Source organism: Acinetobacter sp. Marseille-Q1623, from assembly GCF_902809895.1.
GTDB lineage: Bacteria > Pseudomonadota > Gammaproteobacteria > Pseudomonadales > Moraxellaceae > Acinetobacter > Acinetobacter piscicola_A.
In genome coordinates, this window is the sequence record NZ_CADDWG010000001.1 from 2,420,795 (window position 1) to 2,478,465 (window position 57,671).

General features: G+C 37.8%; 51 protein-coding genes and 1 pseudogene (1 of these 52 cut by a window edge). 22 read left to right on the top strand and 30 right to left on the bottom strand.

Annotation, left to right across the window (positions count from 1 at the left end):
* Nucleotides 1-2: 2 nt before the first annotated feature.
* Together lptG and lptF are read right to left on the bottom strand one after the other, a co-directional pair.
* Nucleotides 3-1,073, bottom strand: a complete 1,071-nt coding sequence (lptG, locus tag HUV91_RS11565) for an LPS export ABC transporter permease LptG (RefSeq protein ID WP_174493449.1) — start codon at nucleotides 1,071-1,073, stop codon at nucleotides 3-5.
* Complete coding sequence (gene lptF / locus HUV91_RS11570) at nucleotides 1,073-2,173, bottom strand: LPS export ABC transporter permease LptF (protein ID WP_130074487.1); 1,101 nt, start codon at nucleotides 2,171-2,173, stop codon at nucleotides 1,073-1,075. Before lptF ends, lptG begins: the two co-directional genes overlap by 1 nt.
* Before the next feature lie 146 nt (nucleotides 2,174-2,319).
* Between lptF and HUV91_RS11575 the strand changes: the two genes are divergently transcribed.
* The 4 genes from HUV91_RS11575 (at nucleotide 2,320) to HUV91_RS11590 (ending at nucleotide 5,186) form a co-directional block, all read left to right on the top strand.
* Nucleotides 2,320-3,774, top strand: coding sequence for a leucyl aminopeptidase (locus tag HUV91_RS11575; RefSeq protein ID WP_174493450.1), 1,455 nt, complete (start codon nucleotides 2,320-2,322; stop codon nucleotides 3,772-3,774).
* Nucleotides 3,767-4,174, top strand: a complete 408-nt coding sequence (locus HUV91_RS11580; RefSeq protein ID WP_130074485.1) for a DNA polymerase III subunit chi — start codon at nucleotides 3,767-3,769, stop codon at nucleotides 4,172-4,174. Before HUV91_RS11575 ends, HUV91_RS11580 begins: the two co-directional genes overlap by 8 nt.
* A 29-nt stretch (nucleotides 4,175-4,203) precedes the next feature.
* The gene (locus tag HUV91_RS11585; protein ID WP_218946242.1) at nucleotides 4,204-4,830 is read left to right on the top strand and encodes a hypothetical protein; all 627 of its coding nucleotides are present in this window, start codon (nucleotides 4,204-4,206) and stop codon (nucleotides 4,828-4,830) included.
* Between the two features lie 137 nt (nucleotides 4,831-4,967).
* The gene (locus tag HUV91_RS11590) at nucleotides 4,968-5,186 is read left to right on the top strand and encodes a hypothetical protein (protein ID WP_174493451.1); all 219 of its coding nucleotides are present in this window, start codon (nucleotides 4,968-4,970) and stop codon (nucleotides 5,184-5,186) included.
* An 89-nt stretch (nucleotides 5,187-5,275) separates the two neighbouring features.
* On the opposite strand, the gene HUV91_RS11595 is transcribed toward HUV91_RS11590, so the two are convergent.
* The 7 genes from HUV91_RS11595 to glnK all read right to left on the bottom strand — a co-directional run bounded on the left by HUV91_RS11595 (nucleotide 5,276) and on the right by glnK (nucleotide 11,636).
* Nucleotides 5,276-5,821 carry a VTT domain-containing protein gene (locus tag HUV91_RS11595; protein ID WP_130074483.1) on the bottom strand — a complete coding sequence of 182 codons (546 nt, stop codon included), beginning with the start codon at nucleotides 5,819-5,821 and terminating at the stop codon, nucleotides 5,276-5,278.
* A gap of 112 nt (nucleotides 5,822-5,933) precedes the next feature.
* The gene (locus tag HUV91_RS11600; protein WP_130074482.1) at nucleotides 5,934-6,593 is read right to left on the bottom strand and encodes a riboflavin synthase; all 660 of its coding nucleotides are present in this window, start codon (nucleotides 6,591-6,593) and stop codon (nucleotides 5,934-5,936) included.
* Between the two features lie 213 nt (nucleotides 6,594-6,806).
* A complete protein-coding gene (locus HUV91_RS11605; protein WP_130074481.1) occupies nucleotides 6,807-8,111 on the bottom strand; it encodes a DNA adenine methylase in 1,305 nt (434 codons plus the stop codon).
* Nucleotides 8,108-9,205, bottom strand: coding sequence for a bifunctional diaminohydroxyphosphoribosylaminopyrimidine deaminase/5-amino-6-(5-phosphoribosylamino)uracil reductase RibD (ribD, locus tag HUV91_RS11610; RefSeq protein ID WP_174493452.1), 1,098 nt, complete (start codon nucleotides 9,203-9,205; stop codon nucleotides 8,108-8,110). The genes HUV91_RS11605 and ribD overlap by 4 nt, the downstream gene beginning before the upstream one ends.
* Nucleotides 9,206-9,226: 21 nt before the next feature.
* Complete coding sequence (nrdR, locus tag HUV91_RS11615; RefSeq protein ID WP_065995122.1) at nucleotides 9,227-9,697, bottom strand: transcriptional regulator NrdR; 471 nt, start codon at nucleotides 9,695-9,697, stop codon at nucleotides 9,227-9,229.
* Between the two features lie 155 nt (nucleotides 9,698-9,852).
* Nucleotides 9,853-11,238: an ammonium transporter gene (locus HUV91_RS11620; RefSeq protein ID WP_174493453.1), complete on the bottom strand. Its 1,386-nt coding sequence runs from the start codon at nucleotides 11,236-11,238 to the stop codon at nucleotides 9,853-9,855.
* A gap of 59 nt (nucleotides 11,239-11,297) precedes the next feature.
* A complete protein-coding gene (glnK, locus tag HUV91_RS11625; protein ID WP_004650081.1) occupies nucleotides 11,298-11,636 on the bottom strand; it encodes a P-II family nitrogen regulator in 339 nt (112 codons plus the stop codon).
* Between the two features lie 275 nt (nucleotides 11,637-11,911).
* Here glnK and HUV91_RS11630 point away from each other — a divergent pair, with 275 nt between their 5' ends.
* Nucleotides 11,912-12,133, top strand: a complete 222-nt coding sequence (locus tag HUV91_RS11630) for an accessory factor UbiK family protein (protein ID WP_130074478.1) — start codon at nucleotides 11,912-11,914, stop codon at nucleotides 12,131-12,133.
* Between the two features lie 77 nt (nucleotides 12,134-12,210).
* Nucleotides 12,211-13,698 (top strand): YifB family Mg chelatase-like AAA ATPase, encoded by a 1,488-nt coding sequence (locus HUV91_RS11635; RefSeq protein WP_174493454.1) that lies wholly within the window; start codon nucleotides 12,211-12,213, stop codon nucleotides 13,696-13,698.
* A gap of 112 nt (nucleotides 13,699-13,810) precedes the next feature.
* Here HUV91_RS11635 and HUV91_RS11640 read toward each other — a convergent pair whose 3' ends face one another.
* Complete coding sequence (locus HUV91_RS11640) at nucleotides 13,811-14,581, bottom strand: TorF family putative porin (RefSeq protein ID WP_174493455.1); 771 nt, start codon at nucleotides 14,579-14,581, stop codon at nucleotides 13,811-13,813.
* Nucleotides 14,582-15,041: 460 nt separating this feature from the next.
* The gene (locus tag HUV91_RS11645) at nucleotides 15,042-15,812 is read right to left on the bottom strand and encodes a TorF family putative porin (RefSeq protein WP_174493456.1); all 771 of its coding nucleotides are present in this window, start codon (nucleotides 15,810-15,812) and stop codon (nucleotides 15,042-15,044) included.
* A gap of 253 nt (nucleotides 15,813-16,065) precedes the next feature.
* On the opposite strand from HUV91_RS11645, the gene HUV91_RS11650 reads away from it, so the two are divergent.
* The gene (locus HUV91_RS11650; protein ID WP_174493457.1) at nucleotides 16,066-17,358 is read left to right on the top strand and encodes an OprD family outer membrane porin; all 1,293 of its coding nucleotides are present in this window, start codon (nucleotides 16,066-16,068) and stop codon (nucleotides 17,356-17,358) included.
* Between the two features lie 145 nt (nucleotides 17,359-17,503).
* On the opposite strand, the gene HUV91_RS11655 is transcribed toward HUV91_RS11650, so the two are convergent.
* Genes HUV91_RS11655 through HUV91_RS11665 form a run of 3 tightly spaced genes read right to left on the bottom strand, consistent with a single transcriptional unit; the run spans nucleotide 17,504 to nucleotide 20,846 of the window.
* Nucleotides 17,504-18,511, bottom strand: a complete 1,008-nt coding sequence (locus HUV91_RS11655) for an HlyD family secretion protein (RefSeq protein WP_174493458.1) — start codon at nucleotides 18,509-18,511, stop codon at nucleotides 17,504-17,506.
* Between the two features lie 29 nt (nucleotides 18,512-18,540).
* Nucleotides 18,541-18,747 (bottom strand): DUF1656 domain-containing protein, encoded by a 207-nt coding sequence (locus HUV91_RS11660; RefSeq protein ID WP_174493459.1) that lies wholly within the window; start codon nucleotides 18,745-18,747, stop codon nucleotides 18,541-18,543.
* Nucleotides 18,744-20,846 (bottom strand): FUSC family protein, encoded by a 2,103-nt coding sequence (locus HUV91_RS11665; RefSeq protein ID WP_174493460.1) that lies wholly within the window; start codon nucleotides 20,844-20,846, stop codon nucleotides 18,744-18,746. Before HUV91_RS11665 ends, HUV91_RS11660 begins: the two co-directional genes overlap by 4 nt.
* Before the next feature lie 548 nt (nucleotides 20,847-21,394).
* Here HUV91_RS11665 and HUV91_RS11670 point away from each other — a divergent pair.
* Nucleotides 21,395-22,210: an IclR family transcriptional regulator gene (locus HUV91_RS11670; protein WP_174493461.1), complete on the top strand. Its 816-nt coding sequence runs from the start codon at nucleotides 21,395-21,397 to the stop codon at nucleotides 22,208-22,210.
* Nucleotides 22,211-22,540: 330 nt separating this feature from the next.
* Nucleotides 22,541-23,248: an NAD(P)H-dependent oxidoreductase gene (locus HUV91_RS11675; RefSeq protein WP_130074469.1), complete on the top strand. Its 708-nt coding sequence runs from the start codon at nucleotides 22,541-22,543 to the stop codon at nucleotides 23,246-23,248.
* A gap of 50 nt (nucleotides 23,249-23,298) precedes the next feature.
* Here HUV91_RS11675 and HUV91_RS11680 read toward each other — a convergent pair whose 3' ends face one another.
* Entirely contained in the window at nucleotides 23,299-23,934 is a 636-nt protein-coding gene (locus HUV91_RS11680; RefSeq protein WP_174493462.1) for an alpha-ketoglutarate-dependent dioxygenase AlkB family protein, read from the bottom strand.
* Between the two features lie 196 nt (nucleotides 23,935-24,130).
* On the opposite strand from HUV91_RS11680, the gene HUV91_RS11685 reads away from it, so the two are divergent.
* From HUV91_RS11685 to HUV91_RS11695, 3 genes are all read left to right on the top strand, one after another.
* Complete coding sequence (locus HUV91_RS11685) at nucleotides 24,131-24,490, top strand: hypothetical protein (protein ID WP_174493463.1); 360 nt, start codon at nucleotides 24,131-24,133, stop codon at nucleotides 24,488-24,490.
* Nucleotides 24,491-24,556: 66 nt separating this feature from the next.
* Nucleotides 24,557-26,359, top strand: coding sequence for an ABC transporter ATP-binding protein (locus HUV91_RS11690; protein ID WP_174493464.1), 1,803 nt, complete (start codon nucleotides 24,557-24,559; stop codon nucleotides 26,357-26,359).
* Between the two features lie 66 nt (nucleotides 26,360-26,425).
* Entirely contained in the window at nucleotides 26,426-26,833 is a 408-nt protein-coding gene (locus HUV91_RS11695; protein ID WP_174493465.1) for a hypothetical protein, read from the top strand.
* Nucleotides 26,834-26,886: 53 nt separating this feature from the next.
* Here the strand turns inward: HUV91_RS11695 and pgsA are convergent, their stop codons facing one another.
* The 4 genes from pgsA to uvrC form a co-directional block, all read right to left on the bottom strand.
* A complete protein-coding gene (gene pgsA / locus HUV91_RS11700; protein ID WP_130074464.1) occupies nucleotides 26,887-27,474 on the bottom strand; it encodes a CDP-diacylglycerol--glycerol-3-phosphate 3-phosphatidyltransferase in 588 nt (195 codons plus the stop codon).
* Nucleotides 27,475-27,579: 105 nt separating this feature from the next.
* Complete coding sequence (locus tag HUV91_RS11705; RefSeq protein WP_174493466.1) at nucleotides 27,580-28,374, bottom strand: thioesterase family protein; 795 nt, start codon at nucleotides 28,372-28,374, stop codon at nucleotides 27,580-27,582.
* 94 nt (nucleotides 28,375-28,468) lie between these two features.
* On the bottom strand, nucleotides 28,469-28,795 hold the full coding sequence (locus HUV91_RS11710; RefSeq protein ID WP_130074462.1) for a DOPA 4,5-dioxygenase family protein: 327 nt from the start codon (nucleotides 28,793-28,795) through the stop codon (nucleotides 28,469-28,471).
* Between the two features lie 60 nt (nucleotides 28,796-28,855).
* Nucleotides 28,856-30,655, bottom strand: coding sequence for an excinuclease ABC subunit UvrC (gene uvrC, locus HUV91_RS11715; protein WP_174493468.1), 1,800 nt, complete (start codon nucleotides 30,653-30,655; stop codon nucleotides 28,856-28,858).
* A gap of 195 nt (nucleotides 30,656-30,850) precedes the next feature.
* On the opposite strand from uvrC, the gene HUV91_RS11720 reads away from it, so the two are divergent.
* Nucleotides 30,851-31,897, top strand: coding sequence for an AAA family ATPase (locus HUV91_RS11720; RefSeq protein WP_174493469.1), 1,047 nt, complete (start codon nucleotides 30,851-30,853; stop codon nucleotides 31,895-31,897).
* A 15-nt stretch (nucleotides 31,898-31,912) separates the two neighbouring features.
* On the opposite strand, the gene HUV91_RS11725 is transcribed toward HUV91_RS11720, so the two are convergent.
* The 3 genes from HUV91_RS11725 to lpxO all read right to left on the bottom strand — a co-directional run bounded on the left by HUV91_RS11725 (nucleotide 31,913) and on the right by lpxO (nucleotide 34,186).
* Complete coding sequence (locus HUV91_RS11725) at nucleotides 31,913-32,437, bottom strand: hypothetical protein (RefSeq protein WP_174493470.1); 525 nt, start codon at nucleotides 32,435-32,437, stop codon at nucleotides 31,913-31,915.
* Nucleotides 32,438-32,497: 60 nt separating this feature from the next.
* On the bottom strand, nucleotides 32,498-33,121 hold the full coding sequence (locus HUV91_RS11730; protein WP_130074458.1) for a PH domain-containing protein: 624 nt from the start codon (nucleotides 33,119-33,121) through the stop codon (nucleotides 32,498-32,500).
* A gap of 147 nt (nucleotides 33,122-33,268) precedes the next feature.
* Entirely contained in the window at nucleotides 33,269-34,186 is a 918-nt protein-coding gene (gene lpxO / locus HUV91_RS11735) for a lipid A hydroxylase LpxO (RefSeq protein WP_130074457.1), read from the bottom strand.
* Between the two features lie 644 nt (nucleotides 34,187-34,830).
* Between lpxO and fadB the strand changes: the two genes are divergently transcribed.
* Together fadB and fadA are read left to right on the top strand one after the other, a co-directional pair.
* Nucleotides 34,831-36,984 carry a fatty acid oxidation complex subunit alpha FadB gene (fadB, locus tag HUV91_RS11740; protein WP_130074456.1) on the top strand — a complete coding sequence of 718 codons (2,154 nt, stop codon included), beginning with the start codon at nucleotides 34,831-34,833 and terminating at the stop codon, nucleotides 36,982-36,984.
* Between the two features lie 12 nt (nucleotides 36,985-36,996).
* On the top strand, nucleotides 36,997-38,169 hold the full coding sequence (gene fadA, locus HUV91_RS11745) for an acetyl-CoA C-acyltransferase FadA (protein WP_174493471.1): 1,173 nt from the start codon (nucleotides 36,997-36,999) through the stop codon (nucleotides 38,167-38,169).
* 30 nt (nucleotides 38,170-38,199) lie between these two features.
* Here the strand turns inward: fadA and HUV91_RS16750 are convergent.
* Both HUV91_RS16750 and HUV91_RS11755 read right to left on the bottom strand, forming a co-directional pair.
* A pseudogene (locus HUV91_RS16750) lies at nucleotides 38,200-41,106 on the bottom strand (histidine kinase).
* Nucleotides 41,107-41,249: 143 nt separating this feature from the next.
* On the bottom strand, nucleotides 41,250-41,999 hold the full coding sequence (locus HUV91_RS11755; protein ID WP_174493472.1) for a hypothetical protein: 750 nt from the start codon (nucleotides 41,997-41,999) through the stop codon (nucleotides 41,250-41,252).
* Nucleotides 42,000-42,186: 187 nt separating this feature from the next.
* On the opposite strand from HUV91_RS11755, the gene HUV91_RS11760 reads away from it, so the two are divergent.
* Nucleotides 42,187-42,888, top strand: a complete 702-nt coding sequence (locus HUV91_RS11760) for a DsbA family oxidoreductase (protein ID WP_174493473.1) — start codon at nucleotides 42,187-42,189, stop codon at nucleotides 42,886-42,888.
* An 87-nt stretch (nucleotides 42,889-42,975) separates the two neighbouring features.
* Here HUV91_RS11760 and HUV91_RS11765 read toward each other — a convergent pair whose 3' ends face one another.
* Complete coding sequence (locus HUV91_RS11765; RefSeq protein ID WP_130074449.1) at nucleotides 42,976-43,176, bottom strand: dodecin family protein; 201 nt, start codon at nucleotides 43,174-43,176, stop codon at nucleotides 42,976-42,978.
* A gap of 730 nt (nucleotides 43,177-43,906) precedes the next feature.
* Here HUV91_RS11765 and HUV91_RS11770 point away from each other — a divergent pair.
* Both HUV91_RS11770 and HUV91_RS11775 read left to right on the top strand, forming a co-directional pair.
* A complete protein-coding gene (locus HUV91_RS11770; RefSeq protein WP_174493474.1) occupies nucleotides 43,907-44,137 on the top strand; it encodes a hypothetical protein in 231 nt (76 codons plus the stop codon).
* Between the two features lie 228 nt (nucleotides 44,138-44,365).
* Nucleotides 44,366-45,502 (top strand): hypothetical protein, encoded by a 1,137-nt coding sequence (locus HUV91_RS11775; RefSeq protein ID WP_174493475.1) that lies wholly within the window; start codon nucleotides 44,366-44,368, stop codon nucleotides 45,500-45,502.
* A 116-nt stretch (nucleotides 45,503-45,618) separates the two neighbouring features.
* On the opposite strand, the gene htpG is transcribed toward HUV91_RS11775, so the two are convergent.
* The 5 genes from htpG to HUV91_RS11800 form a co-directional block, all read right to left on the bottom strand.
* Nucleotides 45,619-47,550 carry a molecular chaperone HtpG gene (gene htpG, locus HUV91_RS11780; RefSeq protein ID WP_174493476.1) on the bottom strand — a complete coding sequence of 644 codons (1,932 nt, stop codon included), beginning with the start codon at nucleotides 47,548-47,550 and terminating at the stop codon, nucleotides 45,619-45,621.
* A 105-nt stretch (nucleotides 47,551-47,655) separates the two neighbouring features.
* The gene (locus tag HUV91_RS11785; RefSeq protein WP_130074529.1) at nucleotides 47,656-48,003 is read right to left on the bottom strand and encodes a lysozyme inhibitor LprI family protein; all 348 of its coding nucleotides are present in this window, start codon (nucleotides 48,001-48,003) and stop codon (nucleotides 47,656-47,658) included.
* Nucleotides 48,004-48,181: 178 nt separating this feature from the next.
* Nucleotides 48,182-48,787 (bottom strand): OmpW/AlkL family protein, encoded by a 606-nt coding sequence (locus HUV91_RS11790; RefSeq protein WP_174493477.1) that lies wholly within the window; start codon nucleotides 48,785-48,787, stop codon nucleotides 48,182-48,184.
* Nucleotides 48,788-49,116: 329 nt separating this feature from the next.
* The gene (locus tag HUV91_RS11795; RefSeq protein ID WP_130074444.1) at nucleotides 49,117-50,532 is read right to left on the bottom strand and encodes a Na+/H+ antiporter family protein; all 1,416 of its coding nucleotides are present in this window, start codon (nucleotides 50,530-50,532) and stop codon (nucleotides 49,117-49,119) included.
* Between the two features lie 199 nt (nucleotides 50,533-50,731).
* The gene (locus tag HUV91_RS11800) at nucleotides 50,732-51,601 is read right to left on the bottom strand and encodes an alpha/beta fold hydrolase (protein WP_130074443.1); all 870 of its coding nucleotides are present in this window, start codon (nucleotides 51,599-51,601) and stop codon (nucleotides 50,732-50,734) included.
* Between the two features lie 118 nt (nucleotides 51,602-51,719).
* Here HUV91_RS11800 and HUV91_RS11805 point away from each other — a divergent pair, with 118 nt between their 5' ends.
* The 4 genes from HUV91_RS11805 to HUV91_RS11820 all read left to right on the top strand — a co-directional run.
* On the top strand, nucleotides 51,720-52,208 hold the full coding sequence (locus tag HUV91_RS11805; protein WP_174493478.1) for a PaaI family thioesterase: 489 nt from the start codon (nucleotides 51,720-51,722) through the stop codon (nucleotides 52,206-52,208).
* 145 nt (nucleotides 52,209-52,353) lie between these two features.
* Complete coding sequence (locus HUV91_RS11810; RefSeq protein WP_174493479.1) at nucleotides 52,354-53,847, top strand: UvrD-helicase domain-containing protein; 1,494 nt, start codon at nucleotides 52,354-52,356, stop codon at nucleotides 53,845-53,847.
* A 35-nt stretch (nucleotides 53,848-53,882) separates the two neighbouring features.
* Nucleotides 53,883-55,262 (top strand): ATP-binding protein, encoded by a 1,380-nt coding sequence (locus HUV91_RS11815; protein WP_174493480.1) that lies wholly within the window; start codon nucleotides 53,883-53,885, stop codon nucleotides 55,260-55,262.
* A 428-nt stretch (nucleotides 55,263-55,690) separates the two neighbouring features.
* Nucleotides 55,691-57,671, top strand: partial view of a monovalent cation/H+ antiporter subunit A gene (locus tag HUV91_RS11820; RefSeq protein ID WP_174493481.1) — the 5' portion only. Its footprint extends 857 nt past the window's final position; 1,981 of the gene's 2,838 nt are visible here — the first part of the coding sequence; its start codon is at nucleotides 55,691-55,693; its stop codon lies beyond the right edge, outside the window.

Consider the following 57,671-nt stretch of genomic DNA (forward strand, 5'->3'; position numbering starts at 1 on the left):
TACTATCTCGCTCGATATAATAAATAACTACCCACACCAAACATCAGTACGATTGGTACGAATACAAACCATGCAGGAGATGGTGAATAGACCAAACTCGCATAACCTAAAAAGTCTTGAATATAGTAAAAACCAAGTCCAACAAATAGAGCAATCACTAAACGAAAGCCCATAGACTGCTGACGTAATGGTCCAAAAATAAATGAACAAGCAATCAAAACCAGTGCTAACAAAGCAAACGGCGAACCAACATTTTGCCAAAATGCCAATAAATATGTTTTGGGCACTTGGCTATATTGATCCATATAGCGCATAAAGCTGACCAATTGGCTAGGTGATAAATCTTCAGGATCAATCGTCACCATATGCACATATTTGGGTTGTAATGCTAAAGCCAAATTATGCTGGCGATCACGGTTCAAGGTTGCTCGGCCATCTGATTGTAAATTTACTTGTGTCGCTTGGCTGAGGTTCCATTGACCATTTTCAACAAAATTACCTTGTTCAGCATTTAAAAGCGATTTCATACGATAATCTTGATCAAAGTCAACAACTTGGACTTGCTTTAAATTACCTTTTGAGTTGGCATAGTCAATATAAATAAAACGCTGCCCTTCTCGTGTCCAATAACCTTTAACTTCACCTAAAGCTGCAACACTTTGTTTACTTTTGATACTTTTCGCTTGTTCGTTGGTATAAGGCACAACAAATTGGCTCAAGATAAAAGAAAGTACAACCAATAGCATGGCTGATCGCATGACCCAACCCACAATACGCCACAGACTAATTCCTGAAGCACGCATTACAATCAATTCACTATTCGATGCTAATGTGCCTAACCCCAAAACCGCACCAATCAAAGCAGAAATAGGGAGAATCTCATAAAGGTATTTCGGTGCGCCCCACATCACATACTGGAAAGCATTCCAAGCGCTATAACCGTCTTTTAACTCTCCCAATTCACCTAAATAAGTAAATAGAATTTGCAAGATCGATAATACTGCTGTTGCACCCAACATTGCGAGTGCTGTTGTATTGACCACATGCTTGGCGACAATTTTACGTGCTAACATTATGATTTCACTCGCTGAATTTGTTTTTTGATTTTAGGTGCTAACTTTTGCTTACGGGAAAATAATGCAGCAGCAATTGCATAGAATAACAATACCGCAGGATATGCCCACATGCCGATTTCATCTTTACTGATGCGGGTTTTAATCGCCATGAGTGCGACAATTAAACTGGCAAAAATCAACAATGCTGGAAAGAGTTTTAAATAACGCCCTTGACGTGGACTCACTTCTGACAATGCTGTTGCTAACATCAATGCCACAATCATGCTAAAAGGTACAAAAATCCGCCACCCCAACTCACTACTTATCACAGGGTCGGCAGTATTTTTGAGTAACTTAGAAAATGGCAAAGCTTCTACTTCATTACTTTCAAATTTGGCTTCTTTGTCATTTTCTAAACGTAAACGATAAGACTGAAACTCAGCTTGGGTATATTCAGGCCGACCTGGATAAATTTCGTAACGGCGACCTTGCAATAGGTCTACAACATTCGCCGTATCATCAGCAACTTCAACACGAGTGGCTTCTTTTGCCAAAATCATCACATCAGGTTTACCTGCTTTTTCCGCTCGCTGATAAAAGAAAATATCTTTTAAATTTTTACGATCATCAGATAAAGAACCTGCATAGATGGTATAAGGACCTGAAGAAATAAATTCTTTGGGTCGAACCAAGTCAAAACCTGTTCGCACTGCTTGGGTTGATACTAATTTTTCATATTCACGAATACCCCAAGGTGACATCCAAATCATCAACACACTTTGCACCACCAAATACACCACAGTTAATGGAATAAGTAAACGTGCAAGTTGGATTTTACTGACCCCACTTCCGTTTAAAACCGCCATTTCATGATCTACATAGAGCCGACCAAAGACCAGCATTAAGCCAATAAAAAAGCCAAGCGGCAAAATTAAAGTCAAAAATTCAGGTAAGCGATAGCCAATAATGCTAAATAAAATCGTGGCATCTAAGCGCCCTTGAGCTGCGACACCAAAATACTTGATCAAACGTCCACCCATCATAATGAGTGTGAGCAGTGCAACAACAACCAAAGATGTTGAAACAACTTGTTTGACGAGATAACGTCTTATAATCAAGGGAATCTTCCAAAGTGAGTTGGGGAATATGCGTTTTAGTATTTTACCCGAATGTTAAAAATATAAAACCACATTGAAATTCTATCATTGGTAGTGTTTCAATGGTTTAATGTTTTCAAACGTCTCTAAAGGCATATAGATCGCATATGAAATTAAACATCCATACTTCAGCAACAAGCAGTGCATCAAGCCAAGCACTTTTTATTTTGGCAAGTTCAGACCACTTAGCAGAAGTACATTCTAACTATCAAATCAAAGATTTAGATACTGCAATTAACGCAACACAATTTAAAGCAAGTGTTGCGGAAACGTTAACACTGGTTGGTCAAGTGACACAAAATGCTTACAGCATTTTAGTCGGAGTTGGTCAAGCAAGTGAGTTAAAAGCTGCAAAATTAGCAAAAATCTCACAAATCATTATCAAAGCGTCACAAAAAAAATTCAAACAAATCAGTATTGATATTTCGGCTTTACCTGCTGAATTACATTACCTCTTTGCTTTAAGTTTAACGCAAGCTGCATATGGTTATGATGAATTCAAAAGCAAAAAGAATGAATTTCTGCTCACTGATGTTGAACTTGTTGCTGCACAAACTAGCCTTGATGCAGCACAAATCAGTTTGATTGAAGCAGTGCAACAAGGTCAAAACTTTGCACGTGACTTAGGCAACTGCCCTGCAAATATCTGTTTTCCTGAATATTTAGCAGATCAAGCACGCGCGCTTGCTGCTGAATTCCCTGATGTTTTAAAAGTAACAGTACTCGAAGAACAGCAGTTGGCTGATTTAGGCATGCATTCATTCCTTGCTGTCAGCAAAGGTTCAGAACGCCCAGGACGAGTCATTACCCTTGAATATAAAGCCAATCCAGATCAAGCCCCTGTGGTCTTAGTCGGTAAAGGGATTACTTTTGATACTGGCGGTATTTCGCTTAAACCTGGTATCGGCATGGATGAAATGAAGTTTGATATGTGCGGTGCAGCCTCTGTACTTGGTACATTACGCGCTTTATGTGAAGCCAACTTACCGATCCATGTGGTGGGTACGATTGCTGCTGCTGAAAATATGCCATCAGGTCATGCAACCCGTCCGGGTGATATTGTCACCACAATGAGTGGACAGACTGTTGAAATTTTAAATACCGATGCAGAAGGTCGTTTGGTATTGTGTGACACGCTGACCTACGTCAAACGTTTTAATCCTGCAGTGGTGATTGATATTGCGACATTGACAGGCGCTTGTGTAGTTGCACTTGGTAAAGTACTCAGTGGTTTATTTACGCCAGATGATGAACTTGCACAAGAAATCAATGTTGCAGGTGAGGAAAGCTTTGACCGTGTATGGCGACTTCCTGTCATTGACGATTATCAAGAAATGCTCGATTCAAACTTTGCAGACATTGGCAATATCAGTGGTGCAGGTCCTCAAGCAGGCGCAATTTTAGCAGCATGCTTCTTACAACGTTTCACACGTGAATACCGTTGGGCACATTTAGATGTGGCAGGAACAGCATGGTTATCAGGTGCAGCGAAAGGCTCTACAGGGCGTCCTGTACCATTGCTCATGCAATTCATTGCCAATCGTGCGAAAACCCATGGCTAAAATTAGCTTTTATCTGTTTGAAAAAAGCCCAGAACGACGAGTGCAAAGCACTTGTCGTCTCTGCCGCAAGATTTCAAAGCAACATGCCAAAATTTGGATTCATTGTCCTGATCTCGAAATACAGCAGCAACTTGATGATTTACTATGGGAATTTGATGCAAGTAGCTTCCTCGCACATGGGATTGATCAAGAAACAGCACCCATCTGTATTTCTGCTCATTTACCCAATGCATCTGAATGGATTGTGTTTAATTTTAACAATCAAGCACTTGAACAAGCTGCACAATTTAGTCACATTATTGAAATTGTTGAAAATGATGAGCCTGCTAAACAAATCGGTCGTGAAAAATACAAAACATACCGACGTTTAGGTTTCTCTCCTCAAACATTTAAACTCTAAAAGTATTTTCAAATCTCAAAAGGAGATGCATGGTGGCATTGAATGTAGGTCAAGATTTTAAACAGCGTTGGCTAGACGCACCTGAGGCTGTACGCCAAACCTATCTAGATGATCTCAATCGCATTTGTGATTTGTTAAGTCCTGAGTCAAATCTCCAAGCATGGATGGACAATGACAAACGTGCCATGCAAGTCGCACAGCTTAAAGTTGAACAAGCTTATGCAGATCTCAAAGCTCAACTGATCGAAGAGGCACGTGTTCGTAAACAATTGGCTTTAGAAAAATCTTTAGCTGAAAAAAGAGCACTACAAAAGCAATATAATCAGCAACTGTTAGATGATGAAATACGCCAATATCAACAGCAAACTGTTTCTCTTGCTGCTTTACGTGAAGACATTCTTTCTGAGATTTCAAAACATACTGAACGCTATACCAAAAATCCCAATACACCTGCGACAGATTATGCAAATAATCATTTTAAAATTGCAGACCATCAAATCATGTCTGAACTAGAAAGTGTGCGCTTACGTTTGGAACTTGAAGCAGAAACCTGGATTGAAAAAGCGGTTCAAGACTTTAGAGCTAAACTTAAAGCAGCCTCAGATGAAGAAATTGCCTACATTTTGAAAAATTCACAATTCTCTAAAGAAGAATAACGGATAACCTTAGTATTTTTTGTGATTTAAGATGTCATTAAATTGACATGAAAGTGTCACATCATAGTCATGTTTTAATCTTTTGATGATCAAAACAATTTTTGAATTCTTCAAAATTGCATGACTAGGAACATAAAATGGATATGTTAGATCAAATCTCTGAGCAAATTGCAGTTCTTGATTCAGGTGAAAAATGGACGCTTTCCGCGCAGGACTTATTGATCAGTCGTGCAGACTTTCATTCAATTTCTGTATTTTTAAGTCTTGAATCTGAAAAAGGAATTTTTTCAATCGAGCAAGATCTCCCGAAAAAACAATGGTTCCAGCCTACAGAAATCACCATTACCAAACATTGATTTTTATTTTTAAAATTATTTCATAGACCAAGTTCAATTCAAATAGGCTTGGTTTTTTATCTTCATCATTTTAAAAGCATGCAGTTTTATTAAAATAAATCAACTGTGTAAGAAATCAAATTCCCTGTCCCATAACCAATTCCCAATAAAATACCAATCCAAAAAACCCCGCCTAAGACATTATAAAACATAAAATTACTCATCTTCATATGCCCTGCACCTGCGGCAAATGGTGCAGATGAACGCACAAAAGGAATAAAACGTGCCATCATGATGGTCTTACCGCCATGTTTTAGAAAATAAGCATTGGTTTTTTCAATATAATCAGGTTTGAAAACTTTAGGATGCTTGTTAAAAAAACGAAATCCGAGTGCTCGCCCTGTATAGTAATTCACGATATAACCTAAAATTGAAGCAATGATCAGCAAAATTGCCATATAGCCCAAATGCACCGCTTCAGCCGTTGAGCACAATGCGCCAATGGCAATGAGCAAACTATCGCCTGGCAAAAAAAACATAAAGACTGAGCCAGTTTCTGCAAAAATAATCAGAAATAAAATGGCATAAATCCATAAACCATATTGATCAAGTAATACAGGCAATAATTGTTCTATATGCATCAAAAAATCAAGCAATACTCTATTCTCCTGTTAATAAAGTCATTGCAATATATTCGTCTAGTTTCATGATGTAAATAAAAAAAAGCCTAAAATAAATTAGACTTTTGATTTCTCAAGCTACACTCGCCTATTTTAAAAAGCCATTTTGTGCTAAAAATTCCATACTGAGTTTTGACTCAGTTTTCACTTCAGCCGCTTTATCACCAAGTAATAAACGCTCAATATAACGTGCTAAAATATCTACCTCTAAGTTGACTTTTGTTCCGACTTTCCATGTCCCAATGTTGGTACGTTCTGCCGTATGAGGGATCAAATTTAAACTCAGAATATTTCCACGTAAATGATTAATCGTTAAGCTAATACCATCGACAGTAATGGAGCCTTTTTCTGCTAAATATTTCGCAATTTCAACAGGGGCAGTGACTTCAAAATATAATGAACGCGCATCTGAACGAACAACCGTAATCTCACCGACCACATCCACATGCCCACTGACAATATGCCCACCAAAACGTGTGGTAGGCAACATGGCTTTTTCAACATTGACCACCTGCCCAACTTTCCAATCTGCCAAAGTCGAACGGTTTAAGCTTTCCCGTGAAACGTCAGCCGCATACCAATTTTCACCCCAATCAATCACGGTGAGACAAATTCCATTGGTTGCAATTGAATCGCCTAAATGTACATCAGACATATCTAAGTCGGTATGAATACGTAAACGCACATCACCGCCTACGCTTTGCAAACTTTCTACTTGACCTAAACTTTCAATAATGCCTGTAAACATATTTCACCTTTGTTTTTGGGTTGCAATGCTATTCTATGCAAGAACGTCGTGTAATTCGATCTTTTCTTTATCACGCTTCTTGCCCAATGCGCATTTAAAAGTTGTTATATACAGATCATAACAAAGCTGAGCGCGATTCAATGATGCCAACAATTCCATGGTATTTTCAGCACTAAAAAAGATGCTATTTTTAAGCATCTGTTTTATTTCGCCTTACCACAAATCCAGTTGCGTACAAACACCTGACGTATCTACTCCGCCCAATTCAGCGAAATGATAAAGCTGACCTAAGAGTTGGCGCAGTGGTGGGCCTGATTTAGCATGCGTATCGGTAATCACAATAAACTCTAAGACACGTGCACGCTCTGACTGACGTTGCTTACTCACTCGATAACGGGGTACATCTTGAGTCAAAAGCGACACTTTGCCACGTTTTAAATTGGCTTCGAGCAAGTCTTTAACTTCGATATTACCATCCGTTGAATAACTGGTTAAAATATAACGAGCATTAATCGTCGACAATAATTTTTCATACGCTTCTTGTGCATGTTTAGAAGAATTATAAGGACTTGGGCGCTCTTTACGCCATGCTCGGTCAATCCCGCTCTTAAATCCCTTGGTATCAGGTGTTGGAATATCCACTTGATCCCACAAGGTTAAAGAGTTTAAAACATGATAATTACTACTATATGCATGCTGATTATACGGCGGGTCAAGATACGCAACATCCACTTCAAAGCCACTCATTTGATTGGCTAAATGCTGTGCATCGACACACCACATTTCTGCCATGGGTGTACTTTGTTTCGCATCTGCCCCAATGTCACAAAAACGGCTTGGCATCAACCAAAGTAAAGACTCAATCCGCTCTAAAGCTGACTGTGTACGTCCACCCCAACCATGATGAAAGCTTTTAAATACGCCACTGGTATTACTGACAAAACTTGCTGAGTATAATAAAGGTGCAAGCAAAGCACTCATTTCCACATCATCAATTGCACCTTGCGCTTGCCATGTCGCAATTTGCTGACGAATGGCATCTATTCGCATCCCATTACGACGTTTAAAGAATAAACGGTCACGACTAGGATCATAAATCTCATCATTACGTGGACATAGATTATGGGTTACCCAACCTTTGACTTCAGGCAACCGGTTCAAATAGTCTATCGCTTTTTGATACCCCCCCAATTCCTTAAATGCGGGCGCATCTGTACATGCTAAAAGTGCATGATTTAAGGCGTGGCTATAAGGTTCCCAATCATTTGCAATCACACGGTAACCATTTTGTCGCGCTAAACGCGACACCACACCACTTCCTGCAAAAAAGTCAGCAAAAATTGGAGCACGTTTTCCTTTATGGTGTAATGTCCCTGTCTGCTCCAATGCTTCTAAAATCAGATGTAACAATCGGCGCTTGTTCCCCAAATAAGGTACAAGCTGATTGAAAAGATATTCATCTGTCGTACGGGCGGCGTGACGACGTTTGTGATATACCGAAGAAGTCTCTGAATTCATACTGACTCTTGCAAAGGAGTTAATCTTAAGCGGATGTCTTGTCCTAATGGGATCACATCCTCAAGTTTAAAACGAAGTTGTTGTGACATCTGTTCAAAATTAGCATTGAACATGGCACGTGCGGATTGACCTAAAAATGTTGGTGCAACATAGCTAATCACTTCATCGACTAAATTTTCTTGTAAAAAAGCGGTCGAAAGTGTTGCACCTGCTTCAACCATCACATCATAAATTTGAAAATCTTTCAGTGTTCTGAGTAACGCCGACAAAGACTGAATTTCCAATTGTGTCACACCCAATTGGGCTAGTTCCTGACGAAATGGCCCCATGACCATGACAGTTTCAGGGTGCTTGAGAATCTGTGCATCCAACGGCAAACGCCCTTGACGGTCTAAAACAACCCGTTGTGGTTGCACGATATCATCAAGATTAACATCCACTAACTGACGTACATTAAGTTGTGGATCATCGGCTAAAATGGTTTCAATACCTGTGATCACAGCACCCGAAATGGCACGCCAATGCTGCACATCTTGACGTGCTTCATGACCTGTAATCCATTTTGACTCACCCGATGCCATCGCTGTACGCCCATCTAGACTAGAAGCGACTTTTAAACGCACATAAGGCATATCACTCGCCATCGCTTTTAAAAAGCCTTTATTTAAAACGGCAGCTTCTGGTTCACAGACCCCAACTTCAACGTGAATGCCTGCCTCTTTTAAAATTTGCACCCCCTTCCCTGACACCAACGGGTTCGGGTCAGAACATGCCACCACCACATGCGCTACACCTGCCTCCACCAAACCTTTGGCACAAGGTGGTGTACGACCATAATGCGCACAAGGTTCTAAGGTCACATAAGCTGTTGAACCTTGTGCTAATTGCCCTGCTTCACGTAACGCAAAAACTTCTGCATGGGGTTGACCTGCTTTGGGGTGAAAACCTGTTCCAACCACTTTGCCATCTTTCACAATGACACAACCGACATTCGGATTTGGACGTGTGGAATATTGACCCTGTTGTGCCAATGCAATGGCTTGTCGCATCCAATATTGATGCTGTGCATCTTGCTCAAAAGAGGTAAGGCTCATAATTTTCTCAGATATTCCGTATCAATCTTGCTTTTCTTGATCACGGTGTTGCATCAATTCAATCTGACGGCGAAAAGCTTCAACGTCTTGGAAATCTTGATACACCGAAGCAAAACGCACATATGCCACATGATCTAATGCAAACAAAGACTGCATCACAATTTCCCCGATCGTCCGTGAACGTACATCTCGCTCACCCAAACGGCGAATTTTGAGTTGAATATCACTGAGTACGGTTTCAATTTGTTCTTGCGTGACGGGACGTTTTTGAAGTGCATGCATCAGTGAGCGACGTAGTTTTGACTCATCAAAAGGTTCACTTTTACCATCAGACTTATTTACCCTTGGCATCACCACTTCATAGGTTTCAAAAGTGGTAAATCGTTCTGCACATTTAATACATTCACGGCGTCTACGAATTTGGCAACCTTCAGCTGCCAAACGTGAGTCGATCACTTTACTATCTGCGGCGTTGCAAAATGGACAATGCATAATGATTTAATTGAACACATTTGTAAGATTTGCTTTAGTGTATCAAAAAAAAGGATTGTTGTTGAGCTTTACGCAATATATAGAAAAAAAACAGCCCAATTGAGCTGTTTTCCACAATATATAGTACTGCTTTAGATGTAATTCTATGATTAGTCTTATTCGATACGCTCGCCATGTTGACTTAAATCAAGTCCCATACGCTCATCATCTGTACCAACACGGATACCAATCACCAAATCAATCACTTTCAAGATGATAAAAGTCATAACCGCAGAATATGCAATTGTTGCAAGCACACCTTCAACTTGTACCCAAATTTGATGCATCATGTCAGTTGGAGCTTTTTCACCCATGATAAATTCACTTGCAAATACCGCTGTTAGAATGGCACCAACAATACCGCCCACACCATGTAGACCAAATGCATCTAAAGAGTCATCTGCTTTAAGGATACGTTTAAGACCAGAGATTCCCCAGAAACAAACCACACCACCAATCAAGCCCATAATCAAAGCACCACCAACAGTGACAAAACCTGCCGCTGGAGTGATGACCACTAGACCTGCAACTGCACCTGATGCAGCACCCAATACAGATGCTTTCCCACGTACCACTTTCTCAACCAATAACCATGAAATTGCTGCTGCGGCTGCGGCAATTTGTGTGGTCATTAAAGCATAGGCTGCTGAGCCGTTTGCACCTAAAGCAGACCCACCATTGAAACCGAACCAACCGACCCAAACCAAACTTGCACCAAGCACGGTTAAAGTTAGATTATGTGGCGCCATTGACTCTTTACCAAGCCCAATACGTTTACCCAATAAATATGCGGTAACTAAGCCTGCTACACCTGAATTGATATGCACCACCGTACCGCCTGCAAAATCAAGTGCACCATCATTCATTAACCAACCACCACCCCATACCCAATGGGCAATAGGGGCATACACAATCACGACCCAAATTGTAATAAATGCAATATAAGCACTAAATTTCATACGTTCAGCGATAGAACCGCTGATAATCGCCACAGTAATAATGGCAAAGGTCATTTGAAAAATAACAAAAAGAATTTCAGGAATCGTTCCACTGAGTGCATCGGTTGTGATACCTGAAAGCATGAGTTTATCTAGATTACCAATAAAGGCATTACCACCACTAAAGGCTAAGGTATAGCCAACGACCACCCAAACAATACTCACAATTGCAGCAGCAAGTAAGCTGTGTGCCATGGTACTTAGGACATTTTTTTTACGTACCATACCGCCGTAGAATAATGCGAGACCAGGAATCGTCATCAGCAAAACCAAAGCAGTTGAAACCAAAATCCAAGCCGTATCACCCGTATTTAACGTTGGTTCTTCTTTTACTGCTGGAGCAGCAACAGGTGTACTTTCTGTTGTTGATATAGATGTTGGCGTAGCAGCACTTGATGCTGTGACTGCTGTAGCAGTGGGTTCAGTTACGCTTTCTTCAGCCCACGCAACTGATCCACCAAGAAGTGCGCCAGACAGGCTGAGCGCAAGTAGCATTTTTTTCATTCGTATCCCCCAACCAAGTTTTTCTGAGTTATCTGTTACTCAGCAAACTTCATGCCAAATTAAACAGCATCCGCACCAGTTTCACCTGTACGAATACGAATGACTTGTTCTAGATTAGTGACAAAAATTTTCCCATCACCAATTTTCCCAGTGCTTGCAACACGTGTAATTGATTCGATCACTGAATCTACCATTTCGTCACTGATTGCAATTTCAATTTTCACTTTTGGTAAAAAATCAACGACATATTCAGCACCACGATAAAGTTCAGTGTGACCTTTTTGACGACCAAAACCTTTCACTTCTGTGACGGTAATCCCTTGAACGCCAATTTCTGACAATGCTTCACGGACATCATCTAATTTGAATGGTTTTACAATTGCTGTTACGAGTTTCATGTTGTTTTCCTTCGGCTTTTATCACCAGTAAGGTTTTATGTTCAATTTTCATGCCAAAATTACTTAACGGTTGGGGAGTGTTAAGTGATTTTGTCAGAAATCGCCTTGTACCTTATTTTATACATTTTCTTGTAGTTTTCACTTTAAAAATTTTATATTTGCGATTGATTTTTTGTATTTTATTATTAATTCACTCGATACTATTCAGTTAACACTAGGGTCTATTTCAAAGCAATGTTAAACTAAACCAATCTCACTATTTTTTGGACATTAAAATGATTGAAACACTATTACAGGCAATTTTGGAACAAATTGATCAACCCAAGAAAGATTTAGAGCACAATTTACGTGCATTACTCAATGAAACTGTCAGTAAAATGGATCTGGTCTCAAAAGATGAATTAGAACGCCAAAAAACTGCACTACAAAATGCCAATACCCGTTTAACAGCCTTACAAGCACAAGTTAAGACCCTAGAAACCTTGATTCAAAAATAAAAAATAATATTTTTTGCACAAAAAAAGTGCATAAAAACAATAAAACGATTAAAAATAAAGCAAATTGGAATAATAACATGTCTTTTGCCAAAATTTATACACGAGGTTTACTCGGGTTACATGCACCACAAATAGAAGTTGAAGTTCATGTCAGCGCAGGTTTACCCTCTTTAACCATTGTAGGTTTACCTGAAGCTGCGGTGAGAGAAAGTAAAGATCGAGTGCGCTCAGCCATTATTAACAGTGGTTTTCAATTTCCGACCAAACGTTTAACCATTAATTTAGCCCCAGCCGATTTACCCAAAGATGGCTCACGCTTAGACCTCCCCATTGCAATGGGGATTTTAATTGCCACAGGTCAAATTCCTGAAGGTCAAACGGATGATTTTGAATTTATTGGGGAATTAGCACTCGATGGGCATCTTAGACCAAGCTCAGGCACATTGACCATTGCTATGGCATGCCAACAGGCACAACACTGCTTAATGCTCCCCACAGAAAATGCAACAGAGGCAGCACAACTGCCTGAAATCAAAGTCTTCGCTGCGTCTCACTTAAAACAAGTCTGTGCGCATTTTTCCAATACGCAAACAATTTCTGCAACTGAAAATGTAAGTACTGCATTGCAGCAACATTATAAGTTTGATTTAGCAGATGTAAAAGGACAAATGCGTCCACGCCGAGCTTTAGAAATTGCAGCTGCTGGTGGGCATTCTATTTTATTTAAAGGTCCACCCGGCACAGGCAAAACATTATTAGCCTCTCGCCTACCCAGTATTTTACCGCCACTCAATCATCAGGAAAATCTGCAAGTTGCCAGTATTTATTCGATTGCCAATTTAAAGCATCACTTTGGACAACGTCCCTATCGTGCTCCGCACCATACGGCATCTGCTATTGCCTTAGTCGGTGGCGGGTCGCATCCTAAACCTGGTGAAATCACCTTGGCACACTTAGGTGTACTGTTTCTCGATGAATTACCCGAATTTGACAGAAAAGTCTTAGAGGTTTTACGGCAGCCTTTGGAAGGAAAAGAAATTGTCATTTCAAGAGCATCTCGTCAGATTACTTTTCCTGCTGATTTTCAACTCATTGCCGCAATGAATCCCTGTCCATGTGGTTATGCCTTTAATCAAGACAGTCGTTGTCAATGCTCAAGCGATGCCATTAAACGTTATCAAAATCGTATTTCAGGGCCATTGCTCGACCGTATTGATTTACACATTGATGTGCCTCCGTTAAAAGCACAAGAATTACAAAGTAGTACAGAAGTCGAAAATTCAGCAACGGTGCGTGAACGTGTTTTACGTGCCTATGATTTTCAAATCCAACGTCAAGGCGCGACCAATCAAAGTCTGTCACCTCAACAGCTTGAAGCCCATGCCCAACTTAATCAAGCCTCCAAGAATATGCTAGAAATAGCACAACAACGTTTAAATTTATCTGCACGGGCATATCATCGGATTTTACGTGTGGCACGAACAATTGCTGATTTATCACAAAGTTCGGACATTGAAACTGCACATTTAAGTGAGGCTTTGTCTTATCGTAAGCAAGAGACCTAACCTAGACATAGACGTCAACGACAAAAAAATCCCTCTTATTTTTCAAAGAGGGAGAGCGCATTTTTTTGTATTTGACAGTTATTTTTATGCTGTCTATTTTAATGTTTGTTTCTTAGAATGCTTTGGTTAAAGTAAATACGGCACCTGTCTCTACACCACGTTCTGCAGCAGATGTCCAACCATCGGTATCAATATTTGTCCCCACGGCTGCAAGTTCTGCACTCAAACCTTGTACAGATTTAAAGCCATAATTTACGCCAACTTTCCAATCTACATAATTATCATCGCCATTAAATGAATATTTTTCTTCATCATCAACTACGGTATAACCGACTGCTGCAACGCCACCAAATCCTGTTTCACCAAATGGCAATGCATAACCAAAGTTAATATTCCAACTGTTGGTATCTGCTCCCGCATAATCATTAGTAAAATTAAGATTGGTCAGTAAGCTATCGCCTGAAACAGCGAGATCTTTCAAAGTCACTTTCCCGTATAATTCCGCCCAATTTGCATCGCTATAACTTGGATAGTTGTAATACACCACCCCCACATCAATCACAGGCTTTTTACTAAAATTTTCCAATGTTGTTGAATAACCAATTGATGGATCTAATTCTAAATGTGGGCTGTCTCCACCAAAGTCGACATTTGAACCCCAAACACTTGCATATAAACCTGATGAATGTGCAAGTGTAAAACCTGCTTGTACCGCAGGATCATTCCCCGTTTGAGTCACGCCACGAAAACGATAATCACTGGTTAAAGCCGCACTTCCAGAAAATGTCAGTCCTAATTGAGACAATGTATTGTCTTCTGCCATACTTACACTTGCAGTTGAAGCCAAGATACCCAATGCTAAAAGTTTAGTTGTAAATTGCATGTCAAATGCTCCCCCATCGTGCTGATGATTTGTTTTGTTTCATTTTTAAAACTCATATGACATTGAGCAATTGTTATGCCAACTTAGAAAATTCATGGTTATTCATAGCATAAAAAATATTTAAAATATTGTTTTTAATGATATTAAAAAATTAAACTCACATCGCATAATGCAGTAATAGAAAGCATTTACAGATTTTGATTCGATATTTATATGTTCCATATATTGGTTAGATTATTCTCGCAATCACATCTTATTTATTTTCAGTATTTATCATTTCATCTTATATAACGGTTGGTTAATCATGTTATTGGTTCAAATGCTCAGCGATATATAAATAAAAATCGAAATTGTCACTTTTTTAAGCAAAATTTAACATCATACTTATTTTGTGCTTAAAAAAAGTGCATTTTTCCTAAAAAATACACTTTATCAAAAGAAACTGATCTCAAGCTTTGCATTAAAAATTATAATTTAAACCAAAAACCACATGATTATCAAAGTCTTCACCTAAACGATCCTCACCACCTAAGACATAGTCTACGGATGCTACTACACCTGATTCTGCAAGATGATTACTCAAACCAATACGTGCTTCATTAAAAGCAAAATCTTGAGTGGTTTGAATCATTTCATCATCACGGCTGCTGTTATATGCCGAACCACCTACAGAGGCATTCAGTGTGAAATTTTTTGGCAATGAGTGACTGTAGGCTGCACTCAAATATACATCTCCAGCATTACCAAAAGAAGCGTCAGCAAGCAGTACAGATCCAGCAACTGTCACTTCTTTATAAGTCAATGCACCTAGTACATCAAAAGCAGTGGTTTTACGTTTATGTTCGTCACCATATACCGTACCGCCATGATGATAAACATAGGCTGTAGCTTGCACGTTATAACTTAAGTCTGGGCGAATTTCATGACCATAAGCCATGTAAACGTCATGTTCAAAACCACGATGACGATTTTCATCTGTTGCATCATAATCTAAAGTTGAACCCCAATAACCAACACTAATGCCACTTTTATGGGCATAGTCCAAACCCGCTTGTAGAGCAATATCATCATTTTCTACTCCACCCCGATAAATATACTTCGACACTGTCCCCACACTTCCAGATAAAACTCCATTTGAATGGGTCAGTGCTGCATCTTCTGCATAAACAACACTAGAAATAAGTAACAAACATGGCACAGCCATCATTTTTTTAGAGAAAGATGCAGTCATTTTTTCGCACAGATCGAGGGGAAAGAAAGGCTGAATTTTACTGTGTTTTTTAAACTTTTGGTAAATTTTTCAATATGATTGGTGATTAATTTGCAGATTTATTTTATTTAACTAAATCTAGCAATATGAGATTAAAAGCTAAGATTAGGAAATAAAATTGTTACAAATACTAGTTTTTCTGTAATTTAATTATACAATTCACTGAAATTAAATATTTTGAAACAATCAACAATCATTGTAAGAGGCAAGCCGAATGCTAACCCCACAAAAACTTACATTAGCAGTTCTAATTCAGGCCGCTCTTCTGTCTTCAGCTTATGCCAGTGAGCAAAGCGAAGCAAAAGGATTTCTTGAAGATGCTGAAGGATCAGTTTTATTCCGTACTGGTTATATTAGTCGTGATAAGAAAAATGGCATAGAAGATACTAGCTCTTATGCACAGTCTGCTATTGTTGAATTAAACTCTGGCTTCACTCAAGGTGTTGTTGGTTTTGGCGTAGGTGTATTGGGTGATGGCTCAATCAAACTAGGTTCAAACAACAATGCTGGCAACCAAATGATCCCTTTACATAATGATGGTTCTGCATATGACCATTGGGGTCGTGGTGGTGGAAATGTAAAAGCACGTTTCTCAAATACCACTGCTGTTTATGGTACACAAGTACTTGACCTACCTGTACTTGCAAGTAACACTGGTCGTATGGTACCTGAGTATTTCGAAGGTACCTTAGTTACAAGTCGTGAGATCAAAGGTTTAGAATTAACTGCAGGTAAATTTACCAAAGATCAAATGTCTGACCAAATCAACAGTGATGCTGATGCAGGTGGCAAAGGTCTTGATCGTGCAATCATTTGGGGTGCTAAATATAAATTTGATGATCAATTGAGTGCATCTTACTATGGTTTAGATTCTAAAAATGCGTTAGAACGCCATTATGTAAATGCCAACTATAAACTTCCACTTGCAGACAAAAGCTCTTTAACTTTTGACTTTAGTGGTTACCACACTGAATGGGATAAAGCAGCAGCAACTTATTCATCGACTATTGGTAATAAAGATGTTGATGGTCGTAGCAACAACATTTGGGCATTATCGAGTACATATAACCAAGGACCGCATAGCGTAATGTTGGCTTACCAACAAAACACAGGCAATACAGGTTATGACTATGGTCAAAATGCTGATGGCTTCCAAAGTATTTATCTACCAAACTCATATTTGTCTGACTTTATTGGCAACCATGAAAAATCAGCACAATTGCAATATAACTTAGACTTCGGTGGTTATGGTGTTCCTGGTCTGAACTGGACGACAGCATTTGTTTATGGTTGGGACATCAAAGTTGATGGCCTAACTGACGATGCACAAGAACGCGAATTCTTTAACCAAGTTAAATATACCGTTCAAAATGGTTTTGCAAAAGATGCAAGTTTACGTGTACGTCATTCTTACTACCGTGCAAGTGATGCTTACCAAGCCAATGCTTACATTGGTGATACCAATGAATGGCGTCTATTCTTAGATATTCCTGTTAAATTATTTTAATTTTTCAGTGATCTAAAAGATTAAGCCTGTATTTCGATACAGGCTTTTTTTATCACCACATTGTTTTATCTGAGTATATCTCTGCAATAAAAAACCACCTATATACAGATGGTTTTTTTGTTTGGATGAAATCAATATAGTGGACTTAATGTTGTGCTTTTAAAATATGTACAGTTGCCGTGCGCCCTGCCACAAAAGCCAATTCATTGTGCGGTAATTCATCCAAAACAATTTTTACAGGAACACGCTGTGCCAAACGTACCCAACTAAAAGTAGGGTTGACGTTAGCAAGTAAGCCTGATGAGGTTGTACGTTCACGGTCTTCAATCCCTGACGCGATCCCTTGTACATGACCTTTGATTTTTTCAGAGTCACCCATTAACTGTACGGTAGCAGGATCACCCACATGGATTTTATTCAGTTTAGTTTCTTCAAAATAACCCACGACAAAAAGTTGTTTACGATCTAACAAAGCTGCGACAGCTTGTCCAACTTTGACATAGTTGCCTGCACGCATATCAAAGTTTGATAAGGTTCCATCCGCAGGCGCACGTACTTCAGAACGCGTGAAATTAAGTTTTGCGAGATTTAGATTACTCTGTGCGACTTCGATTAACGCTTTTTGCTGTTTAATGTTGGCTTCGGCTTGTTGAATTTCGGCTTGCAATTGTTCATGTTCAGCATGAGATTGATCACGTGTTGCAAAAACTTGGTCTTGCTCTTGACGAGAAATTGCACCATCCATCAAATCAGCATAACGATTTGCCGTTTTATCTGCGAGTTTAATATTGGCTTGAGATTTTATCAGATTAGCTTTTGCTTGTACCAAAGTCGCTTCTGCTTCTGCTAAGCCTGATTGTGCTTTACTAATGTCCGATTTGGCTTGCTCTACATCTAAAGCTTGACGCTCTACATCAATTTTAAATAAAGGCTGCCCTTTTTTAACACTTTGGTTATCTTGTACCAAAACTTCTGTCACCAAACCCGAAACATCAGAAGATACTTGAATCACATCACCACGCACACGTCCATCACGTGTCCACGGTTCAGCATTGTAATAATTCCACAAATGTACAATACACAGTATTGCCAACACGACAATCACAAGTAAACCTAGGGGGCGTATTACTTTACGCATATCAAAGTTATTCATTTTATCTCATCCAAATCATCAAACTTCGCTTAACTCACATACACCACATATAAACTGTGGATTCCCCAAAGCAGTACAATATATATACATAAATTAAAAATACTTGGTAAAGCAATCCAACCTTGCTCCGCCCATCGGTCTGTCCATACATTAATCAACTTAAGTAATAAGTATGCAATGACTGCCTGTACCAAAAAAATCGGAATATAAACCCCATAAATATTCAACTCGCTCATTGAGATACTCCTAAATTGGTATCGGCAAAGTCCTGGATGTCCACCGTTTTGACTTGTTGGTGACATACACTATTACGAATATTATTCACTGAAATTTTTAAACGATGGCGAATATCTTCATCACCTATACTGTCTGCATCATATTGAATATTCTGTAATTGTTGTAAAACATTATGCAAAGTCAGATCTGCAGGTTGCTGTTTTTCTTTCTCACTAAACCATTTTTCCAAATACTTTTGTAACTGTGCAATCTCTGCGACAACAGGAGATTCATTAGACAATTTCCCCGCCAATTCTTGTAAACGGGTAAAGTCAATCACTGCGCTCGATTCAACCAAGGCGGCATTGACGTCATAACTCAATTTTTCTGATTGCACCTGTTTAGTATTTAAGACCCCAATCCGATCTAGCATACCGCGTAAGTGAATACGGAAATTTGCACCATAGTGCATGCGCACGGCTTCACGCATCGCTTGATAATGTAAAGCCAAGATACGCTGTACCGTGATTTCTGGCGACATTGCACGCACAATATGCACAATATATACCGAGATAATTGGACCAATCACAGTACCCAAAGAAAAGTCAAAAAAAGCCACTTGATCCATAAAATATCGATTTTGAATATTCATGCCCATGATACTGCCCATAATTAAAGGCAAACCCAAACCATTCAAAGGCGGATGTAAATACAACATCAAACAAAAAATCAGAAAAGGAGCTAAGACCAACATTAACTCTATAAAAGAGTGAACATGTGGGAAAATTCCATACGCATAGATAAATATGATGATCGCAGCATAAATACTGGCACGAATAAAGATTTTCAAAGCGGGCACAGGATTATCCAATGCAGTCAGAATACACGCACTGATCGCAGCCATCTGCGCCATCATAAAACCTGATTTCCAACCGCTTAAAATCCAAATACTTGACGCAATCATAATGGTCAAAAAGGCAGATAAACCACCACGTACAGCAACACCATAATCACGATGTAAACTCGGATAAGATGTGGTTAATGGTACAATTTGTTCAGGTAAACTGGTGTCACCTTGTTGCATCCGTTGCCAGATCAAACGTACCGCACGCACATTTTGAATAAAATGGCGAATATCCATTTTTAGACTACCAAGCATAACCTGCTGCGACTCAGGTGCATGTTTTAAAATAACATCAAACTCTACGTCAAAATGCTTAGGTAAATGATTGAGTTCATTCTCTAAAATCGGATGCTGATCATCTAAAAAGGCATCCACATGCCGGTGTAAGACGGTTAAATTTTCTCGATACCCCATATCAATATGATCAAGCTGTTTCAGCCGTTCAGACATTGCCACTAAATTAGCCACCAACATGGTGACTTGATGCAATAACTCTTGTAATGGCTTGGTCATGCCTTTTAGTTTAGATTTCTCATAACTTAAATGCACTGCCATCGTATGAATATCAGAAGTATCACGCGTAATATGCGCCATCAATTGAGTATAATTTTTCTCGTGATGATCTGTTCCCAATATAATTGAATCAAATAAAGACTGGGTGTCACTGATGGTTTTTTTGACACGATTTTCCACGACAGGGCCAATATGCATTGGCATCAGGGTTGTCGTCACCACTGCACTGCAAATTACCCCAATCGAGATTTCTAAGAAACGCCCCAATGCCATATCAAAAATCGAAATCTTATCGATATAATAAATGCTGTTAAAACAAATAATGACGGCTGTATACCCTGCTAGCATCACCACATAACTACGAGGTGTACGATCTAATAAAGAAATATATAGACAAATACCGACCCAAACGGCCAATACAAACGTAAATAACCAAGGGGTATTAATCAAATAGGGCGTTACTGCCACAGCAAAAATTGCCCCAAAAGCAGTACCTAATAAACGATATAAACTTTTTGATGCCACCATCCCTGAATAGGGATTTGCAATGACAAAAACTGTACCAATCGCCCAAATCGGATAACTCAGATTCAGTTCAAATGCGATAAACAGTGCCAACATACCCGCAATAAATGTCTTGATCGAAAAGATCCAGTCCAATTTATTCGGACGAAATGCCAACAGCTGCTTGGTAAGTAACATGCAAAATCTCTATTTGAGTATAATCAATACAATGAATAACACTGCTCTACATTTTTCAACGACCAAAAAAGTGCACCATTTATCTATGTAAACAGTGTACCGATTTCAAAATCTTAAAATATAAGAAAACCCCAACACAGTCAGAATAGAGGTGATTGGGATTTCATACGAGGGTATTCATCATTAACACGATGACAACCTAGCAAAACTAAGTTTAAAAATTCATCATTAGATATTTAATTTAACAATTTTTTCAAAAAAAATATAAATAGTCAATAAAAATATCTTATATTGATAATACAAACAATATTAAGCAAAATAAATTTTCTTTTTCATGGTCATTTTCCATAATATGATGAAAATAAGCCTTAATTTTTTGCTTATATTTGAATCTTTTTCCTTTAAATTTTTGCGCATTTAAATTTTATCGCTCATTTTTTTAAAACACCGCAATTTATGATGAAATTACTTTTTATTTAGGTTTTTTTTGTTATAAAGTAACATTGTAAATTTTCTTTTTTGGTATACAGGTACTAAGTAGGTAATCAATGGCGCTTTCAAGTTTTGGTAAAATTCTCACTGTACTCGATTTATTCTCGGTGACACGCCCAGTAATTAATGTCGATGTCATTTGTGCTGAACTAAATCTATCAAAACCAACAAGTTATAGATATTTAAAAGAACTCGTTTCAGCAGATATCTTACAACGTCTGAGCGGAACTTCTGGTGACTACACACTAGGACCTAAAATTGCGGTGATGGACTATATCTCTAGAACCACAGATCCGTTGGTACAAATCAGCAAACCCTTTATGCAAGAAATTTCTGAACGCACGGAACTTTGCTGTCTACTCACCCAACTGAATGATCATTATTGTATTGATATTCATCATGAAGTGTACCGAGATGAGACGCTTTTAACCTATGGTCGTGGTTGCCCTCGCCCTGTCTTTATGGGCTCTTCACCGAAAGCCATCATGGCGCATTTGTCTAAGCAGAACCTACAAAGTTATTATGCACGTTTTCAAACTCAATTGGCTGAAGTTGATTTTGCGGAAAATGAAGAAAGTTTCATGCAGAAAATGAAAAAAATTAAAAAGCAAGGTTACTATTTTTCACAAGGTGAACTTGATCCAAATGTATCTGGCTTATCGATTCCAATCAAATTTTCAAGCAAAGAAGCGCCGCTTGCGCTGACTGTTTTGGCATCTAAAAATCGCTTTGAATATTTAAATTTGCAAAAGTTAATTGAAACACTACAAGATTCTGCTGAACAAATTGAAAAGCGTTACCAAGCACTTTCAGAAAATGATCAACTTTCTGAACTCAACCCAACCTTAAAGCATTTTCAAATCAACATGTAAGTTATTTTTGATAATTGTAATAAATTTTACAATTTATCAGATTGTAAATTTGCAAAAATTCTCATATTATGATTATGTTCTCCAGCAGTTTTATATTCTAGCAGCGTTATTTTTACGAAAATAATTCTCACTCAGAGGAATGCCAGTTAATACACAATTGACTGGCATTTTTTATGTCTTATCAATTTGTTAATCATCTGTGAAAAATGATGTATTTGCCTTATTCAGTATAAAAATATTTTTTCGGTAATTGCACTCTACGTCATTTCGTGAATAATTCCTTTATCAAATAAGAATGAATTTGAATAAAATTTTAAGGAACGACCATACATGAATATTCTGATTATCCATGCACATCCCGAGCCACAGTCTTTTTGTACTGCACTGAAAAATACCGCCATTGAAGAATTACAAAAACAAGGGCATCAAATCGAAGTCTCTGATTTGTATGCGATGAATTTTAATCCTGTAGCATCGGCTGCTGACTTTGCTGAACGTGGCAATGCTGACTATTTAAATTATGCACTTGAGCAACGCCATGCTTGTCAGCAAAAAGCTTTAGCCCATGACATTCAAACTGAAGTGGAAAAAGTGCAAAAAGCTGACTTACTGATTTTAAATTTTCCAATGTATTGGATGTCCATGCCTGCGCTATTAAAAGGTTGGATTGATCGGGTATTTGTGTCAGGCATTTTTTATGGAGGCAAACGCTTTTATAACCATGGTGGTATGACGGGCAAAAAAGCCATGTTAAGTTTTACTTTAGGTGGGCGTGATCATATGTTCGGTGAAGGTGCGATTCATGGTTCTATGGACAATATTTTAATTCCCATCCAACGTGGCACATTGGCTTATGTCGGTTATGACGTTTTACCGCCATTCATTGCTTATCATGTGCCTTATATTTCTCAGGAAGCGCGTGAGCAAATATTGCTAGACTACCGTCAGCATTTACACAATATTGAAAATTTACCAGCAATTGTATTTCCCACTTTAGAACAGTTTGATGACAAGCTTTATCCCTTGAAAAATGCTTAACTGTATAATGCAACTTGAGTAGACATCACGCTATTTTGGTCAAAGTGCTTTTAAGCGCTAGATAAATCTGAATAAAAATAACGAAATGTTAAATTGATGCGAGGTTGCAAAACCTTAGTACTTTTGGCTAAACAATGTTTCCAATAACATTGCGTTTGTCCTCGCATCACGATCAATTGACCAGGCTGTAATTGTAAATCGATCTTTTCTGCTGTGGTTTTATGTTTAAAACTAAATTTTCGAGTTGCACCCAAACTTAAAGATGCGATCACCGTTTCTAAGCCGCGTTCAGCCACAAAAGCTGGCTCATCATCACTATGCCATCCCATGCCTTGTGTACCATCATCATATAAATTGGCTAAACAAGTATTGAATGGATGTCCAACAAGCTGCGCAATGTGTTGCTTTAATCGAAACAAACCTGCATTCCATACCTGTGCTTGTTTCACCATGCCTGAATATTGATATTGATAAGGTTGATCGCCATACCATGCAACTTTACGCTCAGTTTGATGATACTGTCCTAAAATAAACACTTCATCTGGTTGCCATGCCAAATGCTGCGCAAAGTAATTGAAATATTTTTGGCTTTGCTCATCATTGAGGATTAAACCATAATCTTTCACTACACCATCATAAGGAAGTAAATTCTCATTTGCTTCAGGCTGAAATAACTCTAAGTTCATGACTTATTTATCTTATTCATTATTTATTCTACAATGCGTGAATCGATACAATGAAACAAGTCTTTTTTCTAAAACACAGATAAAATATAACTTCACTTACAAAATATGCTCAACTTTTCGTATTCTCTCGACAAGATACGCTTGTTGTGTTTGTATAAAAATCTACTATAAAAAATAGAGATAAGGAATTGAGCACATGAAAAAGCTAGTTTTTATTTTCTGCTGTATATTAAGTATTGATAGCTACGCTGCACATTCTTGTGATCGTTTAGCACAAATTGCTGATAAGCATGGTGTGATGTATGGCACCAAATATAGCTTTACTGTGGTCGGTAAAAAAGGATTTCGTAGCTATTTTCATTCAGCCCCCTCTGAACAATGTAAATTAAAAAATACTTTTATTATTCCAAACGATTCTGTCATTGCTTATCAAGATTTTAAACATGAAAATCAAGATTGGATGTATGTCATGTATATTGATAAAAATGGCAATGACACCTCTGGTTGGGTCAAAGCAAAAGATTTTAAGGTTTCGGGTCGTATGAGCCCAAACTAACTGTCACTCAATAGAAAAAAGCATTTTAATCCAGCATAAAAAACCAAAGTAAAAAAGAGTAATGCGATGAACCTTTGGCACTTATTTCAAAAATTACGTCCTTTTGTCCAACCGTATCGTTGGTTAGTGATTGCGACCTTAATTTTGACACTCATTGGTTCACTCACCGCACAGGTCAATGCACTCACTTTACAATATGCCGTAGATCGCATTAATAAATTGGTCGAATCAGGTCAAGGGTTAACTGAAGGTTGGCATATTCTCATCACCATCACGGTGATTTTATTGGGTAAGGAAATTATCAACGCCATCGTACAATTTGGACAAAAATTTTATGGTGAAAAGCTGCGCATCTTAGTATCTCAAGATTTAGCGCAAGGCATTATTGAGAAATTCCTCACCTATCGCTTAGCGTTTTTTAACGATGATAATAACCAAGCAGGTAAATTACAAACCCGTATTGACCGAGGCATTGGTTCATTGACTCGTTTGGTGCAAATATTTTTTATTGATATTTTACCGCTATTTACCAGTGCATTTGTGGCTTTGGGGTTGATGTACTATGCTAACTTTTGGGTCGGTTTAGTCGCAACGGCTATTGTGCCAATTTATTTTTGGCTAACCTATAAACAAGCACAAAAACTCGGTGGATGGCGTAGAAATTTACGTGATGGACGAGAAAAGAAAAGTCAGGGAATTTTAGGTATTATCAACTCAATCACAGTGATTAAATCATTTAACCGCGAGTCGATTGAAGCTGAAAAACAACTCAAACTACAAAAAGAACTCACTGAAAACCAAATGCGTACCCGTCAAACCAGTTTCTTGTTTGATGGTCTAAAAACGTTTATTGAACAAATTGGCATTGTCCTCATTATTATTCTTACGGCTTATTTTGTTTTAGATGGACAAATGAGTATCGGTATGATTATGTACCATGTGCTGTTATTTAATAACGTTTCTGCCCCGATTCGTTCCTTGCATCGTATTTATGATGAAGTGAATGATGCCATGATTTATTCAGAAAGTTTCTTCAAAATCCTTGAAGCCGATGACGAGATTGAATCGAGCGGCTCACTCAAACCCCACATTCAAGGTCATTTCTCTTTAGAAAACGTCAACTTTAGCTATCCCAATGGGCATCAAGCGTTGTACGACATTAATATGACCATTCAACCCAATAAAATCACTGCTTTGGTGGGTTTATCAGGTGCGGGTAAGTCAACCTTGATCAGTTTATTGGATAAATTTTATGTTCCTGAATCAGGCTGTATTCGTTTAGATGGGATTGATCTAGAACAGATCGATACACAATATCTACGTGATCATATTGGTTTAGTCTTACAGAAAAATCATATTTTCCAAGGCTCTATTTTTGACAATATCCGTTATGGAAAAACTGATGCTACGCTCGAAGATGTCATGCATGCTGCAAAAAAGGCTTCAATTCACGATCAAATTTTAAAACTTCCACACGCTTATGATAGCGATGCCCTCATGCTGTCTGGTGGACAACAACAGCGTATCGCGTTGGCACGTATGTTTTTGAAAAATCCACCAATTATCTTTCTTGATGAACCAACAGCAAGCTTAGATGCTATTGCAGCTGAACAAATTAAGCATAGTTTAGATGAGATCAAACAAGGACGAACAGTGATTATCATTTCACATAGTCTGTCGCAGATTATTGATGCCGACTATACCTATGTGATGAAGGAAGGACATATTGCAGAACATGGCGAGCATGATGATTTGTATCATCAAGATGGCGTTTATAAAGAAATTTTTGATGCGATGGCAAAAAGCTTAAATATTGAAAAAATTGCGCGAACTTTTGAGGATGATGCTGAGGAAGAAACCCATAGTTAAGAAATACATCTACAGATATTATTTGGATTTACTTATATCAATATTATGCAGTGAGAACTCTTAGATATGGATTTAGATTTTAAAAAATTAGAACAAACACAGCATATGCTCGAATGGCTATCTGAAAATCCATTTCAAGAAATCATTATTGCACTTGAAAATATGTTTACTCAACAATCTGCAACGACCAAAGTTTTATCATTTAAAATTAGTGGTGAACCTGAATGGCTTACAGGAGCCAAAAAAGTTGAAAAATCGGAACAAATGGTTCTAGTTCGGGTTGGACTCGCAGTACCTTGTGATTTCACCTTAAAAGATCAAACGGGTATTCATCACCTCAGTGCGATTTTTACTTGGGTAGGCACAGATTTAGACCAGCATCCAAAAACACAAATGTGGGTGGATTTAGATCAAACGATCCAAGACTATGGCGCTAATGGAAAGTTAAAAAGTCGAATTTATGAGGGAGATTGATATTTAGTTATGCATAAAAAACCCCAGTAATCACTGAGGTTTTTTAAATTAACTTACGGCTGTTTTAAATATGGCCAAGCCGCTTTTAGGTAAATAAACATCGACCAAAGCGTTAAAATCACTGCGGTATACAATAAAGCATACGCCAACATTTCAAGTGGCTGCCAATTGAGTAAAAACACAGTAATCGCAATCATTTGGAAAGCTGTTTTATATTTACCTACAGTTGATACTGCTACATTGGTTCTCGCACCCAATTCAGCCATCCACTCTCGTAATGCAGACACTGTAATTTCACGTGAAATAATGACAATCGCAGCAAATGCCATCGCAATACTTGGTTTCCATTGCACCAAAACAATCAATGCAGCAGCAACCATTAATTTATCTGCAACAGGGTCTAAAAAACGCCCAAAAGCAGAAGTTTGATTTAATGTTCTCGCAAGGTAGCCATCAAACCAATCTGTGACTGCGGCTATCACAAAAATAGCCGTCAAAATCAAATGACGGGTCATGCCACCTTCATGTCCACCAACACCAATTGCAGGAGGCCAATAAGCGATCGCTAAAAAAACAGGAATTAACGCAATACGAGCTAGCGTCAAGATATTTGGAATATTCAGGATACGACCTGTAGTCATAGACACCGCCAGTAAGTCCCCTATTCGCCTTTGGAAAGGCAAACTATAATTTAGAGTAAAGCTCTATTTCGTGAATACTTTAAACGATTCACATGAAACTGTCGACTAGGCAAATACAGTAACCGTCTGTCTTGCAATCGCAATCAAGCGATTTTCACTGTCCCACAGATAAGCATGTTCTGTCACATAACCATGTTGCGCATGATCTGTGATCACTTGATATTTAAACCAATCATGCAATTGATGGTGCAAAGGATGAATAAATGTCACATGCCAACTTAAACTACTGGCAGGTGCAGGCTTTTTAAACATGGGCAATACACCCGGTGGCCAGACATCCATTAAGGTTAGAACATCTGCAAGGGTCATACTACGCTGTGCATGAAGGTCAGGCTCAAAACGACATAAACCTGCAAAATCAGGGTTTTTACTGCCCGATATTGGATAATGCCCATCTGTCCATGCCAGTTGAAAATTTTGCACACATTCAGGAAAGGGTAAATATTTCGGAATAATATTAATTTGATCCAAAGCAGGAAAGTTTGGCGGCTGTGGTGCTAAATCCACCTGAATCATTGACTCTCGTTGACTACCAAAACTTGCGATTAAAATACTTTGTACAGCATCATTTTGCCAAAGTCGCACTTCAATGGTCGTGACGGACTTCCCTTGACGTAAAATTTCTGCGGTGAATTTTACTTGTGCTCGATCGACAGGTCCAACAAAGGTAATACTGCAACTGAGTAATTTTTTCAGTGGATCATTGATGGTTACAGTAGCTTTATGAATCAGCATACCTGCAACTAAACCACCAAAAATGGTTCGCCCTTGCAACCAACCTGTTGGCATTTCAACCCATTCTTGTTGTTCGATCTGAGTAAATAAATCCTTTAACTGCATGACCATTCTCATTGCATTTTTATTGTTAGACATCTTGCCTATTTAAACTTTACTTGTGAATGATCAATGACCAGCGAGTTTATGGATTTTTAGGTCATTTCAATAATCGATCTAAATTCAATATGAGGCTTTCACCTAACCACTGTGCTCCTTCAGTATGTGCCAGATATTCATTCTCCCATAAAGGATGAATCAACACAGATAGCCCCAAATGACGACGATTCAATGTATGTTTCAACTGTGGCAAAACAGCTTGATCAAATGCCAGTTGAAACATGGGTTTGGTATGTGGCCCAACCAATTTTTGATGGATACGACCGTAACTCATCGCTTCACCAAACTCTTGCTGTAGTTGCACATAAAGCGATTCTATCAGCTCAATTTGCGTCAAATCAAAATAGATATGTGCATGATATTTCATCAATTTATAATATCCAAAACAGTTAAATCTACATTCCAAAAAGTTTAAAGCAATGACTGACTATTCGTGTAACACTTTATAAATAGTTCTCGCCATCACATCGCCTAAGCCGGGGACAAGTTTCAGATCATTTTCAGAGGCTTTCAATACCCCCTGAATCCCGCCAAAATGGGTCAATAAATCACGACGGCGTTTTGGCCCTAAGCCTGGAATTGCTTCCAAAACCGACCCCCCTCGACGTTTATCTCGTTTAGCACGATGTCGAGTAATCGCAAAACGGTGTGCCTCATCGCGTACTTGCTGAATCAGATGCAAAGCTTTATTGTCCTCAGGCAACTGAATTTTGCTTCCATCGGTAAAATGTAAAGTTTCCAAACCTGGTTTACGTCCTTCACCTTTGGATACCCCCACCATAAAGGCATCTAATCCTAGCTCCTGCATGACTTCCATTGCCATATGTAATTGTCCTTTTCCACCATCAATCAACAATAAATCAGGCAACATGGCTTTTTTATAACGGCGTGTAAGTGCTTGACGCATGGCAGCATAGTCATCACCGCCTGTAATATCTTCAATAGAAAACTGACGATAATCCCGTTTGCGTGCACCGCCTGCATCAAATACCACACAAGATGCAATGGTCGCCTCACCCATGGTATGTGAAATATCAAAGCATTCAATACGATCTATCGGACGACCACATACTTGTTCAAGCTGATGAAACCGTTCATTAAGTTCTAAATGGTTTGCCAATTTTCCTTTGATCGCATGTTCAACATTCATCTGTGCCAGTTCAAGCCATTCAGCACGCGTTTCACGCACTTTATGTTTAACCTGAATTTTTTTCTCGAATTGCTGCTGCAAAGCTTCTTCAAGCTGTTTTCGATCGGGAATTTCTACATTTACAATCAACTCACTCGGAACTTCATCTGCCACTTGGAAATAGAAATTTGCCATAAAGTCAGACAACATTTGTGCCAAATCATCGCCCAACATATCGGGAAAATAGCTTTTTCCACCCAACATTTTGCCATTGCGTACATGCATGATTTGCACACAGGTCACCCCTGCTTGATAGGCAATTGCCAGAATATCCGCTTCACCTTTGATTTTATAAATGGCTTGTTGCGCCTGCACATCTCTTAACAATGCCATACGGTCCCGATAGAACACCGCTTTTTCAAATTCTAATTTTTCGGCGGCTTGTTCCATTTTCTGAATCAATTCCTGATTCAGCTCTTTGGTATCACCATTTAAAAATCGAATCGAATTTTTCACATCTTCCTGATAATCTTCAGGTGAAATTAAGCCCACACACGGTGCGGTACAACGCTTAATTTGGTACTGTAAACACGGGCGTTTACGCTGTGAAAAATAGCTATTTTCGCATTGACGGACATGAAATAATTTTTGTAAAACCAATAAGGTATCTTTGGCATTATACGCACTAGGATAAGGACCAAAAAACTTGCCGACTTGGTGTTTTCCTTTACCCCGCCCTGCGGCAATGCGGGGATAAGGCTGATCTGCTGACACAAAAATATAAACGTAGGATTTATCGTCACGCAACATAATGTTATATGGCGGACGATGGAGTTTAATCAGGTTTTGTTCAAGCAATAAGGCTTCCGTTTCGGAGCGAACCACCAAAGTTTCAATGTCATAAATACGCGCAACCAAAGCCTGTGTTTTAGGATGCTCAATGGTTTTAACAAAATAACTCGACACACGATTTTTTAGATTTTTGGCTTTGCCGACATAGAGCAACTCCCCCTCCTTACCTAACATGCGATACACACCAGGCAACGTGGTCATATTGGCTAAAATCTTTTCGATATTTTCTCGTGCGTTTTCGTTCACTGTTAACCTATTCTTTTCAATTCTGTCTCATGATGTGATGCTTTTTTTGCTCATTTCAAGCAATTTATTGCTAACGTAAATAAAAACCACAAGATTCAACAATCATCTGATTGCTAAAAACTATGAATCTCACCACTTAATTTTGTTATGCTCAAAGCATCTAATACGTCATTTCTTCGATCAGGTTGCAATTGCATGACCATTGAAAACGCTGCTATTCACATTGTCAAACCAACAACAAATACACAATATTCTTCTGAAAAAAAGCCTGTTTTTGGTCAGCCACGTTTTCATTTTAAACCTCAAACCGTAATGCAACATTTACGTCGTCGAATTATTGGACAAGAAAAAGCATTAAACGAAATAGAAAAAATGTTGCATGTGGTCAAAGCCGACTTTTCTGCACCTGATAAACCGCTTAGCGTAACACTTATGCTTGGTCCAACAGGCGTAGGAAAAACAGAAACCGTACGCTTAATTGCTGAAGCCATTTACGGACAACCTGATGCTTTTTGTCGTATTGATATGAATACCTTAGCGCAAGAACACTATGCAGCAGCAATTACAGGTGCACCTCCTGGTTATGTGGGTTCAAAAGAAGGTCATAGTTTATTTGATGAAACTGCCATAGTTGGTTCACATACCCGCCCCGGTATTGTGTTATTTGATGAATTAGAAAAAGCCTCAACTGAAGTACTTCGTGGTTTGATGAACATTTTAGATACAGGAAAACTAACATTAACTGCGGGCACAAAAACCATAGATTTTCGCAACTGTATGATTTTTATGACCAGCAACATTGGTGCACAAGCGGCTCAACAGTATTTAGATAAACTCAATGTCTTACCTAAAAAATTGCAGGATGTGTGCCTTAAACGAGTTCCAACCAAAACCATTATTGAAAAAGTTATGTACCGCAAATTTGATCCTGAGTTTATTAACCGTATTGATCGTATTTTGCATTATCAAACGGTGCGGGCAGATGCACTGCCACACTTGCTTGAGATTGAACTAGAAAAGCTTAATCAGCGTTTGGCGCATCAAAAGCGTAGCGTGTTTTTAACAGATTCAGCCAAAGCTTATTTTTATCAAGATCATGATATTCGCTTTGGTGCCCGCCACTTAGCCCGAAAAATCCGTACAGAACTTGAACCTATTTTGGCCGTGTATTTTTTAAATCAGCCTGAACACCAAATTTTAAATGTCGATTTTTTTGAAAATAAGCTTTTGATTCAAAAGTAAAATAATCCTATGGTTTTATCTATATTGTAAACGAAAAGTGATATACCAATACGGTTGCTCATCCTCAACATATCTCACTTGTGCAACCCAGTCCTTTTTAACCCATCGGATAGTTTGACCTGTGCTCAATGGTTCAGCCACATCATTTTCCACCATTCTCCAACCCTGTTGCTCATAACGGGGTAGAATATGGTGTCGTAGTTGCTTCAATGACAATTGTGCAAGTGGCAGCTCTACAGCAAAACTTTTGGTACTGGTGATCCATGTAAACTGATGGTATTGGTAAGCGGGAAGTTTTTCTTGATAAATCAATGCAGCATCTTGATAAAGCTGTGTCATCACCTCAGGTAAATAATCCAAACGCTGCGCTAAAGTGACTTTATTTTCATCCTGAAAAGGTTTGACTTCTAAATATGGAAAAATAAAAAACGGCGCAAGCATAACGGCTGCAATCAGGAAATAAAGTACCCGATTCAGATTGTCATTTTTTTCTTGAAAAATGGCAGGTTTGTTCTGATGATCTTGTTGAGGATTATTCATATTTTAATCTGGTCACAATTAAATGCCCTTGCGAGCATTTAATTGTAAAAGCGATTGATTTTAATTTTTTAAATAACGCTCAAAAATTTCAGAAAAATCATAATTTTCAATCTCTTTAATACGTTGGTTGGCGTATTCTTCAACTTGATGTGACGTTTGATTAATAATTTCAGGTAAATTTAAAATCACCTGTTCACTTAACTCACGTAAATTAAACATTTTCTGAACATTTTCATTGCTTTGTAGCAAGATATTGCGCTTACGATTAATCTCTTTGCAGGTTTCACCAATGGTAAATAAGGCTTTGTACAAATCACGAATTTTTTCTATTTGCTTTTTATCAATATCAATTGAAAAAGCTTTTTCACCCAATTGAAATTTAATTTCAGCATCTAAATCGACTGTACCTGCAGTTTCGAGCAAGACATTTTTGATCGGATGATGTTTATATAAATAGCGGTATAACATGCGTTTTTTACTCATCGCACTGGTACCATCAAGGTGCATAAAAGCGACGTTGGTAAAACAATATTCATCGGTTTTGCTTTTAATCACAAAAAATATTTTTTCGTTATCTTCATGAAAAATATAATCATCTATATCCGTTTTATTAAAATCATGCGGTTCAATAATAACCCCAATATCACTTGTTCCCATCATTTCTGAGGCTAAATTTTTAAACATTTTCAGATTCCATCTTATTGCTTTGTCTTAAAAATTTAACAGTTTTACACACTGCTACAAGTTGATAATTGTTATTAAAGCTAATGTATCTTCAAATTTAAAATAAAAAACGCCCCGAAAGGCGTTTAAATTTAAAACTTGAGCGATTTAATGAAAAACATAAGGTCGAATAAAAATTAAGAAAAACAAGCCCAACATCAAAAACCATTTTAAAAAATAGTACAATTTACGATTGGTTTTCTTCAGTGCTTTGGCTTTAATGCGAATTTGGTAAACATAACCAAAAACTTTATTTAAGCCACCTGTTTGATCCCCTGCTTCATTGGGTGAACTTGCCGCTGTCATGACGTTTTTACCAAACCAATGATTAAAACGTTCCATCCATTTTGTCGTTAATGGACGTTCGACATCGGCAAAGAAAATAATGCGATTTTGATCGGTTTTATTTTCAGCATAGTGAATATAGGTTTCATCAAACACGACACTCTCACCATCACGCCATGAATACTTTTGACCATCCACATCAATAAAACAACGATCATCATTGGGTGTAATTAAACCCAAATGATAACGTAAAGAACCTGCATAAGGGTCACGGTGACGGACTAAACGGCTATCAGGGGCAAGCTCAGTAAACATCGCAGCTTTAATGGTCGGTAATGTTTTTAATAAGGCTGTAGTTTTTGGACAAAGATCTGCAGCCGATGGATGTGCAGAGTCATACCATTTCAGATAAAAACGCTTCCAACCCGTTTTAAAGAACGAGTTAAAACCAAGATCATCATAGCTACTTGATGCTTTAATCCCACCTTGTGCATAAAGCGCTTGCGCCTCATCTCGAATCATTTCCCAATTTTCATCGAGCACTTTTAAATCTTGAAAATGTTGTGTCTCAATATAAGGCTGATTCGGCACTTTGGAAAACATATACATTAAAAAATTAATCGGTGCGAGGAGCGTAGAATGGTCAAAAAATTGACGATAAAACGAATGACGCACTTTACCGCGATTTTGGATATACAGCGCTGAAATCACAAAAATCGCCAATATGATCCATTTAATCATATAGCACTCTTTATCAAATCTTTAAGGAGCTTTCCATCTGATCTAGATGGATGTTCTAGGTCTAGAACTTACAGGATGGACAAATATTAGCAAATCCAAAACATAAAATCTTGGCTATTTTCTCATCTTGAGAGAATATTTTTACAAAAACCTCTCTATTTTTCATCAAAAAAACATAGGGTTTTTATCTCAAATTATTCATTTTCAATTAGATTTTTGACATTAATTTTCATCAACAATGAAGCAACTTTAATCCAACTCATGCTTTCGCAGCTGTTGAAGAACTTGGCTAAAGCGTATTATTTTTTGTATCCGTCATTGACCGAAATGACCAAAAACACACAGCAACATGTTCAATATATCACACTAAAATAGCATAAAAATACTTTGCATATTTCATAAAATTATAATAAAAATAATACATTAACAATCAAAAGACTGAATATAAGCAAGCGAAGCCCCATGTGCTCATGCGTATTAGACAAAAAAATTCATGACCCTTGCGTCACGGCTTGATACAACTTGTTATGTTCTTTTTCGATATAGTTATCGTAAGATTAGAGAAGTCGAAATGTGTGTAGGAAAAACGCACACGTACTTCAAAACATCAACTTAGAAGTCCTCCAAAAAAAGGAGATCAGGGCATGATCCACGCTGGCAATGCCATTACCGTCCAAATGCTTTCGGACGGAATTGCAGAATTCCGCTTTGACTTACAAGGTGAGTCGGTTAACAAATTCAACCGTGCAACGATTGAAGACTTTCAAGCAGCCATTGCAGCCGTAAAAGCTGATAGCAACATTAAAGGTTTGATCGTCACTTCAGGTAAATCTACCTTTATCGTAGGTGCGGATATTACTGAGTTCGGTGAAAACTTCGCTCAAGGCGAAAAAGCGATTGTGGATTGGGCGATGCCTGTTCACGAAATCTTCAATTCATTTGAAGATCTAGAAATTCCTAAAGTTGCTGCGATCAATGGTATTGCATTGGGCGGCGGTTTTGAAATGTGCTTAGTTTGTGACTATCGTGTGATGTCAGAAGCGGCAACTGTAGGCTTACCTGAAGTGAAATTGGGCATCATCCCAGGCTTCGGTGGTACAGTTCGTCTAAGCCGTGTCATCGGTATCGACAATGCTGTTGAATGGATCGCAACTTCTGCAAATAAAAAGCCTGCTGCTGCACTGAAAGATGGTGCTGTGGATGCGGTTGTTGCTGCAGACAAGTTACAAGAAGCAGCGATTGATCTTGTAAAACAAGCAATCTCTGGTCGTCTAGACTGGAAAGCAAAACGTCAAGAAAAACTACAGCCTGTTAAACTCGACATGCTTGAACAAATGATGGCGTTTAACTCATCTAAAGGTGTCGTGCTTGCAAAAGCAAACCCTGCGCAATATCCTGCGCCAAAACTTCTTCTTGATTCACTTCAAGCGGGTGTGAGTCAAGAGCGTGATGCAGCGTTAAAAATTGAAGCTGAGGCATTTGCTAAAGCGGCAGTAACGCCACAAGCAGGTGCGTTGATTGGTTTATTCATCAACGATCAAGTGGTGAAAAAAGCATCGAAGAAACATGAAAAAGGTGCTCATCCTGTAAATCAAGCAGCTGTATTGGGTGCTGGTATCATGGGTGGTGGTATTGCCTATCAAGCGGCAAGCAAAGGCACACCAATCATCATGAAAGATATTGGTAATCCACAACTTGCTTTAGGTATGAAAGAAGCAAATGGCTTGTTGACTAAACAAGTTGAACGTAAGCGTTTAACCCCTGCAAAAATGGGTGAAACCCTTGCACGTATCCGCCCAACTTTAAGCTATGACGAGTTTAAAGAAGTGGATATCGTGATCGAAGCGGTAACTGAAAATCCAAAGATCAAAGAAGCAGTACTTGCTGATACTGAAGCAAAAGTACGTGATAACACGATCATTGCATCGAATACTTCGACAATTTCAATCACGCGTTTGGCAAAAGCTTTAAAACGTCCTGAGAACTTTGTGGGTATGCACTTCTTCAACCCAGTTCACATGATGCCTCTTGTAGAAGTCATCCGTGGTGAGAAAACTTCTGAAGAAGCGATTGCAACGACTGTTGTTTTAGCTCAAAAAATGGGTAAAACACCGATTGTTGTCAATGACTGCCCAGGCTTCCTCGTCAACCGTGTATTGTTCCCTTACTTCGGTGCGTTTGACCTTCTTCTGAAAGATGGTGCTGACTTCCAACAAATCGATAAAGTGATGGAAAAATTCGGCTGGCCAATGGGTCCTGCATACTTGATGGATGTGGTGGGTATCGACACGGGTGTTCACGGTGCAGAAGTGATGGCGGAAGGCTTCCCTGACCGTATGAAACCTGATTATAAAGGTTCAATCCAAGCGATGTACGAAGCAAAACGTTTGGGTCAAAAGAACGATGTCGGTTTCTATAAATACGTTCTAGACAAGAAAGGCAAGAAAGCAAAAACTGTTGATCCAACAGCATATGAAGTGATTGCTCCAGTCATTACTGGCGAAAAACGTGAATTTGATGCGCAAGAAATCATTGACCGTATGATGCTTGCTTTCTGTAACGAAACTGTTCGTTGCTTGGAAGACAAGATCGTTGAAACTCCAAATGAAGCAGATATGGCGATGATCATGGGTGTAGGTTTCCCTCCATTCCGTGGCGGTCCAGCACGTTATATCGATCAAACTGGTGTTGCTGAATACGTTGCGCTTTGCGACAAATATGCCCACTTAGGTAAAGCTTATGAAGCGCCACAATTGTTGCGTGACATGGCTGCTAACAACAAAAAATTCTACGGTTAAGGAGCAACGTGAATGGCTACTTTAAATCCACGTGACGTTGTCATCGTTGATGGCGTACGTTCTGCAATGGGTAAAACCAAAAACGGTATGTTCCGCAATGTACGTGCTGACAGCTTATCTGCTGAACTCGTTCGTGCTTTAGTTGCTCGTAACCAATTTGATGTCAACGAAGTTGAAGATGTCATCTGGGGTTGTGTCAACCAAACTTTAGAACAAGGCATGAACATTGCCCGTAACATCGTGTTATTGGCTGACCTTCCTAAAACTGTGGGTGGTCAAACTGTAAACCGTCTTTGCGGTTCTTCTATGCAGTCGATCCACACTGCTGCGGCTCAAATTGCAACCAACCAAGGTGATATTTTCATCATTGGTGGTGTAGAGCACATGGGGCATGTGGGTATGATGCACGGTATCGACTTGAACCCTGAGGCATCTAAGCACTATGCAAAAGCATCGAACATGATGGGCTTAACGGCTGAAATGTTAGGTCGTATGAATGGCATTAGCCGTGAAGAGCAAGATGCATTCGGTGTTGAATCTCACCGTCGTGCTTGGGCTGCTACTCAAGAAGGTCGTTTCAAAAACGAAATCGTGGGTGTTGAAGGTCATGATGCCAATGGTTTCAAAATCCTTTGCGATATCGACGAAGTCATTCGTCCAGATGCAAACCTTGAAGCGTTCCAAGCATTACGTCCTGTATTTGACCCTAAAGGTGGTACAGTCACTGCTGCGACTTCTTCTGCGTTGTCTGATGGTGCGTCTGCAATGTTGCTCATGTCTGCTGAACGTGCGCAAGCTTTAGGTCTTAAGCCACGTGCTGTAATTCGCTCTATGGCGATTGCAGGTTGTGATGCTGCGATCATGGGTTATGGTCCTGTTCCTGCGACTCAAAAAGCGCTTAAACGTGCTGGTTTAACAATGGATGACATCCAAACCATCGAGTTAAACGAAGCATTTGCTGCTCAAGGTCTTGCAGTAATGAAAGGCTTGAACATTTATGACAAGCAAGACAAGATCAACTTGAACGGTGGTGCAATTGCGCTTGGTCACCCATTGGGTTGTTCTGGTGCGCGTATCACAACGACATTGCTTAACGTAATGGAGCAACAAGATACTCAAATCGGTCTTGCAACGATGTGTATCGGTCTTGGTCAAGGGATCGCGACAATTATCGAACGTGTTTAAGATTTAAATACGTGAGAAAAAGGACCCCGCTTATAGCGGGGTTTTTTTATACTTATCAATCTCTACAATTAATTTTTGATATAAATCCTTATACTCTTTGACATTGACTAAATCATTTTTTCTATTTGCAACATAAGCACTTAATTTATCTAAGTTTAAAAATTTAATATTATTATCTATATTTTGATAAGGAGATAAAATACCTAAATCATCCCAATATTCAGTATGTTTAAAAAAAAGCTTATCAAATTTTTTCAATAAATCTAACTTATCATCATGCTTATTTAAATAATTAATTCTAAAAAGACTATCCTGAATATTATAATTTCTTAGCATTTCATCCCACAACAATTCATAGATGTTTTTTTCTTCATTTGTATTATAAATATCAGTTTGCACCCATAAAAATTCTTTGTCTTTATTCAATGGCATAATAAATTTACTGTAAAATTTCAAGCCTACATATTCAGGGTAACGATGCAATTCCTCAGATAATCTTAAACTATAAATTTTATATCCATTAATATTACAAAAATTATTTAAAGTACATAACAATAAATCATCCCTATCTTCTATTGACTCTAAAAAAATATAATCATTAAAGTAAGCCTTTAAATGGTCTTTCTTAATTTTAAAATTTTCTGATCCATCAAGTATATAAAATCCATCTTTGATTAAAATTTCTTCTATTTTATACCCATTTATTGTATAACCCTCCCATTCTTTTGATAGTTCAAAATCAATATTATAATCTACACAATAAGTTAATTTTAAAAGATCCGTTTCTAAAGTCTTAATTTTAGAAATATGCTTTTCAAATAATTCTTTCAAAAAATCTGCATGCTTATTCTCAAACTCAAAATTCCAATAATCTCTACTTACATTTAAAACTTCTTTAGCTTTTTTACCATATATATCAACCATATAATCAAAATAAGTATAATTATTAAGATTATAGTTTCTATGATCATTTATCCATACATTTTGACCTTTAAATAAAAATAAATGCTTTCCTTCACTATCATAATTAATCTCAGATTTAAGATAAAATGCAACTTGATTTTCTTCATCCCAAATTACTCCAGATATATTATTTTTTGAATCCTAATGTAAAAATTGGGGCATTTTCTAAAATTTTTTCATATATTTTTTCCTTTTGGTATTCTCCCCATTTCTTTTCAAATGAATCGATATCTATTAAATTAACATCTCTAATATTTTCCATTTTTTCTAAATCAAAGTTACATCTAATATAAAAATTTGTACTTGTACCAATTTTTTATAACTTCCTGTATTCTTTGTTATAAAACAATACCCTTGCTTCCCGCCTAAAGGAGAATACATTTCAATATCCAAACTATCATGAGTAAAATAACTATATGTATTAAATCTAATACTCTGCATTTCGATAGGTAAATCTTTTGTAAGTAAAAATGCACTATGCAAACCGATACCAAACTCACCTGATGGCCTCATCCATCTTGGCATTTCATTTATAATTTTCTTTTTATGAATATTTTTACTCGATCCTGCCATAGTTTGCATATAACCAAGATCAACCATACTCATCCCAACTCCTTGATCTATGATCTGAAACTCCCAAATGCTATCCAATGTTCCTTCGATATTTTTTACTTTATTAATTTCTAATTGAAGTGGATATTTTTCAAGAATTTTTAAAAAATCTTCGTGATAGGGGTGTAATTCTTTGAGCTTTTCCTGATCTTCTTCAAGCCAGATTCTTAACATTGTCGCATCAATAGAGTTTTGAATCAGTTCACGGTATATGCTGTATTCATCATTATACAAGTTTGCACCTTGCAATAACTCCATAGCATTTTTTTCATCCAACTTAAATTTCATTGGCTTATTATTTAGAAGTAATTTTTCTTTCTTAACCCCATTTTCATATTTTACCTCCATCTTCACATCTAGCTGTTCAATTGTTGGTAATGAGCCAAATTTCAAATCAGGAACAATTAAATTCCATTGTGACATTTGGTTTTGAAACTCTTCACGTATCCAACCAAACCAATTCTGAGTTTCAACATAAGACATTTCATCCGGGCATTCAGCAACAAGCTTTACAGTTCGCTTATCAAGCTGAAATTCACGTAAAGATAAATGCTTATCATGATGATGTTTACTGACAGAAGGCATATTACTAACATGCTTCGCCATGACAGGGCAAAAACGATTGTCATCTAAATCAAATAAATCACCTAAACGAAGTAAACATCCTATAAAACGAGGATGACAATCTTCTGTTCCCAATCCTGTTTGTTTATAAGGAAGTGTTTCCATTAAAGCATCAAAATTCATTCCATGAGAAACACAAATTTGTCCCAAATATCGATAAATGCGATTTGGTAAAAGTTCCGTTCTTGGTGAAGTTATTCCTAAATCTTTAAAAGGATCCTCTACAATTTTACCAACTCGTTTGTCATGTCCACGTCTGAACCATTCCGCAACTAATTGACGATACTTTTCAATACCGTCAAAAGGGTGACTTTCAGTACCAACAGCAGATAACCAATTTTGCTCAACATAGGCTTGGCAAAATTTTTGAAGATCATGTCCTTTTTCATTCGCAATCGTTTGAATCATGAAATTGAAATCAGAATTTGTATGAACTTCTTTTGCATTTTTAGCGTCGACTAACATACCGACATCATGCCAATATGCTGCCTCAAGAATTAACCATGTATCCGTGGCACTGAGTAAATCAATATCATCACCTAAAATTCGTTCAATATTGACTAAAATTTGCTGTGAGTGGGAAGCGTTATGATTACTAAAATGTGGATAAAATCCACCAATATTTTCTAATGCTTTGCCTACAAGCTTTTGATCAAATTCCCATTGCGCAAATAGGATTGCTACATTTCCATCTTCTTCACATTTTTTCTTTAAATGGACGATTAAATTCGTACTCATAGCTCTACATCAATTTATTATAAAGTTACAAAGATATTAGCAAATTTATTCATTAAAATAAGTATTTAACTATTTTAAAAAATTTAAGTAGTGAAATGATAAAAATAAAAAAGCCAATCAACTGATTGGCTTAAAACTTAATCTCACAACTCCCCTTCAATCTCTGCTGCATTTTGTTTTTTCTTCTGTTCAATCTCTTTATTTAACTTTAAAACGTCCTGATACAACGCATTAAACTGCTTCACTTGTGCATCTTTTTGCAACATGATCTGCCCATTTTCCTTATGCCATTCATTATTTTTTAACAATACAAACATCTGCTCCGTCTTATCTAAAATTTGCAATTCCAACACAATCAAAGCACTTTCCTGATCCAAATTTAGATTTTTCTCTAACTTCTCTTGCAAAGGCTGCTGCAATGCAGGATCAATATCCAAAGTCTTGACCTTTGCCAAAGCATCTTGCTTATCTGCCAAATTTTGACGCTGATACTGAGTCATGATCCTACGCACGGCTTGTAACATCTGTTCAGTTTCAACAAACTTCTGCTTACGGTCTATATCCAAACGGTTCACATCTAAGACATGATTCCACTTTGCCGCTTCTAAATCCCTTAAATAAGTATTCCGAGTTTCAATATTTTGCAGCCAATAATTTAAAACAAACTCAGACAAAACCTTATAATCACCACTTAAACGTGCATCATGTACATCCATTGTGACAGGCTTTGACCAATCCTGTGCAACTTCATATAAAGTTTGCATTTTTTCAGTCATGACCAGGTCAAACATTTGGCGTTGTGCCTCACTTTTTTTCAACTGGTAATGCTCATAGCCAAAATATGAAACAATACCGACAATGATCAGGGTCACAATGCTAATGATTCTGCGCATAAATAGCTCTTTCACAAGGGATAATCGCTAGATTAACCGAAATTTCATAAACTGTATAATTTTCATGCAAACTTATAGATCATCTGTATGCAACGCACTTGCCAAAACATCAATCACGAAAAAATGCTTTAAATCCTGAAACGATAACGCTACCCTCTTATCCAATTGAGCAGTTTAAGGAATTCCCATGCGTGTAGATATTTGGTCAGATGTGGTTTGTCCATTTTGTTATATTGGCAAAAAACGCTTAGAAGCAGCAGCACAACAGGTAGGTATTGAACTTGAAGTACATTGGCATAGTTTTGAGCTTGATCCTGAAGCGCCAATTCGCCAAGAAATTTCGAACTCTGAACGTCTAGCACAAAAGTATGGTCGTACATTGGCTGAAGTCGAAGACATGCAACGTAATATTGCAATCATGGCACTCGAAGAAGGCATCCAATTTAACTGGCAAAATGCCAATTCAGGCAATACTTTTAATGTGCACCGCATTATTCACCTTGCACAAAGTAAAGGTTTAGGTTCAGAAGCAGAAGAAGCATTTTTCTACAGTTATATGACACAAGGCTTGCCCATTGGCGAACGTGAAACCATTGAAGATGTGGCAGCACGAATTGGTTTAAACCCCGTAGAAGTAGATGATGTATTAGACTCTGATGAATTTGCAGACTTTGTCAAATTTGACCAAGAAGTTGCTCGTGAACAACTTAAAGTTACAGGTGTTCCATTTTTTGTATTTGATCAACGCATTGCGCTTGCAGGTGCACAACCTCGTGAGGTTTTTGTACAAGTACTTCAACAAGCAGTTGAAACCTGTTCAGATGAAGTGACTACACAACAAAATGCCGTATGCACTGATCAATCTTGCGATATGCCTGATACAAAATAATTTTTAGTGTATTGCTGTATTTTTATATTTTCTTAGGCATAAAAAGCCCACATCATTGTGGGCTGTCAAGAAATTGATATTAAACACTTAATCGACCAAAAAACTAATTTTAAGATTTACACGATATTCCGTGATTTTATTGTCTTTGATAATGACCTTTTGCTCATTGACCCATGCACCTTGCACATTTTTAATGGTTTCGGTGACTTTCGCGATACCTGAATGAATCGCATCTTCAAAACTTTTCTGACTACTTGAATTGACTTCAACAACTTTTGCGATCGCCATATCCATACTCATGATATAAATAAAAATTCATCATAATGTATTTTTAAAATTATGTGATATAGATTAAAAAATAAGCATCATTTCTATATACTATTGTCACATAAACCAAGATATGCATATAGTTTGTAAATTTATACACCCAATCTGTATATTTATTCACCATTTAAAATAAATATTGTATGACTATTTTATGTCATTTTTTAACAAAACTTTGTTAAATAACAACAACTTCAAATCTAAATTTTGTTAAAAATTTATATAAAATCAATTATCTTTTATAATGCAGGTTTAAAAGTATTTTCATATTTACTTAAAATGATAAAATTGTCACTTCATGCCATTTATTCCATTTTGTTCATCACTTTAAAGGCTATCCATATCAGTCAACTTGATATATGCTATATCTCAGAATTTAGTTTCAATGAATTCATGCGCTGTAAGTTTCTTTTTTATTTTCTTATTTTATAAGACTACAAATCCTCCTTTATGGGGGATTTTTAGTTTCTGCTAAGCTAAAAATATAACACTATCTATTTTACGTACAGAATATTCGGCTGACTGATATTCACTTTAAGTTACATATACATTCTTCACTTAACGTAAATCAATGAGAAAATTACAGCTTCTGTACAGCTTATCTTAAATGACCCGCCTATGCTCAATGATGGCTTCATGTGAATCAAACTCATCATGAATTTTCTTTTTATCCAATTTTACTAAGAGAGATATTATGACTGATACACATCAAAATTCTGATTTACATCACAGTAATTTAACATCTGACACCTCGAACCCACAATCATCTGTAAAAAAATCACGCTTTTCACCCACAATCAAAGGTGCGTTAATTGGTGCCGTTGCAGGCAGTATTCTTCCAATTTTTGGCACCTTTAGTGGTGCAGTGATTGGTGGTATTGCGGGTAAAGTATATGAGAAGAAATACTGCTCACACAAAGCTTAAAATCTCATTCTAATTTGTTCTAATGAAAGCCCCTTATTTAAATCTGATCTGGGGCTTTTTTATGTCAAATTGCGACATGTTTTGATTTTGTAACCAAGCTGCAACTTGTTTTTTATATGTCGGTTATTTCCTTGAAAAATCCACTATACTTTTTTACATAACCATCAAATTAACAGAGTGGTTCATATAAATATTTATTTTAAATCAAATAGTCGAAGACGGAATATTATGGACAAAATTACATCCCCCGTTGCATGTTATCAAGCCACAATACTGCTATTAAGCTGTTTGGCTAGCATGTATAGCTATGCTGAAGATGGAAATTCCGCTAAAACAACAACCTCATCTATTTATATTCCGTCACCTCAGCTTGAAAGTGACTTTAATATTTTAGAATATGTTCCCAAACTCTTGGACATGACACCGACTGTACTCCCTGCTCAATCAGATGAAGTCACCGTTCCCCCTACAGAAGACACTGAAAATGCCACATGGATTGATCAAAAACAAAAAGGTATTCGTAACTGGGCTGACCGCACTGCAAATCATATGAATCATTGGTTTGGTGAAACTGATCCCGCTGAACCCGCTTCAGCGACCTTACGTATTTTATTAGATAATCGTTGGAATGAACATGATGGTTATGATGTTAAACCACGTATTCGAGGAAAAATTAAATTACCTGCATTAGAAAATCGTTTGAGCTTAGTATTTGGTGATGACGCTTTGGACAATGAAATCAATAATAATATTGCCATTACCAATGAAAATCCGAATGGTAATCCTGATAAATCAATAGATGGAAAACGTATTCGAGATGATAACAGCTCAATTGCATTACGATGGTCGCAGCTGTCTAAACGGCTCCCTTTTGATGTAGATGCTGATTTGGGTATTCGTTCTGGAGATGATGTCTATGCACGTTTAAAAGCTGAAAAAGATTGGAAGCTTGAGCATGATTTTACCTTTCATGCTGAACAAATCTATCGCTATGGTATTGATAGTGAAAATTATCTACGCACAAATTTAGAACTGACTCATGCACGTCCAAACCAAGCCTTTCTTTCTAATCAATTTAATCTGACCTATGCAGACGAGCAAGATGATGATTTAACGTGGGACAACCGACTTTATCGTCAACATCAATTCTTTAAAGGCAATCGCTTTAACTACGGTATATATACGGGTGGTTTTTATAATAATGATGACCTGCGTTTAAACAGTTGGGGACCTTTTGTGTCTTGGCGTCAACCGCTTTGGCGTGAATGGTTTTATGTACAGGGGGATTTAAACTATTTTAATGATCATCGTGAAGACAAAAGCCATTATCCAAGTGCATTGGTACGACTTGAGGCACTTTTTTAAAATGGCTATATAACATTTTTAACTCTCTGTGGATAACTTCTCACTTATCCACTTTAAATAATCTAGTCGTATAAAAAAGCCCATCGTTTCGATAGGCTTTTTTTCAATATAATGACTTATTTCAATAATAAATTATTAATACGCTTTACATATTCAGCAGGATCATCAGGTAAACCACCCTCTGCAATCACCGCTTGATCGAAGATGACATTCGCCAAATCATCAAACTGTGCTGAACCTTCTAATTTTTTCACTAAAGGATGCTCAGGGTTGATCTCGAGAATCGGTTTAGACTCAGGCACAGCTTGTCCTGCTTGTTTCAACATACGAATCAATTGCGGAGAAAGTTCACCGTCACCCGTTACCAAACACGCAGGAGAGTCAACCAAACGCGTTGTGACACGAACTTCTTTGGTTTTAGCTTTGAGTGAGTCTGATAATTTATCAACCACAGGCTTAAATTGTTCAGCTGCTGCCTCAAGCGCCTTCTTCTCTTCAGCGTCCTGTAAGTCACCTAAGTCAACCGCACCTTTTGCGACGTTTTGCATTGGTGTACCATCAAACTCATGTACAAACTCCATTGCCCACTCATCTACACGATCACCCATTAACAATACGTCAATGCCTTTTTTCTTAAACACTTCAAGCTGTGGCGAGTTTTTCGCAGCTGCTAAACTGTCCGCAGTAACATAATAAATGGCTTTTTGACCTTCTTTCATGTTGGCTTTATATGCCTCTAAAGAAGTGTTGATTTCATCATTTGTCGATGTTGCAAAACGAAGTAGTTTTAAAATGCGGTCACGGTTGCCCATGTCTTCGCCTAAACCTTCTTTGATCACTGAACCAAATTCAGTATAGAACGTTTTGAATTTTTCTTGATCCGCTGCATCTTCAGATTTTGCCAAAGCATCCAAAGTTGTAAGAATACGACGTGTATTGCCCTCACGAATGGTTTTGACATCACGACTTTCTTGCAATAACTCACGGCTGACGTTTAATGGAAGATCTGCACTGTCGACCACACCTTGTACAAAACGCAAATAATTTGGAATCAGATTATCTGCATCATCCATGATAAACACACGTTTTACATAGAGTTTGATGCCTGCCTTGGCTTCACGTGTAAAAATATTGCTCGGTGCCTTACTTGGAATATATAACAATTGAGTATATTCAGTACTCCCTTCAACACGGTTATGCGCCCATGCCAATGGTGCTGCATAGTCATGCGTTAAATTTTTATAGAACTCAACATACTGTTCTTCTGTCACTTCTGATTTATTACGGGTCCAAAGTGCGCTTGCAGAGTTAATCGCTTCCCATTCATCCGTTTTGACATACTGACCGCCTTTAGGTTCTTCACCTTCTGCAGTCTCTTCTTCCTGCCAAACTTCTTTTTGCATTTCGATTGGCAAACTGATGTGGTCAGAGTATTTATTGATAATCTGCTTAACTTTGTAACTTTCCAGATAATCCAAAGCATCATCACGTAAATGCAAAATAATATCTGTTCCGCGTGAAGCCTTATTAATCACTTCAACTTCAAAATCACCCGTACCGCCACTCATCCAACGTACAGCATTACTTTCAGGTTCACCCGCACGGCGTGATTCAACTGTAATTTTTTCAGCAACAATAAAACCAGAATAGAAACCTACACCGAACTGACCAATCAGTTGTGCATCCGCTTTTTGATCCCCTGAAAGTTTCGACATAAAGTCTTTGGTACCAGATTTGGCAATCGTACCGAGATTATCAATCGCTTCTTGTTGTGTCAGACCAATACCATTATCTGAAATAGTGATCGTTTTTGCATCTTTATCTAAGCGAACACGTACATGTAGGTCAGGATCATTCTCATAATATTCAGGATGATTAATCCCTTCAAAACGTAATTTGTCACATGCATCAGAGGCATTAGAAATCAATTCACGGAGGAAAATTTCAGGATTTGAATACAGCGAATGGGTCACTAAATGTAAAAGCTGCGCAACTTCTGCTTGGAAGCTATGTTTTTGTGCTGCTTGTTGTGGATTCTGTTCACTCATAAATCACTCCTTAAATTCATAACACTTTTTTATTGAATGCTTTAGAAATGGAGTGACTTAAGAATATTTCAATAGTAAAATTAAAAAATAATTGATAAAAAATAATTAAAATGGACCTTGTTTATAAACACGTTCCATATACATGTCGAGTTTTTGCTGACGCATTTTATAGACATCGGTTAAGCAGGTCACATTGTCTCGACACTGATCCCGTAGTTGTAACCATTTGACTTGTTGGTCTTGAATTGCGCCTCGTGTGCCCATGGGGACTAAACGACGAATAATGTTATACGTGGTTGCCATTTTGACATCTGCATCATTTAACACCCGATGCTCACAAACAGCGTGTTCCGTTTGAGTTTGTGCATGTTCACATTTAAAACTTGCTGCATAGGCATTTGACATTAAACTTATGCCACTAAAAAGCACAGCGCTATATAAAAATAATTTCATCATATTATCAGTGCTCTTTTTCCAATTCATCTTCAACTAGCATAAAAAAATTATGTCACTTTTAATATGATCTTTTGTCTCAATCTGGTTATTGTTATCGATTTATTTTTGACCATCAAAATCAAAAAAACCTCAGACGAATCTGAGGTTTTTAACATTGTATAACTTAATTCTAAGCTTAGAATTTGTAGCTATAACCTAATGTATAAACGATTGGATCGATGTCTAAATCGAATTTTTTAACACCTGTTGCAGCTGCGGCAGCATCAGTTAAAGTTACTTCTGGGCTTAATTGTGCATAACGTGCATCAAAGAATACACCCCAGTTTTTCGCATCAGCAGGTTTAAAGTTCACACCGATTTGCCCCGCAAAACCAAAGTCTTCTTTTACATCTTTTGCTACACCAGACTCATCCCATGCAATAAATGCAGTACCACCTACACCGATGTATGGTGTAAAAGGTGTTGAGTTTTTAAGATTATATTTAAAAGTTATTGTTGGTGGTAAATGTTTAATTTTTGCAGCTTTTTCACCATTTAACAAAACATCATGACCAATTGGTGTAGCCAATAACAATTCAGCAGAAAGGTTATCATTTAAGAAATATTCTACAGATGGTGTAAATGCATACTCATGATCTGCTTCTACAACAGCACCAGGTGCAAGTGCAGTATCTTGTGTTGGTGCAATTACAGAACCACCGACTTTGACCTGAAAACCAGCTTCAGCAAAAGATAAAGTTGAAATCCCCATTAATGAAACAAGAGCAATTTGTTTTAACATTTTTCAAACCCCAGTAAAAAAAATAATTATATTAAATATTAAACACAGCAATTATATTTGATGCAAGTCTCATTTTAAAATATTTTGTAATATTATTTTCAAGTGACTGAAAAATTAAATATTATATTTTTATTCCTAGTAGAGTACTTGGTTTTAATATTATTCATATAACAAGATTAAATATAGTTAAAATATGCTTTAAATATAATGATAATTAAATTTGACTATTTTAACATTTATATTTAATGATGACATCTTTACAAATAATTCTCATTTCTATAAATCAAAAGTTTAAAGATGCCATCACACTTGAAGAAAGGATTTAAAGCTTAAAGCGTCATTGCTGCGATCCAGCCAAAGATTAATAAAGGAATATTAAAGTGGATAAACGTCGGAACCACCGTATCCCAAATATGATCGTGCTGACCATCTACACCTAAGCCTGCTGTTGGTCCTAAAGTTGAATCTGATGCTGGAGATCCTGCATCACCAAGTGCCGCTGCCGTACCAATTAACGCCACTGTTGCCAATGGAGAAAAACCAAATTGAACACACAATGGAACATAAATCACAGCAAGTACAGGCACACTCGAGAACGATGAACCAATGCCAATGGTTACAAATAAACCGATAAATAGCATCAAGAAAGCAGCAAGTGCTTTATTATCCCCGATAATATGTACAACACCATTGACCAAACTATTGATATCACCTGTATGGGTCATTACTGATGCAAAACCTGCAGCAGAAATCATGATAAACCCTACCAATGCCATCATACGCATACCTTGTACGAAGACATCATCAGCATCTTGCCATTTAAAAATACCTGATGCAGAAAGTACCGCAAAACCAACCAAACCACCCAAAATCATTGAACCAGAATACAGTTGAGAAACGAGTGTGAGAACAATCGCAAGTAAAGCCATTAAAATGGTTTTTGTTGCAATTTTAGGTGCTTGTTTGGCTTCATTTTCAAGCTCAATAGCATCCGCTTTTAACTCATCCACATTGACTGCACGTAATGGTTTATCTAAGTCAATGTTTTGTACTGTTTTAACCTGACGGTCTACATATTCTCGTGGTTTACGATAGCTAATAAACACTGCCACTAAAGTACCAATGACCATCCCTAATACAGGAATTGCCATACCCATTGGCATCATCCAACGGTCTACATGCAAGTTATATGCCGCACCAATTTTGTTGATATTTCCCATTAAAATTTGTTCAAGGAAAATGGCACCAAAACCCACAGGTAAAAAGATATATGTTGCAACCAAGCCCAAAGTTAAGACACATGCCGCAGCACGACGATCTAACTTAAGATGATTCATGACTTTTAATAGCGGTGGTACAAGTACAGGGATAAAAGCAATATGTACAGGAATTAAGTTCTGTGAAAAAATCGCAGAAATCAATAAAATAAATAACAATAAGTATTTTACTTTACGCGCTTTACTGTGGGTTGCTTCTCCCCCCAATAAGCCAATTAATTTATGTGCCAATAAATCAGGTAAGCCAGATTTTGATAAAGCCAATGCAAATGCACCTAATACTGCATAAGCTAATGCAACTTCAGCACCATCACCTAAGCCTGCATTAAATGCTTCTACAGTATCTTTTAAACTTAAACCTGCAACTAAACCACCAACTATTGCTGAGATAACCAACGTTAAAACAACAGAAACTCGTGCCAGTGATAGTATAAACATCATGGCAATCGCGATAACGACAGCGTTCATGGAAAAATTTACGATAATTTGAAAGTTTATATTTTAGCAGATTCATTACAATCGCTGTGATTCTTTAATCAGATTACATCCGAACTTAAAAGTTTCAGAATAAAAAGCCTGAGTGATCCTATTTAGAATAAACTCAGGCGAACAATAAAATATTTAAATGTTAAAATTTTTTTAAACAATAATTTCCATTTAATGATTTTTAATTATTTTTAGTGGCAAATTGCGCAATATAAGCTGCAATTTCTTGTGGGCGACTCAGCACTGCCCAATGGTTGGCATCAACGTCGACACGTTCAAAATCTGCCACCCATTTTGGCATTTCATCGATCAGTTCAGGACTTACAAATTGATCACGCTTTAGCACCACAGCTTGTACAGGACATACTGCATGTCGCTGACGTGGTTTCAACAAACGTGGCACAAAGTTAGCGCGATACAATGCAATACCATGCTCACCATCTTGAGAAATATTTGGATTGAGTGGTAAATCTTTGGTTTTTTCAAGCTGGCTCAACACTTTCCCCCAGCGTTCAGGATTAAAGAAATGCCAAACTGTTGGTGCAAGGATCGGAAGCTGGAATGCCACAATGTACCAAGACTTAATTAATTGTTTAAAAAATTTACTTTTTTGATGTGTAAATTGATCACGCATCCAAAAAGCGGCATGGTCTAAACATGGTCCAGAAATCGTCGTATAAGACAAAATACGATCTTTAAATTTTGCTTCAGTGACCGACTCCCATGTTTGGATTGAACCCCAATCATGTGCAGCCAAGTGAAACTTACGATTAGGTAGGAGTTCATTTACAACGCACTCTAAATCTAAAGACAAACGCGGTAAGGCATAATCACGAACACGTTTAGCAACTGAAGACTGCCCTGCACCTCGCACATCATAAGTTACAATGTAAAATTGTGTGATAAGTTGCTCAATTATCGGCTCCCAAACTTCTTGATTATCAGGATAACCATGCACCAAAACTAAAGCAGGCTTTTCAGGCTTACCCCATGTTTTTGCAAAAAGTTTTTGTTGATCTTGCGTTGAAATCCAATGAGTTTGTGCTTGCATTTGAATACCTTTTTTGTTTTTACATTGACTTTGCAATGACTGTACTGCGCATTTTGATCAATGTCACATCACCATTGATTATTTATTATGAACTAAAACTATCAAACTAGAATTGACCATGATCAATGTTATCAAAAAACTACAGACAATCCCTTTTATCTCTAAATTCTTTCTCAACCATTATTCACCTTATAAAGGTGCGGGCATTGAGATCGAAAAGATAGATCTGAAAAACTATTATGTGCGTGTCAAAATGCCATTAACACATAAAAATCAGAATATTGTCGGCACACACTTTGGCGGCAGTTTATATTCCATGATTGATCCATTTTACATGTTAATTTTGATGCATCATTTGGGTGATACATACATTGTATGGGACAAATCTGCCACTATTCAGTTTTTACTGCCCGGTCGTAGTACCGTTTATGCTGATATTCGTTTAGATTTTGCAGAAATTGAACATGTCAAAGCATTGGCTGAAAATTTTGCACCTGTACATCGTACTTATGTCCTGAATATTTTTGATGAATCAGGCTCAAGAATCGCTGAAGTACATAAAACGATTTATATCCGTAGAAAGAAACCGCGTGCATTTCAGCAATAATCTATAATTTTCATTGCATGAGAAAATATTCTTTTTAGTCGAATGCATCATTGCTTGCGCTCATCAAATTTAAACATCTTTCTTGGTTGATTTTTGCTATGATGCAGCGTCCCCTTTGCGATTTCTTTAAAGATTTTTTAATACTGTGCCTGACATTTTTAAACCAACCTCAGAACAAAGCTTTGCAATTGCTGAAGCACAAAAAGGGCAATCCTTTAAGGTCATTGCCTATGCAGGTACAGGCAAAACCACCACATTAAAACTGATCAGTGATGCGATGCCACAGCGCCGTGGGATGTACTTAGCATTTAATAAAGCCATTGCTACCGAAGCACAACATAAGTTTCACCGCAATGTCGACTGTCGTACATTCCATTCATTGGCATTTCGCAGCGTTCCACGTGGAGTAACGGATAAACTCCGTTTACCACGGCTTAGTCCAAGTTTTATTGCCAAAGAATATCGTTTGATGCCAATTACACTGCGTCGCATGATGGGCGGACGTTATGAAAAATATGTGTTGATGCCAAGTCGTTTGGCGAGTTTGGTTGCCAATGCCGTCAGCTATTTTTGCTCTACGAGCTCTCAGTACCCTGCGCCGCGCCATATTCAAGCACCCAGTTGGCTCCATCCTGATGATATAGAAAGCCTACAACAACACCTTTATCCTGCGGTTGAACGGCGTTGGTTAGAATCTATTGATCAAAATCATCAAGCGGGTATTGGTCATGATATTTATTTAAAATTATGGGCATTGTCTGATCCAGTCATCCCTGCAGATTATGTTTTATTTGACGAAGCACAAGATGCCGATCCGCTCATGCTCGGTATTTTATTACGTCAACGCAGTACCCAAGTAATTTATGTTGGCGATGCCCATCAACAAATCTACGCATGGCGTGGTGCAGTGAATGCCATGCAGCAAATGCCCTTACCTGAGTCCCGTTTAACCACTTCGTTTCGTTTTGGTGAGTCGGTTGCCGAGGTTGCCAATAGTTTATTGGGTGCCTTAAATGAAACGGTTCCTTTATTGGGCAATCCAGAACTAAGATCCTCAGTAGTGAATAAACCGCATACCAAAATGCGAGATGCGATTTTATGCCGTACCAATGCCCGTGCAATGGAATTGTTATTGTCAGGTTTAGTACAAGGCGATAAAGTCAGTTTACAAGCTGACCATGCGCGCTTAAACCGTTTTGTCGATGCAGCAAGTTTACTCAAACAAGGTAAACGTGTGACCGATGTTCCCGAACTAGCGTGGTTTAACTCTTGGCATGATGTACATGAATATTGCGAAACCAATGATGGTAGTGATATTAAGCCCTTGGTGAAATTGGTCGATGATCATGGTACAGAACCACTCAAAAAAGCACTTGCCAAAATTACCCCAATAGAGCAAGCTGATTATGTCATTTCGACTGCACACAAAGCCAAAGGTTTAGAATGGAATCGAGTGCATATCGAAGATGATTACCAATTTAAAATCAATGGACTTGAACATAAAATCAGTGATGAAGAACTGCGTTTACTGTATGTGGCATGTACACGTGCCAAACTCAGTTTAAATATCCATCACATTTACGATCTCATTCAACAGTTAAAAATCAAAAATCCGTTAAAACACCAAGCAACTGCATAAGTTTTAAGACTCAAGTAAATATTTGCAGGTATATTATGAAACTTCTCTCCATCCATCTGCGCCACGTTTATCATTTTGCAGATTTAAAATTAGAATTTCGTCCTACAAAGCAGCCCATCACCTTGATTTTAGGTGCCCAAGCCTCGGGTAAAACTGCCATTTTAAAAAATATTTATCAGTCTTTAACTTGGTTTGCAGCTCGTTTTAAAGATCTACGCACACCAGGTGTGGTCATGCTGGATCAAGACATTATGCAAAATCGTTTGCAGTCCAAACTTGATGTGTGTATTAAATTTCCGACTGAATTAGGTATATTGCCTGAAAGTAACAACTCACCAGAACAAGACCCTTCAATTTGTACATGGCAGCTCTATAAAACCTTAAATGCAAATGGTGTTGGCATCAGTCGTCCTGAATTGCAACAACTTGAACAATTGGTCGGTTTATATTTAAAAGCCATTCACCAAGATCCATTACAAGGTTTACCTTTAATTGCGTATTACCCTGCTGAGCGTTTTATTAATGAAATTAATTTACTCAGCAAAAACAATCCTGCGGTGATGCAAACCACGGCTGCTTATGAATTAACTCCCATTCCTTTTACCACTTTTACACGCTTTTTTGAGTGGTTTAGAGAAATCAGCGATATTGAAAATGCACAATCAGCACAATTATTTCAAAAAATTCTCAATGAAAATACACAGGCTAATCCAACTCAAGATAACCAATTAAATTCAGATTTTCAGAATGCCCTGTTCCAAGCCCGCAGCCACTTACACTCGCCCAGCTTACAAGCTTTAAAAAATAGCCTGAATACCGTTATTCCTGAACTCAGTGATATTTTCATTGAATATAAGCCTAAATTACAGTTAATGGTCACTTATAAAAATCAAACTCAAAATTTTCAACAACTTTCCAGCAGCATTAAAAATTGGATCGCTTTAGTAGGAGATATCGTAAGACGTTTATGTTTGCTCAATCCTTTGAGTTTATACCCATGTTTAGAAGCCGATGGTATTTTATTAATTGATCATATAGATGCTGAACTTGACCAAGATCATGCACAAATGATTTTGCCGCGTTTACATCAAGCTTTTCCAGAAATTCAGATTATTGCCAGTACTTTGCATGAGCAATTATTTGAACCTACTGAAAATATGCAACTTTTCCAACTGAATCAGCAAAGAATTCAAGAAATTAAACTCCAAGAATACCATGCAAATTTAGCACAGCTTTATGAAGATCTACAGGATCAAATGCCCAACCACACAAACACAGAGATCATGTCTGAACCCGTTTCAGCAGTCGACCAATTGTTTGCACAATTTCAAAAAATGTCGGCACAAGAACAGCAACAATTACGTGAATTATTACATATTGATGATGATCACACCTCGCTCAAGCCCGTACTGTAATAAAGCGCGTTTATACTCTAAATATCAAAAAAGAGGTTGATTTCTCAAATCGTGAATATGCTATAAACGATATACTGCTTAGAAAAATCGAGGTACTTTGCGTCGCTCTTTCTACCTCAACCTTATTGGGTGTTTTTCATACAAAATAAATGTCGTATAAGACGTATAATCATTACTCTTTGTGCAAAAACTGACAAAATAAATTGATGTTGAACTAGCCATGTAATAAGATAAAAAATCAATATGAATTAAATTTTTCAATTCATATTGATTTTTCAATCGTTTTATCAAGTTGTGCAACATAGCTTATTTTTTTGTTTTTTTACAATATTTCGGCTTTCAAGATTTAAGTCATTGGATGGTTCTTTGCTTTCCTCAAATCCTTGAAAGATAAAATTCACGATAGGTTCCATGACCTATTCACGACAATGGATATACGTGTGCTACCGATTATCATATTGCTACCGTTAATACTCGGCACCACCCTTGTCTCATGGCTGAAAAATGTCTCACGTGAGGCTACAGCTTTAGGGGCAATTGGAGTCAGTTCAACTAGTTTCATCTTGTTACTGACTCAAGCAAAGCAAGTCTTTCAAGGGGCTGTAATTTCTCAAAGTTGGCCATGGTTGCCACAAGTTGGAATTGATTTAAGTTTTCGCCTCGATGCGCTCGGTTTGATTTTCGCCCTGCTGATTACAGGCATCGGTACACTGATTTATATTTATGCCTATTTCTATCTCAGTGCTAAAAACTCTCTCAGTAAACTGTATTTTTTACTCATGCTGTTTATGGCAGCAATGTTGGGCATTTCTCTCTCCAATAATCTCATTATTCTCTTAGTATTTTGGGAGCTAACCAGTATCTCCTCATTTTTATTGGTCGGTTACTGGAGTAATTATGAGGCAGCACAACGTGGCTCACGTATGGCCTTGACCATTACAGGCATGGGCGGTTTAGCTATGCTAGGTGGGTTTGTGTTACTAGGGCAAGTCACCCAAACCTATCAAATTGACCAAATTTTAACGATGACCGATACCATTCAAAATAGTCATCTGTTTGTACCCATTTTATTCCTGATTTTATTGGGTGCTTTTACCAAAAGTGCGCAATTCCCGTTCCATTTTTGGTTGCCCAATGCAATGGCAGCACCAACGCCTGTCTCTGCTTATCTGCATTCGGCAACGATGGTCAAAGCAGGGATTTTCCTATTAGCACGTCTATTACCGATCTTTGTGGGATCAGCTTTATTTCATAATATTGTGACCACGATTGGTCTATTTACGCTCTGCATGGCTGCATTTTTTGCCATTTTCAAAGAAGACTTAAAAGGCTTATTGGCATATTCCACTATCAGTCATCTCGGCTTGATCGTATGTTTATTGGGAATCGGTTCTCCGCTTGCCGTGGCTGCTGCTATTTTTCATATCATTAACCATGCAACCTTTAAAGCAGCATTATTCATGATTGCAGGTATTATTGATCATGAGTCTGGTACACGAGATTTAAGAAAACTCAGTGGTTTATGGCAACTCTTGCCCTTCACAGGGACCTTAACCATGATCACTGCTGCTTCAATGGCAGGTGTTCCATTGACCAATGGTTTCTTGTCTAAAGAAATGTTCTTTACTGAACTATTGGCAAACTTGTCAGGGACATACGTTGTTTTTGCAGCAATTGTCGCAACATTGGCAGGCTTGTTTGCTGTGGCATATTCTACGCGTTTGGTACACGGCGTATTTTTCGATGGTGGTTTGGGCAAAGATGTTCCCAATAAAGATGCACATGAACCCCCAATTGGCATGCGTCTACCCGCCATTCTGTTAGCTATTTTATGTATTGCAGTGGGTGTATTGCCTGCGCTCTTGGTTGAAAATATTGTCAATGCGGGTACACGTTCGAGTACACAATTAGCCGATTTTACAGGGGTGCATTTAGCGATTTGGCATGGTTTTAATTTGCCTTTACTCATGAGTGCCATTGCCTTAGTCGGTGGTGTAGTCTTCTATTTTACTTTGGCAAAAGGCAGCCGTATCCGTGACATTGACCTTGATCCCAAGCTTGGTCCCTTACAAGGTTATTTAATCTTTGAAAATTTCCTTAAATATTTATTACGTTTTGCACAAAAACTGAAACGCTCCACTGAAACAGGTTCGTTGCAAACGTATTTATTTTGGATTGTGGCATTTAGTCTTGTTTTGGTGACCACACCAATGCTTAACCAAGGGCTGAGTACAGGCACACGTGAACTCACGCATGCTCCATTTATTGCCATCGTTTTATGGCTGATCCTGTTCTCTGGTTGTTGGATGATGCTATGGTTTCACCATGAGCGTATCAAAGCCGTTTTGATCAGTGGTGCTGTTGGCTTAGTCGTGACGATGGTTTTTGTTACCATGTCTGCACCCGATT

What these genes read in the sequence shown, in the direction of transcription:
- lptG (WP_174493449.1), bottom strand. Translation starts at nt 1,073, where the DNA reads ATGTTAGCACGTAAAATTGTCGCCAAGCATGTGGTCAATACAACAGCA.
- HUV91_RS11575 (WP_174493450.1), top strand. Translation starts at nt 2,320, where the DNA reads ATGAAATTAAACATCCATACTTCAGCAACAAGCAGTGCATCAAGCCAA.
- HUV91_RS11580 (WP_130074485.1), top strand. Translation starts at nt 3,767, where the DNA reads ATGGCTAAAATTAGCTTTTATCTGTTTGAAAAAAGCCCAGAACGACGA.
- HUV91_RS11585 (WP_218946242.1), top strand. Translation starts at nt 4,204, where the DNA reads ATGGTGGCATTGAATGTAGGTCAAGATTTTAAACAGCGTTGGCTAGAC.
- HUV91_RS11590 (WP_174493451.1), top strand. Translation starts at nt 4,968, where the DNA reads ATGGATATGTTAGATCAAATCTCTGAGCAAATTGCAGTTCTTGATTCA.
- HUV91_RS11600 (WP_130074482.1), bottom strand. Translation starts at nt 6,593, where the DNA reads ATGTTTACAGGCATTATTGAAAGTTTAGGTCAAGTAGAAAGTTTGCAA.
- HUV91_RS11605 (WP_130074481.1), bottom strand. Translation starts at nt 8,111, where the DNA reads ATGAATTCAGAGACTTCTTCGGTATATCACAAACGTCGTCACGCCGCC.
- ribD (WP_174493452.1), bottom strand. Translation starts at nt 9,205, where the DNA reads ATGAGCCTTACCTCTTTTGAGCAAGATGCACAGCATCAATATTGGATG.
- nrdR (WP_065995122.1), bottom strand. Translation starts at nt 9,697, where the DNA reads ATGCATTGTCCATTTTGCAACGCCGCAGATAGTAAAGTGATCGACTCA.
- HUV91_RS11620 (WP_174493453.1), bottom strand. Translation starts at nt 11,238, where the DNA reads ATGAAAAAAATGCTACTTGCGCTCAGCCTGTCTGGCGCACTTCTTGGT.
- glnK (WP_004650081.1), bottom strand. Translation starts at nt 11,636, where the DNA reads ATGAAACTCGTAACAGCAATTGTAAAACCATTCAAATTAGATGATGTC.
- HUV91_RS11630 (WP_130074478.1), top strand. Translation starts at nt 11,912, where the DNA reads ATGATTGAAACACTATTACAGGCAATTTTGGAACAAATTGATCAACCC.
- HUV91_RS11635 (WP_174493454.1), top strand. Translation starts at nt 12,211, where the DNA reads ATGTCTTTTGCCAAAATTTATACACGAGGTTTACTCGGGTTACATGCA.
- HUV91_RS11640 (WP_174493455.1), bottom strand. Translation starts at nt 14,581, where the DNA reads ATGCAATTTACAACTAAACTTTTAGCATTGGGTATCTTGGCTTCAACT.
- HUV91_RS11645 (WP_174493456.1), bottom strand. Translation starts at nt 15,812, where the DNA reads ATGACTGCATCTTTCTCTAAAAAAATGATGGCTGTGCCATGTTTGTTA.
- HUV91_RS11650 (WP_174493457.1), top strand. Translation starts at nt 16,066, where the DNA reads ATGCTAACCCCACAAAAACTTACATTAGCAGTTCTAATTCAGGCCGCT.
- HUV91_RS11655 (WP_174493458.1), bottom strand. Translation starts at nt 18,511, where the DNA reads ATGAATAACTTTGATATGCGTAAAGTAATACGCCCCCTAGGTTTACTT.
- HUV91_RS11660 (WP_174493459.1), bottom strand. Translation starts at nt 18,747, where the DNA reads ATGAGCGAGTTGAATATTTATGGGGTTTATATTCCGATTTTTTTGGTA.
- HUV91_RS11665 (WP_174493460.1), bottom strand. Translation starts at nt 20,846, where the DNA reads ATGTTACTTACCAAGCAGCTGTTGGCATTTCGTCCGAATAAATTGGAC.
- HUV91_RS11670 (WP_174493461.1), top strand. Translation starts at nt 21,395, where the DNA reads ATGGCGCTTTCAAGTTTTGGTAAAATTCTCACTGTACTCGATTTATTC.
- HUV91_RS11675 (WP_130074469.1), top strand. Translation starts at nt 22,541, where the DNA reads ATGAATATTCTGATTATCCATGCACATCCCGAGCCACAGTCTTTTTGT.
- HUV91_RS11680 (WP_174493462.1), bottom strand. Translation starts at nt 23,934, where the DNA reads ATGAACTTAGAGTTATTTCAGCCTGAAGCAAATGAGAATTTACTTCCT.
- HUV91_RS11685 (WP_174493463.1), top strand. Translation starts at nt 24,131, where the DNA reads ATGAAAAAGCTAGTTTTTATTTTCTGCTGTATATTAAGTATTGATAGC.
- HUV91_RS11690 (WP_174493464.1), top strand. Translation starts at nt 24,557, where the DNA reads ATGAACCTTTGGCACTTATTTCAAAAATTACGTCCTTTTGTCCAACCG.
- HUV91_RS11695 (WP_174493465.1), top strand. Translation starts at nt 26,426, where the DNA reads ATGGATTTAGATTTTAAAAAATTAGAACAAACACAGCATATGCTCGAA.
- pgsA (WP_130074464.1), bottom strand. Translation starts at nt 27,474, where the DNA reads ATGACTACAGGTCGTATCCTGAATATTCCAAATATCTTGACGCTAGCT.
- HUV91_RS11705 (WP_174493466.1), bottom strand. Translation starts at nt 28,374, where the DNA reads ATGCAGTTAAAGGATTTATTTACTCAGATCGAACAACAAGAATGGGTT.
- HUV91_RS11710 (WP_130074462.1), bottom strand. Translation starts at nt 28,795, where the DNA reads ATGAAATATCATGCACATATCTATTTTGATTTGACGCAAATTGAGCTG.
- HUV91_RS11720 (WP_174493469.1), top strand. Translation starts at nt 30,851, where the DNA reads ATGACCATTGAAAACGCTGCTATTCACATTGTCAAACCAACAACAAAT.
- HUV91_RS11725 (WP_174493470.1), bottom strand. Translation starts at nt 32,437, where the DNA reads ATGAATAATCCTCAACAAGATCATCAGAACAAACCTGCCATTTTTCAA.
- HUV91_RS11730 (WP_130074458.1), bottom strand. Translation starts at nt 33,121, where the DNA reads ATGTTTAAAAATTTAGCCTCAGAAATGATGGGAACAAGTGATATTGGG.
- lpxO (WP_130074457.1), bottom strand. Translation starts at nt 34,186, where the DNA reads ATGATTAAATGGATCATATTGGCGATTTTTGTGATTTCAGCGCTGTAT.
- fadB (WP_130074456.1), top strand. Translation starts at nt 34,831, where the DNA reads ATGATCCACGCTGGCAATGCCATTACCGTCCAAATGCTTTCGGACGGA.
- fadA (WP_174493471.1), top strand. Translation starts at nt 36,997, where the DNA reads ATGGCTACTTTAAATCCACGTGACGTTGTCATCGTTGATGGCGTACGT.
- HUV91_RS11755 (WP_174493472.1), bottom strand. Translation starts at nt 41,999, where the DNA reads ATGCGCAGAATCATTAGCATTGTGACCCTGATCATTGTCGGTATTGTT.
- HUV91_RS11760 (WP_174493473.1), top strand. Translation starts at nt 42,187, where the DNA reads ATGCGTGTAGATATTTGGTCAGATGTGGTTTGTCCATTTTGTTATATT.
- HUV91_RS11765 (WP_130074449.1), bottom strand. Translation starts at nt 43,176, where the DNA reads ATGGCGATCGCAAAAGTTGTTGAAGTCAATTCAAGTAGTCAGAAAAGT.
- HUV91_RS11770 (WP_174493474.1), top strand. Translation starts at nt 43,907, where the DNA reads ATGACTGATACACATCAAAATTCTGATTTACATCACAGTAATTTAACA.
- HUV91_RS11775 (WP_174493475.1), top strand. Translation starts at nt 44,366, where the DNA reads ATGGACAAAATTACATCCCCCGTTGCATGTTATCAAGCCACAATACTG.
- htpG (WP_174493476.1), bottom strand. Translation starts at nt 47,550, where the DNA reads ATGAGTGAACAGAATCCACAACAAGCAGCACAAAAACATAGCTTCCAA.
- HUV91_RS11785 (WP_130074529.1), bottom strand. Translation starts at nt 48,003, where the DNA reads ATGAAATTATTTTTATATAGCGCTGTGCTTTTTAGTGGCATAAGTTTA.
- HUV91_RS11790 (WP_174493477.1), bottom strand. Translation starts at nt 48,787, where the DNA reads ATGTTAAAACAAATTGCTCTTGTTTCATTAATGGGGATTTCAACTTTA.
- HUV91_RS11795 (WP_130074444.1), bottom strand. Translation starts at nt 50,532, where the DNA reads ATGAACGCTGTCGTTATCGCGATTGCCATGATGTTTATACTATCACTG.
- HUV91_RS11800 (WP_130074443.1), bottom strand. Translation starts at nt 51,601, where the DNA reads ATGCAAGCACAAACTCATTGGATTTCAACGCAAGATCAACAAAAACTT.
- HUV91_RS11805 (WP_174493478.1), top strand. Translation starts at nt 51,720, where the DNA reads ATGATCAATGTTATCAAAAAACTACAGACAATCCCTTTTATCTCTAAA.
- HUV91_RS11815 (WP_174493480.1), top strand. Translation starts at nt 53,883, where the DNA reads ATGAAACTTCTCTCCATCCATCTGCGCCACGTTTATCATTTTGCAGAT.